30 protein-coding genes (1 of these 30 running past the window's edge) are annotated in these 57,671 nt (G+C 42.1%); 19 read left to right on the forward strand and 11 right to left on the reverse strand.

What is annotated here, in order from left to right; genetic code table 11:
- Positions 1-65: 65 nt before the first annotated feature.
- The 5 genes from recN to ACT3CD_RS15500 all read right to left on the reverse strand — a co-directional run bounded on the left by recN (position 66) and on the right by ACT3CD_RS15500 (position 5,258).
- Positions 66-1,724 (reverse strand): DNA repair protein RecN, encoded by a 1,659-nt coding sequence (gene recN / locus ACT3CD_RS15480; RefSeq protein WP_444646562.1) that lies wholly within the window; start codon positions 1,722-1,724, stop codon positions 66-68.
- A gap of 86 nt (positions 1,725-1,810) precedes the next feature.
- Positions 1,811-2,716 carry a type IX secretion system protein PorD gene (porD, locus tag ACT3CD_RS15485; RefSeq protein ID WP_444646563.1) on the reverse strand — a complete coding sequence of 302 codons (906 nt, stop codon included), beginning with the start codon at positions 2,714-2,716 and terminating at the stop codon, positions 1,811-1,813.
- A gap of 10 nt (positions 2,717-2,726) precedes the next feature.
- On the reverse strand, positions 2,727-3,938 hold the full coding sequence (gene coaBC, locus ACT3CD_RS15490) for a bifunctional phosphopantothenoylcysteine decarboxylase/phosphopantothenate--cysteine ligase CoaBC (protein WP_444646564.1): 1,212 nt from the start codon (positions 3,936-3,938) through the stop codon (positions 2,727-2,729).
- Between the two features lie 141 nt (positions 3,939-4,079).
- Complete coding sequence (locus ACT3CD_RS15495) at positions 4,080-4,430, reverse strand: DNA-directed RNA polymerase subunit omega (RefSeq protein WP_444646565.1); 351 nt, start codon at positions 4,428-4,430, stop codon at positions 4,080-4,082.
- 30 nt (positions 4,431-4,460) lie between these two features.
- Complete coding sequence (locus ACT3CD_RS15500; RefSeq protein WP_444646566.1) at positions 4,461-5,258, reverse strand: outer membrane protein assembly factor BamD; 798 nt, start codon at positions 5,256-5,258, stop codon at positions 4,461-4,463.
- 403 nt (positions 5,259-5,661) lie between these two features.
- On the opposite strand from ACT3CD_RS15500, the gene ACT3CD_RS15505 reads away from it, so the two are divergent.
- From ACT3CD_RS15505 to ACT3CD_RS15520, 4 genes are all read left to right on the forward strand, one after another.
- The gene (locus tag ACT3CD_RS15505; protein ID WP_444646567.1) at positions 5,662-6,903 is read left to right on the forward strand and encodes an aminotransferase class I/II-fold pyridoxal phosphate-dependent enzyme; all 1,242 of its coding nucleotides are present in this window, start codon (positions 5,662-5,664) and stop codon (positions 6,901-6,903) included.
- A 297-nt stretch (positions 6,904-7,200) separates the two neighbouring features.
- On the forward strand, positions 7,201-8,904 hold the full coding sequence (locus ACT3CD_RS15510; RefSeq protein ID WP_444646568.1) for a M23 family metallopeptidase: 1,704 nt from the start codon (positions 7,201-7,203) through the stop codon (positions 8,902-8,904).
- Between the two features lie 159 nt (positions 8,905-9,063).
- The gene (locus ACT3CD_RS15515; protein ID WP_444646569.1) at positions 9,064-11,100 is read left to right on the forward strand and encodes a tetratricopeptide repeat protein; all 2,037 of its coding nucleotides are present in this window, start codon (positions 9,064-9,066) and stop codon (positions 11,098-11,100) included.
- Positions 11,100-13,106 (forward strand): AAA family ATPase, encoded by a 2,007-nt coding sequence (locus ACT3CD_RS15520; RefSeq protein WP_444646570.1) that lies wholly within the window; start codon positions 11,100-11,102, stop codon positions 13,104-13,106. Before ACT3CD_RS15515 ends, ACT3CD_RS15520 begins: the two co-directional genes overlap by 1 nt.
- 567 nt (positions 13,107-13,673) lie before the next feature.
- On the opposite strand, the gene ACT3CD_RS15525 is transcribed toward ACT3CD_RS15520, so the two are convergent.
- Entirely contained in the window at positions 13,674-15,869 is a 2,196-nt protein-coding gene (locus tag ACT3CD_RS15525) for a S9 family peptidase (RefSeq protein WP_444646571.1), read from the reverse strand.
- An 82-nt stretch (positions 15,870-15,951) separates the two neighbouring features.
- Positions 15,952-16,134 (reverse strand): hypothetical protein, encoded by a 183-nt coding sequence (locus ACT3CD_RS15530; RefSeq protein ID WP_444646572.1) that lies wholly within the window; start codon positions 16,132-16,134, stop codon positions 15,952-15,954.
- Between the two features lie 101 nt (positions 16,135-16,235).
- On the opposite strand from ACT3CD_RS15530, the gene htpG reads away from it, so the two are divergent.
- From htpG to cysN, 4 genes are all read left to right on the forward strand, one after another.
- Positions 16,236-18,290: a molecular chaperone HtpG gene (gene htpG, locus ACT3CD_RS15535; protein WP_444646573.1), complete on the forward strand. Its 2,055-nt coding sequence runs from the start codon at positions 16,236-16,238 to the stop codon at positions 18,288-18,290.
- Positions 18,291-18,881: 591 nt separating this feature from the next.
- On the forward strand, positions 18,882-19,727 hold the full coding sequence (locus ACT3CD_RS15540) for an enoyl-ACP reductase FabI (protein WP_444646574.1): 846 nt from the start codon (positions 18,882-18,884) through the stop codon (positions 19,725-19,727).
- A gap of 261 nt (positions 19,728-19,988) precedes the next feature.
- Positions 19,989-20,894, forward strand: a complete 906-nt coding sequence (gene cysD, locus ACT3CD_RS15545) for a sulfate adenylyltransferase subunit CysD (RefSeq protein WP_444646575.1) — start codon at positions 19,989-19,991, stop codon at positions 20,892-20,894.
- Positions 20,895-20,914: 20 nt separating this feature from the next.
- Entirely contained in the window at positions 20,915-22,192 is a 1,278-nt protein-coding gene (cysN, locus tag ACT3CD_RS15550) for a sulfate adenylyltransferase subunit CysN (protein WP_444646576.1), read from the forward strand.
- 713 nt (positions 22,193-22,905) lie between these two features.
- On the opposite strand, the gene ACT3CD_RS15555 is transcribed toward cysN, so the two are convergent.
- The gene (locus tag ACT3CD_RS15555; protein ID WP_444646577.1) at positions 22,906-23,850 is read right to left on the reverse strand and encodes a diacylglycerol/lipid kinase family protein; all 945 of its coding nucleotides are present in this window, start codon (positions 23,848-23,850) and stop codon (positions 22,906-22,908) included.
- A gap of 499 nt (positions 23,851-24,349) precedes the next feature.
- Between ACT3CD_RS15555 and ACT3CD_RS15560 the strand changes: the two genes are divergently transcribed.
- Positions 24,350-28,375, forward strand: coding sequence for a pectate lyase family protein (locus tag ACT3CD_RS15560; protein WP_444646578.1), 4,026 nt, complete (start codon positions 24,350-24,352; stop codon positions 28,373-28,375).
- Between the two features lie 226 nt (positions 28,376-28,601).
- On the opposite strand, the gene ACT3CD_RS15565 is transcribed toward ACT3CD_RS15560, so the two are convergent.
- The gene (locus ACT3CD_RS15565; RefSeq protein ID WP_444646580.1) at positions 28,602-30,146 is read right to left on the reverse strand and encodes an OmpP1/FadL family transporter; all 1,545 of its coding nucleotides are present in this window, start codon (positions 30,144-30,146) and stop codon (positions 28,602-28,604) included.
- Between the two features lie 78 nt (positions 30,147-30,224).
- Positions 30,225-31,793, reverse strand: a complete 1,569-nt coding sequence (locus ACT3CD_RS15570) for a hypothetical protein (protein WP_444646581.1) — start codon at positions 31,791-31,793, stop codon at positions 30,225-30,227.
- Positions 31,794-32,474: 681 nt separating this feature from the next.
- Between ACT3CD_RS15570 and proS the strand changes: the two genes are divergently transcribed.
- The gene (gene proS / locus ACT3CD_RS15575) at positions 32,475-33,950 is read left to right on the forward strand and encodes a proline--tRNA ligase (RefSeq protein WP_444646582.1); all 1,476 of its coding nucleotides are present in this window, start codon (positions 32,475-32,477) and stop codon (positions 33,948-33,950) included.
- Between the two features lie 543 nt (positions 33,951-34,493).
- Here proS and ACT3CD_RS15580 read toward each other — a convergent pair.
- On the reverse strand, positions 34,494-36,527 hold the full coding sequence (locus ACT3CD_RS15580; protein ID WP_444646583.1) for a M3 family metallopeptidase: 2,034 nt from the start codon (positions 36,525-36,527) through the stop codon (positions 34,494-34,496).
- Positions 36,528-36,868: 341 nt separating this feature from the next.
- Here ACT3CD_RS15580 and ACT3CD_RS15585 point away from each other — a divergent pair, with 341 nt between their 5' ends.
- From ACT3CD_RS15585 to ACT3CD_RS15625, 9 genes are all read left to right on the forward strand, one after another.
- Positions 36,869-37,861: a DUF6588 family protein gene (locus ACT3CD_RS15585; RefSeq protein ID WP_444646584.1), complete on the forward strand. Its 993-nt coding sequence runs from the start codon at positions 36,869-36,871 to the stop codon at positions 37,859-37,861.
- Between the two features lie 1,113 nt (positions 37,862-38,974).
- Entirely contained in the window at positions 38,975-41,350 is a 2,376-nt protein-coding gene (locus ACT3CD_RS15590) for a DUF5703 domain-containing protein (RefSeq protein WP_444646585.1), read from the forward strand.
- Positions 41,351-41,358: 8 nt separating this feature from the next.
- Positions 41,359-44,148 carry a beta-galactosidase gene (locus ACT3CD_RS15595; RefSeq protein WP_444646586.1) on the forward strand — a complete coding sequence of 930 codons (2,790 nt, stop codon included), beginning with the start codon at positions 41,359-41,361 and terminating at the stop codon, positions 44,146-44,148.
- Positions 44,149-44,238: 90 nt separating this feature from the next.
- Complete coding sequence (locus ACT3CD_RS15600; RefSeq protein ID WP_444646587.1) at positions 44,239-47,121, forward strand: sugar-binding domain-containing protein; 2,883 nt, start codon at positions 44,239-44,241, stop codon at positions 47,119-47,121.
- A gap of 182 nt (positions 47,122-47,303) precedes the next feature.
- A complete protein-coding gene (locus ACT3CD_RS15605; RefSeq protein WP_444646588.1) occupies positions 47,304-50,207 on the forward strand; it encodes a glycosyl hydrolase 115 family protein in 2,904 nt (967 codons plus the stop codon).
- Between the two features lie 271 nt (positions 50,208-50,478).
- Positions 50,479-50,796, forward strand: coding sequence for an L-rhamnose mutarotase (rhaM, locus tag ACT3CD_RS15610; RefSeq protein WP_444646589.1), 318 nt, complete (start codon positions 50,479-50,481; stop codon positions 50,794-50,796).
- 223 nt (positions 50,797-51,019) lie between these two features.
- Entirely contained in the window at positions 51,020-55,096 is a 4,077-nt protein-coding gene (locus tag ACT3CD_RS15615) for a glycosyl hydrolase (protein WP_444646590.1), read from the forward strand.
- Positions 55,097-55,150: 54 nt separating this feature from the next.
- The gene (locus tag ACT3CD_RS15620) at positions 55,151-56,566 is read left to right on the forward strand and encodes a glycoside hydrolase family 28 protein (RefSeq protein WP_444646591.1); all 1,416 of its coding nucleotides are present in this window, start codon (positions 55,151-55,153) and stop codon (positions 56,564-56,566) included.
- A gap of 21 nt (positions 56,567-56,587) precedes the next feature.
- Positions 56,588-57,671: the 5' portion of a glycoside hydrolase family 88/105 protein gene (locus tag ACT3CD_RS15625; RefSeq protein WP_444646592.1), read on the forward strand. It continues 50 nt past the right edge of the window; the window shows 1,084 of its 1,134 coding nt (coding positions 1-1,084); its start codon is at positions 56,588-56,590; its stop codon lies beyond the right edge, outside the window.

Here is a 57,671-nt window from a genome sequence, read left to right on the forward strand (position 1 = left end):
TTACTTTTCGTAAATGACTGTTTTTATGACAAGCGTAACGCAGAAGTTGACTTTATAGACAAATACTAGTTAGTGCCGAGCAGATCGCGGGCATTGGTTAAAGCGGCTTCTGACACCTGGGCTCCACTTAACATTCCGGCTATTTCTTCTATTCTTTCATCATTGTTCAACAATTTTATTTGCGAAACGGTTTGATCTGCATCGTCATTTTTGAAAACCTTGAAATGTTGCGACCCTTTACCTGCAATTTGGGGTAGGTGCGTGATGCTTATTACCTGTATATCGTTAGCCATGGTTTGCATTATACGTCCCATTTTATCAGCAATTTCGCCTGACACACCGGTGTCTATTTCATCAAAAATGATGGTTGGCAATCCTTTTGTTGACGATAACAGTGATTTGATGCTTAGCATAACACGTGACATTTCTCCGCCCGAGGCTACTTTGGGAATGTCGGCCAGCGTACCGTTTTTATTGGCGGTAAAGAGAAATTGTATCTCATCGGCGCCGTCTTCACGTAGTTGTTCTGACTGATTGTGTGCTATTTCGAAGCGAGCGTGTGGCATACCCAGTTCATGCAGCTGTTTTTCGATGGTGCTTTTTATATTTGGGAAGACTGATTTTCTTCGTTTTGTCAGCTCTGATGCCAGTTTTGTCACTGAGTCCAGTTGTTGTTTAATGGCTTGATCCAGTTTTGTGAGTTGCTCATCAAAAGAATTGAGCATGGATAATTTTTCTTCCAGATTTTGACGTATCTCAATTAACGCTTTTACGTTATCAACATGGTGTTTTTGTTGGAGTGAGTAGATCGTGTCAAGGCGCTCCTGAACCCATCGTAATCGTTGGGGATCGAATTCGGTGGCTGTGACAATACCGGCTATTTCGACCGAGATATCTTTGAGTTCGATGTAGGCGGATTTGAGTCGCTGTCCCAGTTCCGATCCCTGATTGATGAATGGTGCCACCCTGCTAATTTCATTTTCAATTTGAAATAGCATGTCTACTACCGAGGGATCTTGTTCTGATAGTAGGGTTTGTCCGATAGATAGAGCCGATTGAATTTCTTCAATATGATTCAGTTGCTCCAGCTCTTTTTCAAGAGCGACCTGTTCTTCTTCCTGTAGGTTGGCTTCCAGCAGTTGGTTAACCTGAAACTCCCAGTAATCACGATCGGCTTTTTGTTTCTCATTCTTTTCGACCAGTTTGGCGCGTTCTTTTTGCAGTTGGCGCAATTTGTGGTACTCGTTCTGATAGTCTGTTTTAATGGTATCGTTTCCAGCCACAGTGTCCACGACCATTAGCTGAAAGGTGAATTCACCCAACAGTAGATTTTGATGTTGGGAGTGAATGTCAATCAGGTGTTGCGTTAATTCTTTCAGAAAGTTAAGCGTAACGGGGGTGTCGTTGACAAAAGCGCGTGATTTACCCGAGGGAAGAATTTCACGGCGGATAACGGTATTGTCATCGTAATCGATGTCTTCCGAAGTGAAGAGTGGGGTCAGACCATAGCCTTTGATGTTGAAGTGGGCTTCCACCACACATTTTTGCTCTTTATCGCGCATGGCAGAAGTGTCGCTTCGCTGACCCAATATAAGGGCCAGAGCTCCGAGCATAATTGATTTACCTGCACCTGTTTCGCCTGTTATAACAGTAAAACCATTTTCAAGCCTTATATCGGCTGAGTCTATTAATGCGTAATTCGAAATGATTAATTGGTTCAGCATATGCTATTGTTTATCCATGTTGTGGCATCTGATACAAAGATAAACAAAAGAATTTTGGAACTTCAAAAAAGAGTTTTCCGGTTGCTTTACTTCATCTTTTCGTAGGTGTCGGCATTGGCCGGGTCTACTTCCGATAAAATGGTGATGGCACGTCCTTTTTCCATGGAGGGTGATTCGGAGAAAATATTGACAAGCTCCTCGGATTTAGCATCGAAGAAAAATCCCATGGCAAAAGAATTTGGGTACTGACGATAAACTTTGGGTAGTTGTTCCAAAGCCGATAGGATGGCTGCTCTTCCTTCCTCTGGTTTTTGTGCCATTACGTCAAGCCCTTTGCGGTGATAATCGTAATAGCAGTTGCGCAATGGTACGTGATATTCGTTGAGTAGATTTTCGGTGAGCCAGTAGCGGTTTCGGGTTCCGTCGAACGAACGCCAGCCGGATTCAGATGAGTTTTGCATCATGTTAACAATCTGTTCTGCTTCCTGAAACCAGGGAGTCCCGCCTCGTGGGCTATAAGTGTCGTAGTCGTAGCCAATGATGATGTAGGCATAATAAGCCAGAACGGCGATCAGGTTTGATTCTATATTGGATGAATTATACACCAATGGCTCAAATTCAACGTACGAGAAGCTGAAGTTTTGATCCATGTAATTTATTATCTGTGACTGATATGAAGCGTTAAAAACAGGTCTGCGTGATTGGATTTGTAAGGTGCCACTGAATTTGTCAATGGACGACATTTCTTTAATGGTGATGAGAAACGAACAGTCTATACGCTCTTGTTGTTTGAATTTATGATTGGTCCATTGCTGTCCATTCATAAATTCCATTATCGCTTTTTGAAGTGTCTCAAAAACCGCTTTATTGGTCCCCTGAATGCCTGGGGCGACTACTTGAACCACGCACCGCAATTCTTGTCCTTTAACGGTTTCAGCCGTAAAAAGATTTAAAAATATTAGCAGAATAATTGGAAGTAATAACCGTCGCATAAAAAAAAAATTATTTGGTCAACAAGGGTACAAGGTAATTAATAATGTCGTTGGCGACATCCCTCTTACTCTTTAACGGATATTCTGTTTTTTTATTTTGGCGATTAATGATCGTAATCTTATTGGTGTCGGTTCCAAAGCCAGCGCCTGCAGTTTTTAATGAGTTAAGAACGATAAAATCGAAATTTTTTTTCTGCATTTTTTTTGTTGCGTTCAATTCTTCATTGTCTGTTTCAAGTGCAAATCCCGCTAGTATTTGGTGTGCCTGCTTTATAGTTCCCATCTCCGCGGCAATATCGGGATTGGGTTTTAGTTCGATGCTTCTGTTGGCATCGCTGCGTTTTATTTTTGACGTGACCACTTCCATTGGTGAATAGTCGCTCACTGCAGCTGACATAATGGCTCCATCTGTTTTTGGAAATATTTGCAGGCACAGTTGATACATTTCTGAGGTACTCACAACATCGTGTCTGAAGATGTTGGGGTGCTCTGTTTTAAGGGCCACAGGGCCGGCTATTAAATCAACCAGTGCGCCTTCTTTGGCCAGAGCCTCGGCAATGGCAAAACCCATTTTCCCCGATGAATGATTGCCAATGAAACGAACCGGATCAATAGCCTCATAGGTGGGGCCTGCGGTTATCATCAGTCGCTTGCCGGACAATCGTTTTGGAGTGTATTGTCCTGAAAAATAAGCCTTGAGATTTTCAACAATGCTTTCGGGTTCTTCCATGCGGCCTTTTCCTGATAAGCCGCTGGCCAGAATGCCTGTTCCCGGTTCAATAATGTGGCAGCCCCAGTCGCTCAGGATCTGCATATTTCGAATTGTTGAGGGATGTTGAAACATGTCAAGATCCATGGCTGGTGCTATAAATACAGGGCAGCGTGCCGATAAGTAGGTGGTTACAAGCAGGTTGTCGCATATTCCATTTGTCATTTTTCCCATCGTGTTGGCGGTGGCCGGTGCAATAACGAAAGCATCGGCCCAAAGACCCAGATCTACATGGCTGTGCCAGGTGCCATCGGAATGTTCGAAAAATTCACCCAGAACAGGACGTCCTGACAGGGCTGACAGGGTAACCGGCGTGATGAATTCTTTGCCGGATGCTGTTATTAATACCTGTACTTCGGCACCTTCTTTGACTAATAGTCTTAGTAGCAGTGCTGCTTTGTATGCCGCTATACTACCGGTGATGCCCAGTATTATTTTTTTCCCTTGTAGCATGTGACCTCGTTTAAATCATTGTGCCTGAACTCTTAATTCGCCTGTTAGGCCAAACAAAAAAAGATAAAAGAAATGACTTCATCCCTTTTATCTTCTGTTTTTTACCCATAACAGGTGTTTTTTAGATACCGCTAAAGTCTGTTACAATTCTTTTAACAGATTTTCGGGATTTTCTTCTTTCTCCGGATTGCGGAAGTAAGTTTTACCATCTAAAAATTCAGTTACAGCCAATGCGTTGGCTTTTGGCAGACGTTCGTAAAATTTAGATATTTCTATCTGTTCACGATTTTCAAATACTTCTTCCAGATTGTCGGTGTATGAGGCGAACTCCTGTAATTTGCGGTTCAGCTCTTCTTTCATCTCAACACTTATCTGGTTGGATCGTTTTGCCATAATCATAACCGATTCATACAAATTGCCTGTGGCTTCACTAATTACTTTAGTATCCCAGGTAATGGTATTGCTTGGCGCTTTTGATTTTTTGTAATCCATAATTATTTAGTATATAAATCGTACACAAATTTAGTTTAATAAACCGGAAGTTACCTCAAATATTTTGTTGGCTTCTTTTAGATACTGACTCGTTGGAAATTCATTTATAAATGAGTAATACTCATCTAAAGTCTCTCTTAAGCGATCTTCTTTTTTCTCTTCAACACTGTTAATAGCCTGTATGTATTTGGAATCCAAAATCAGATATGACAACTCTTCCCGATATTGGGTATCAGGGTATTCATTTAATATGTTGTTGGCCGAAATCACTGCCGACTGATAGTTGTTTCCCATATAGGTGCCTAAATTAAAATATAATTTGGCATTTAAATAGGCTTTGTAAACCAGCTTGTCTCTGAGCTCATCCATTAACCTTGTTGCTTCCGGTACTCTTTCATCTTTGGGGTATAGGTTAATAAACAATTGAAACTGATCCATTGCGGTGTAGGTTTCAGTCTGATCCAAACGTGGATTGGCTGACATCATATAGCTGCAATAGGCCGTTTTGAACTGAGCTTCAGGCGTACGTTCACTGGTCGGATAGTTTTGTACAAACATTTGATAATAATGACCAGCCATCATATAATCATGCATGCCATAAAGGCATTCGGCATATATAAAGTGAGATGTCTCTGATTTATCGGTTCCTCTGAAAATGCTAATTAACTCACCAAATAAAGTGGAGGCACGGGTGAAATCACCTTTCTCGTAATAGGCCAATGCTTTTTCATATTTCAAATCATAATCGTTGCTTTTTAGGAGTTTTTGATACTCACTGCACGAACTAAGTACAAAAATCAACGAAAGTAAAATTAGTATTTTCTTCATTTTAAAGCCCTTACATGTTTGGTTAACATCTGTTTACGATGTTGCTTTTGGCTTAAATTATCGGGCAAAGATAGGGTTTTACTTTTAAAATTCTATCTCATAGCCATATATTTTTATGGTGTTTGTTTAAGCCATTAAACAACTTTTATTTTTTAATCAAAAACCAGACCATGATTGGTTCATTTCTTTGGCCTCTGGTATTATTTTGTCGTATGTTTTAAGTTGCTTGTGTTAGTTATTGATAAACAGTTATTTATTTTTTATGGTCCGTTGTTAGGCCGCTGGTTGTTGCTATTATAATTTTAATTCAGTTTTTTGGAAATAGTTTTTTTTAGCTTTAGAAAATATAATGATATATAAAAAAGATTACCTTTGCCGGGGAAATAATTAAAAACTCATCAACGTGGATATTTTTGATAAAATAAGCGCCAACATGGGACCACTTGGCCAGTATGGTAAAGAGGCTCATGGTTATTTTGCATTCCCAAAACTGGAAGGGGAAATCAGTGCTAAAATGAAATTCCGTGGTAAGGAAGTGTTAACCTGGAGTTTGAATAACTATTTAGGATTGGCTAACCATCCTGAAGTTCGCAAGGCAGATGCTGAGGCGGCAAAAGAATGGGGTTTGGCTTATCCGATGGGTGCCCGTATTATGTCGGGACAAACCAGTAAACATGAAGAGTTGGAGTCTCAACTGGCTGAGTTTGTTGGTAAGGAAGATGCTTACCTGCTTAATTTTGGCTATCAGGGCATGATTTCTATTATTGATTCGTTGGTGGGGCGTAAAGATGTTATTGTTTATGACTCGGAGTCTCATGCCTGTATCTTAGATGGTTTAAGATTGCATATGGGGAAACGTTTTGTGTTCCCTCACAATAATATGGAAAATCTGCGTAAGGAACTTGAAAGAGCGACTAAGTTGGCCGAAAAACAAGGTGGTGGTGTTTTAGTTATTACCGAAGGTGTTTTTGGTATGGCTGGTGACCTTGGTAAATTGGACGAAATTGCGGCTCTTAAGAAGGATTTTGATTTCCGTATTTTGGTTGACGATGCTCATGGTTTTGGTACAATGGGTAAAACCGGTGCCGGTACTGCAGAACATTTTGGAGTGTCCGATAAGATTGATCTTATTTTCAGCACTTTTGCCAAATCAATGGCCGGTATAGGTGCTTTTGTTGCCAGTAACGAAGAAGTGGTTAGTTATCTGCGCTACAATATGCGTTCGCAAATTTTTGCAAAATCATTGCCTATGCCTATGGTTATTGGTGCAATGAAACGGTTGGAATTGCTTCGCACAAAACCTGAGTTGAAAGCTAATTTGTGGAAAATAGTAGATGCTTTACAGAGTGGCCTTAAAGCCGAAGGGTTTGACCTGGGAAATACTCAAACACCTGTGACGCCTGTTTACCTGAATGGAACGGTACCAGAAGCTACGGCTTTAACCATGGATCTTCGTGAGAATTATAATATTTTTTGCTCCATTGTTGTTTATCCTGTTGTTCCCAAAGGGCAGATTATGTTGCGTATTATACCAACAGCGGCTCATACAATCGAGGATGTGGAGTACACCATTAAAGCATTTGCCGAAATTGCTGAAAAGCTTAAAGCCGGTAAATATGTTAGCGATAAAATTGCTCAGCTGTAAAAGCTGTTGTTATGATATTTTTAAATGCCGTTTTCCGTTTGGGAAGCGGCATTTTTGATATATATAGTACTTGTTCATAAAGTGGGAAGTGTGATTATAAAGTCCGGGGCTTGCGTAGCTCTGAAAATGTGAGTTACCTGTTGTTTATGACCATTTTGATAGTACGCATAACGCGGAGGTTGACTTTATAGACGTACTGTATCCGGAGCCTGTCCATAAACGAAGTGTTTGTTTTCATTATTTTTGCACTGGTTTATGGCCGGATATTTGTCATGTACCCTGAAAAATTGAAGTGATATGATTTATAAATATATTTTTGCTTTAGCCCTTTTAGGTCATTTTTTATTGGCTGAATCACAGTCTTATCCTCAATGGAATTTTCGGTTTCCGTTAGATATTGATGCTGTGGTTAGTGGAAGTTTTGGCGAGTTACGGTCCAATCATTTTCATTCGGGGGTTGATTTGACGACCAACGGAGAAACGGGTTTGCCGGTATATTGCGTGGACGAAGGTTATGTATCCAGAATAGTGGTGTCTCCGGTAGGATTTGGAAAGGCTTTGTATATCGATCATCCCAATGGTTATACCTCGGTTTATGCTCATTTGAACGGTTTTAACGGCGTCATTGAAAAGAAAGTGATTGATCTGGCTTATCAAAAACAATCATTTGCGCTGGACGTCTCCTTTGAACCCGGTGAAATGACTGTTTCTAAGGGCGAAATGATTGCTTACTCGGGTAATTCGGGTAGTTCTGGTGGCCCTCATTTGCATTTCGAAATCCGCGAAACAGCGCAGCAGAAGCCTGTGAATGTTCTTAAATTTAATTTCCCTGTTGAAGATAAAAAGGCGCCACACATTCAGTCGGTTTGTATTTATCCACTTGACGATGTTGCCTCGGTTAATGGTAAGCAGAAGCCTTTGCGCATTCCGGCCGTTTTTTATAACGGCGCGTTTCATCTTCGGGGAAATCCAAAAATTGAAGCGTCGGGAACCATTGGGGTTGGTATTGAGACATTTGATTATTATAGCAATTCCTGGCGCAAATGTGGTGTGTATGCCATTACTTTGCGTGAGGATGGTAACGTAATTTTTCGTTCTCAGTTGGATGGCTTTTTGTTTCGGGATACCCGGTATATTAACAGCCATATCGATTATGCGCGCAAGCAAATGACCGGTGTAACCATTCAAAAGAGTTTCTTGGATTTGAATAACAGATTAAATATTTATAACACGGATGAGAATCGTGGACGTATAAAAACCATTGCTGGTGTTAAGCAGCAGTTGAATTATACTGTTGAAGATGCGGCAGGTAATCAGTCCGAACTTTCGTTTACCGTGATTGGGTCTAAAAGAAAAATATTAACCAAAAGTAGAGCGCTTGAACTTATTGATCCCTTAAAGCCTTATTCATTTCAAAAGGATGGTTTTTCGATAACGATTCCTGCAAATACTTTTTACGAACCTATTGTGTCTGATTTTGAGGTGATTGATGCCGATAGCATGTATCCGCGGATTAAAGTGCTGGATGCTAAGATTCCGTTTCAAAATTACGTTGAGGTGGCCCTTCCTGTGCCGTCTGCCTGCCAAAATGTAAAAGGGTTGACAGGCGTCTCTGTGAATAATTCAGGACGTATGACTTACGCAGGGGGGACCTTGTCCAATGGAACGATGGTTATCAGAACACGTGTAGGAGGAACTTATGGATTGGCTGTTGATTCGTTGCCGCCGACCATTGCACCGGTTAAATTTCCGATTGGTAACAATTTTCGGTCGCGCAAAGCCATTGAAATACGTTTGGATGATGATTTTTCCGGCATTAATGAATACAGTTGTACGATTGATGGGGCATGGGCGTTGTTTGAATATGATCCGAAAAGTAAATCTTTGAAAGGTTATTTTAAATATTTGCGTATTACCAAAGGCGAAAAACATAACCTAACGGTTGAGGCGTCTGATCGTACCGGGAATGTTTCCAAATGGCAAACTTCTTTTGTCTATTAATATTGTAGAACAATAGGTTGCCCATTTTTATTATATATTTGTCTGATTAAGCCATTTTTTTGTATGAAGAGGACGACATTTTTTAGAAAGTTTTTAATTAGTGTAAGCATTATTCTGTATTCATGGATAACTGCTTCAGCGCAGATTAATTCTGACAGAATGATGATTATTGGTCGTAATGCTCTCTATTTTGAAGATTATATTCTGGCTATTCAGTATTTCAACCAAATAATAAAGGCCAAGCCATATCTGAGCGAACCTTATTTTTACAGGGCAACCGGGAAGTACTATCTTGATGATTTGGTGGGGGCCGAAACAGATTGCGACAAGGCTTTGGAAATTAATCCATACTACGTTGATGCGTACAATTTACGTGGTATTGTTCGACAGCGACAAAATAAAACGGTTGAGGCGTTGGCCGATTACCGCAAAGGTCTTGAAATTGATCCCGAAAATATAAATCTTATTATAAATGTAGGCATCGCGCAAATCAACAGTAAAGACTACAAAGGCGCCATCAGTACCTATAGCCGGGCTATTGAACTCTCACCAAATATTATTTCGCTGTGGTTGAACAGGGCTTATGCCAGGATGGCGCTTAAAGATACTCTGGGTGGCCTGGACGATTTTTCACGTGCCATCCGGATAAATCCTTATATTCCCGATGGATACGCAGGCCGTGCCATGATTTATTATCAGCTGCAAAAGTATGATAAGTCGTTGGCTGATTTGAATAAAGCCATTGAAATTCGTCCGGAAGAGGCGAACTATTATCTCAACCGTGGTATTGTCAGATATCAGCTGGATGATTTGAGGGGCACCATGGCCGATCTTGACAAGGTTATTGAATTGGAGCCCCGTAATGTATTGGCCTATTCTAATCGTGGAATACTGAGGGCTCAGGTGGGCGATATTAATCGTGCTATTGACGATTTTTCGCGTGTGCTGGCACTTCGTAACGACGATTATCTGACGCTATATAACCGTGCGCTTTTATATATTCAAACAGGTGAATTGAATAAGGCGCTGACTGATTTGAATGTTATTGCAGGTGTGTATCCCGATTTTGCTCAGGTTTACTATAATCGTTCGCAGGTGAAACAAAAGTTGGGGGATAACCGTGGCGCTGAATTGGATTACGGAACGGCCATGAAACTGGAAATGGATCGACGGGCGGCTTCCGACAAAGCACAAAAACAGGATCAGGTGGCTTTGGACAGTAAAAAAACGACTGATAGCAAAGACGAACATAAGAAAAAAGAAACCCGTAAAGCCTCCGATAAGGATATCAGTAATTACGATAAGATTGCGGTGTTGGATGATTTTGGTACCGATGAACCGGAAGAGGTGGCCTCCAATCCGCTTCGGGGACGTATTCAGAACCGGAATATTGTTATTGATATGGAACCCGCGTTTTTGTTGACCTATTTCCCTGGCGATACGTTGGTACATCGTCTTCGTTATTTTAATATGGAGTTGGATGCCTTTAACCGGCGTACGAACCAAAGTAATTCCCTGGAGTTTGCCGACAGGGAACAGGAACTATCCCGTGAGCAGGCGGCCGAAGTGTTTAAACAGATTGAGGCATTAAGCGGGCAATTGAAATCTGAACCTGACAATAAGGCGGATTTATTAATGGTGCGCGGCTTGTTATATAGCTCGGTATTGAATTTAAATAATGCCATGGCCGATTTTAACAGGGTTATTGAACTGGAACCGGAAAACTATCTGGCCTGGTTCTCGAAAGCTGTGATGCGTCTTAAAATGGTGGAAATGGTCCGTGAAATGAAGGCAGCTGTGCCGGAAGTGCAACCTTTGAAAACAACGCCTACAACCGTGGCGAAGGTTCAGACCAAAGAAAAGTCGCAAAATATTCTTGACTATGACTTGATTATAGCCGATTTGGATAAAGTGATTGAAATTAATCCCGATTTCGAATTTGCCTATTACAACAAGGCGATGGTGTATGCTTTGATGCGTGATTTTGAAACAGCTGTAACGAATTTTTCAAAGGCCATTGAGCATAATCCGGAAATGGCCGAAGCCTGGTTTAACCGTGGTTTGGTTCGTATTTTTTTGGAACAGGAAGAAAAAGGAACCATGGATTTGAGTAAAGCCGGCGAACTTGGTGTTTTTGAAGCTTATAATGTAATTAAGAGATACGGTGTTAAACCACTGGAACAAGGAGAGGAATAATGACTGTTTTGCCCGATAATCTGGATGTTGATAATGCCGAATTTCAGGATGCCCTGCGTTTGGTGCAATACACCAACTCGTCGGTTTACCTGACCGGTAGAGCCGGTACGGGTAAATCTACGTTTCTGAAATACATCTGTCAGAATACCCATAAGAAATTTGTGGTGTTGGCCCCAACGGGTATTGCCGCAATCAATGCCGGTGGTGTCACAATTCACTCTTTTTTTAAGGTCCCCTTTAGACCTATTTTACCCAACGATCCGGATTTGTCGACTAAGGACAGGCGCATTTATGATTTTTTGAAATATAATAAAGCCAAAATTCAACTGATACGGGAGGTCGATTTGATTATTATCGACGAAATTTCAATGGTGCGTGGCGATATTCTCGATTTTATGGATCAGGTGCTTCGTGTATTTTCAGGTAATAAGACAGCCCCTTTTGGTGGAAAGCAAATGCTTCTGGTGGGGGATGCTTTTCAGCTTGAACCGGTGGTGAAACGCGATGAATGGCAAATCTTGAGCCGGTTTTATAAAACACCTTATTTTTTCTCAGCTCAGGTGTTTCAGCGTATCCCGCTTATTCAAATTGAACTTCGTAAAGTTTATCGGCAAAGTGATCCTGTGTTTGTTGATATTTTGGATAAAATCCGGGTTAAGAGTGTTACTTCTCAACAGCTGGCAACTGTGAATCAGCGTTTGGATCCCGCTTTTCAGACCCCCGTGGATGAGTTGTTTATTACCCTGGCCACACGCCGCGACACGGTTGATTATATTAACGAACAGAAACTTGATGAACTCGATGGCGATGAGGTGCTCTTTGAAGGACAGATTCAGGGGGAGTTTTCAGAGTCGAGTTTGCCTACTTTAAAAAAGTTGATTTTGAAGGAAAATGCCCAGGTTATGTTTGTGAAAAACGATATTGAGAGGCGTTGGTACAACGGGAGTCTGGGCAGGGTTGATTCGTTTGATGATTCAGGCATTTATGTACGCCTTGAAGATGATACAATTCATCTGGTAACCAAAGAGAAATGGGAAAATCTTAGATATAAATTTGACGAGGCCAACAATCGTATTATTGCTGAGGAAATTGGGTCTTTTCATCAATACCCGCTCAGGCTCGCATGGGCTGTTACGGTTCATAAAAGTCAGGGTTTGACATTCGATAAGGTGGTGATCGATTTTACAGGTGGCGCTTTTGCCGGTGGTCAGCTTTATGTGGCGCTGAGCCGATGCCGCAGTCTGGAAGGTATGGTGTTGAAAACGCCGGTTCGGCAAAGTGATATTATTGTGAAAAGGGAGGTGGAGGTGTTTGCCCGCACTGCCAATAACAAACAGCAGATTGAGGCCGAGTTTCGTAAGGCGCGTGCCGATGGCGAGTATGCCTCGGCTTTGGTTGCTTTTCGAAACCAGAACTGGCGAAAAGCAATCAGCCATTTTGCGCAGGCTGTGGATTACCGTAATGATTTGACAAATCCGGCTATTCAACGCTTTTTGGCGAAGGAATTCCGTTTTATGGATCATTATAAGCATCAAATTATTGATTTGGAAGCCCGCCTCGAAGCCAACCGCAAAAATGTGAATGCTTTTGCTCGTGAATATTTCCTGATGGCCAATGAATGTGAGGTTAAGTTTAAGGATGTTCGTTCTGCCATTGCCAATCTTAATAAGGCATTGAAGCTTAACCCCGAATTTTTAGACGCATTGTCGCGTCGTGCCTTTTTGTTGTTTGATTCGGGCGATTTGGAAGCGGCAGAGAAAGATTGTAGTGCCATTCTCAGAATAAAGCAGCGTCATTTTGCGGCGCTTTTGCTTAGAGGCAAAATTCGTTTGCATAATAAGCATTTTGAGGCTTCCTATCAGGATTTACTGGAAGCGGCGAATGTTCGAAAATCAAATCCGGAAGTTTACCTTGTCTTGAGTAATGTATGTGCCAAATTGGGCGAAAAGGAAAAAGCCCGCGACTATCGGAATATCGCGAGAGCCCTGGAAGAGGAGGACGATTAAACGACTTTTTAATTTGTCATTTTCAAATAACCTTCAATAATTTAAATAACATTGCCGTGTTACTTTTTGCCCGGTCATCTGTTTTTATTCCAAACGATATTTATCCCTTAGGGGGATTGATCACTTTATCCTGCTCTATTAGTACTTGTTTAGTTTGAGTTCTAAAGTTCAAATTCAAGGCTTGCGAAGTCCGAAAAATGTGAGTTTACTTGGGTAAATGACCATTTTGAGGACGAGTGTAACGCCGAAGTTTGAAAATATGGACAGACGTAAATAAGTGTCTGTCCATATTTTCGTACGTTTGAGTTATAAAGTTCCAATTCAGGGCTTTCGAAGTTCGGAAATTATGAGTTTACTTGGGTAAATGACCATTTTGAGGAGGAGTGTATCGCCGAAGTTTGAAAATATGGACAGACGCAAATAAGTGTCTGTCCATATATTCGTACGTTTGAGTTATAAAGTTCAAATTCAAGGCTTGCAAAGTCCGAAAAATGTGAGTTTACTTGGGTAAATGACCATTTTGAGGACGAGCGTAACGCCGAAGTTGGACTTTATAACTCAAACGCTTTATTGTTTTAGGTTTTTTTCCAGATAATCAAACATCATTTTATAAAGATGATGGCGTGTGTTACCGCCAAAAATTGAGTGATTGCGATTGGGATATACAAACATATCAAATTGTTTGTCGGCCTGAACCAACCGGTCAACATACTCCATGGTATTCTGAAAATGAACATTATCGTCGGCTGTACCATGTATTATAAACAAGCGGCCATTTAGTTTATCAGCCATTTGTAGCGATGAGGTGTTTTTGTAACCCGATGGATTTTCTTTAGGGCTGCGCATAAAACGTTCTGTGTAGGCCGTGTCATAAAATTTCCAGTCGGTGGTAGGGGCTACGGCGATACCAACACGAAAAAGGTCGCTGCGACTAAGTGCCATGGTGGTCATATAACCTCCAAAGCTCCATCCCCAAATGCCTATTCGTTGCGCATCAATATAGGAGAGCCCGCTCAGATATCTGGCCGTTGATATTTGATCGTCCGATTCTAAAAGTCCCAATTGCATATAGGTCTGTTTGCAGAAATCCTCACCACGCGCACCGGTGCCACGACCATCAACGCATACCACCACATAATCTTTTGACGCTAAAAAATAGGCCCAGTCCATATCCCATTTGTCCAGTACTTCCTGTGAGTTAGGTCCGCTGTACTGAGTCATGAGTGCCGGATATTTTTTAGTTTTATCAAAGTTCATGGGTTTTATCATCCATCCGTTTAGTGATTCACCTTCCTGAGTTGTAAAGGTGAAAAATGTTTTGGCGGGAAGATCATACTCGTTTGTCAGAGCGTTGAGTCCGGCGTTGTCTTCAATGGTACGGATGGGTTTCCACGATTGATTGTATACAGTGAATACGGGCGGCGTTGTTGTGTTGCTGAACTGATTGATGCAATATTTAAAGTCCCGACTAAAAAGGGTTGTATTAAATCCGTCACGAGGGGTGAGGCGTGTCATTTTGGTGCCATCACGGCGAATGCTGTATATTTCGCGGCGCAGGGGACTTTGCGCGGCTGCCTGAAAATAAAATGTTTTTTTACGGCTATCATAACCGAGGTAGCTGGTTACATCCCATTGGCCTGAGGTGATTTGTTGTACCTTTTTACCTGCCATAGTATAAAGATGTATGTGGTTATAGCCATCGAGTTCGCCAACGTAGACAAAATGCTGTCCGTCGGGAAGAAACTTAATGTTGTCGAGCACCTCTTCACTAATATAACGCTGATTGCGGTCGGTGAAAATAACATTGGCCACGCCTGACGCCGGATTGGCAATATAAAGATCCAATTGATTCTGTTGGCGGTTCAGGCGAACGACCGCCAGTTTATCGGGGCTGTTTGTCCACATTACGCGGGGAATATAACCGCCTGATTCAAGTCCTGTTTCTATCGCTTTGGTGGTACGGTGCCGCAGATTGAATACATGCACACTAACTGCTGAATTAACGCTACCTGATTTGGGATATTTGAATTTGTATTCACCCGGATATAGTTCAAACGCTTTATATGATGGGTAGGAAGCCTCATATAGGGGAAATGAAAATTCTTTAACTTCCGTTTCGTTAAATTTTACATAGGCCAGTTCTTCACTGTCAGGCGACCAGTCAAAGGCTTTATTGTAACCGAACTCTTCTTCGTAAACCCAGTCGGGAACCCCATTAATAATATGGTTAAATTCCCCATCATCGGTAATACGGTTGGTGGTTTCAAAACGCAGGTTTTTAATGTAAATATTGTTTTTCTGTACATAGGCTACTTTTATCCCGTCGGGTGAAAAAGTGGCGACCTGCTCTGCTCCATTCTCTGAGAGGGCTTCAATTTCGTGACGTTGAATGTCTATCACATAATAATCAGCTGTAAACGATCGGCGATAAATATTTGTGCGGTTGGTATAAACCAGTAGTTTACTTTCATCAAGGCTAAATTCATAATCGGCGATTGATGTGATAGGACTCTCTTTTAGCCCGGGGATGTCGGCTATCACTGCCACCTGTTTTCCGGTAGCATAGGCGTATTTAACAATTTTGCTGCCGTTTGCTTCCAGAACGGTGTAGTGTTCTCCATCGTTCATGGACTTAAGGCCCGGGATGTTTTTAGGTTTAAAGGTATAATCTGTTACAAAGTTCTCAAGCGTGAGTTGTTTCTTTTGTGCATTGGTCGTAACGACCGACAAAATGATGGCCCAAAGCAAAATTGTTCTCTTCATTTTATAGATGGTTTTGTTTTGTGAACTTCAAAAGTACAAAAAAGGAGGCAATCCTTTAGCGATTTTTTCTTGATGCAGTTTATTAGTCCTGATAATTTGTTGTGGACGCCGGTAAACTGCATTTGACCTGGTTTTGGCACAAAGGCGTGGTGGTTCCGTTTTTGACCCGGTTTCCTTTTGAGGAAGCCGTCAGATACATCGATTTTGAATGCCCTTTTATGGCAATTTGACTGACAGATGCACCGTCGGCCTGTCGGATTGTCACCTGCCGCTGTTTGGCACAGGCTTTGAGATGTGAGCACTGTTAATGGAATTTTTTATTCTGTTATTTAAAAATGTATTGTTCTATCTAAAAATAGTTTAATTATGCAAAAGGGTAGTATTGGTGTTAGTACGGAAGACATTTTTCCAATAATAAAAAAATACCTCTATTCAGACCACGAAATATTCCTTCGTGAGGTGGTTTCAAATGCGGTGGATGCCTCTCAAAAACTGAAAACTTTTTCCAGTGTTGGGGAATTTAAAGGTGAAGTGGGCGATTTAACCGTACGCATTAGTCTTGATGAGAAGAATAAAACCATCACCATATCTGACCGTGGCGTTGGTATGACGGCCGATGAAATAGAAAAGTACATTAATCAACTGGCTTTTTCGGGTGCCAACGATTTTTTGGAAAAATATAAAAAGGATGCGAATGCTATTATTGGCCATTTTGGATTGGGCTTTTACAGCTCTTTCATGGTTTCCGAAAGGGTGGATATTATCACCAAATCTTTTCGTGATGGCGCAAAGGCTGTGAAATGGAGTTGCGATGGGAGTCCTGAATATACCATCGAAGAAGTGGAAAAGGCCGATCGGGGTACCGACATCGTATTACATATTGATGACGAGAATAAAAAATTTCTTGAGAAATCCGAGATTACCCGCTTATTGACTAAATATTGCCGCTTTTTGCCCGTTGAGGTAGCTTTTGGGAAGAAAACCGAATGGAAAGACGGTAAAGAAATTGAAACCGATCAGGATAATATTATTAATGAAGTTAATCCCATCTGGACCCGTAAACCGGCCGATTTGAAAGATGAGGACTACGATAAATTTTATCGTGAATTATACCCGATGGCCGAAGAGCCCTTGTTTCACATCCATTTGAATGTCGATTATCCATTCAATTTGACGGGTATTCTTTATTTCCCAAAAATTAAGAGTAATATCGAGATTCAGAAGAATAAAATTCAGCTCTATTGTAACCAGGTTTATGTGACCGACTCGGTGGAAGGTATTGTGCCTGAATTTTTGACTTTGCTGCATGGGGTGATCGATTCTCCTGATATTCCTTTGAATGTTTCCCGTTCGTATTTGCAAAGCGACTCAAATGTAAAGAAAATTTCAAGTCATATTTCGAAGAAGGTTTCCGATCGTTTGGAAGAGATTTTTAAAGCTGATCGTAAAGAGTTCGAGCAGAAATGGGACGACCTGAAATTGTTTATCCAGTACGGGATGCTTACCGAAGAAAAATTCTACGACCGTGCCGCTAAGTTTGGCCTGTTTAAGAATACCGATGGTAAATACTTTACGTTCGATGAGTATAAGGACATTATCAAAACGAACCAAACCGATAAAGACGATAATCTGATTTATCTCTACAGCACCAATAAAGACGATCAGTTTAGCTTTATTGAAGCCGCTAAAAATAAAGGGTACGATGTGTTGTTGATGGATGGCTACTTTGATAGTCATTTTGTGAATCATTTGGAACAGAAGTTTGAGAAATCGCGTTTTGTACGTGTCGATAGTGAAGTTGCAGACAAGCTAATTCCCAAAGAGGAACATCAGGAGCTGAAATTGACTGCCGACCAGCGCGAAGATTTAACCACGGTCTTTTCATCTCAAATACCTCAATTATCCAAGGCTAACTTTATCGTTTCTTTCGAAGGCCTGAGCGAAAACGATACCCCGGTCATGATAACGCAACAGGAATTTATGCGTCGGATGAAAGAAATGAGCGCTTTACAGGGCGGCGGTATGAATTTTTATGGAGAGATACCCGATAGTTATAACCTGGTGGTGAATGGCAACCATGCTCTGGTAACCCGCATCGCCGAAGATGTTGAAAAAGAATTGGGCGATAAGTTGTCTTCTATTCGTGGTCGTCTTAGCTCTCTTAAATCACGGAAATCTGAACTCGAAGCGGCTAAGAAAGACAAAAAAGAAGAGGAAATTCCTCAGGCCGAAAAAGAAGAGCTCGAAGACGTAGAAAAGAAAATGAACGAGCAGAATGATAAAAAAGAAGCTTTGTTGAAAGAGTTTGCCGGTACTAATAAATTGGTTTCTCAGTTAATCGATTTGGCATTGCTTTCAAATAATATGTTGAAAGGCGAATCGCTGAATAAATTTGTGAAACGTAGTATTGAGTTAATTTAAGATATCTTGAAACCGTTACATTTCGTAGATCGATGCCTGTTTATATGCAGGTGTCGCTGCGAAATGTTTTTTTTGTCATCAATGGAGTTGGCCTGTTCATGGGGTAACGTTTTGAATGAATAGAAAAATTGTCTTCTTAAATGGGAATAGCTTTATCAGGCTGAAAGCCTGAAAGCAAAAGCCCGGGGCAACGCCTTGGGAAAATATTACCTCATCCCTTCTTTTTTTGGGGCGCAACGCGACCCAAAAAAAGAAAACAATGTGGAAGTTATCGTGTCAGGGCGTTTCTCAGGGCAGTTTGTCAAAGACTTTAGACCTTTTTTTTAAGCTAAACGGTAATGTGTTAAAGTAGATATAGTATTTGCAGCAAGCCTTAAGTGCTTGATAAGAAATGTTCAAATTCAAGGCTTGCGACGTCATAAAAATTAAAGCGTTAACTTTTCGTAAATGACTGTTTTTTTGACAAGCGTAACGCAGAAGTTGACTTTATAGACAAGCATTAAATAGACTTAATAAAAACAAAATTAATGTACGAGTTGTTGTAATGGGCAATTAAGCTTTATATTTGCGCATTCAAAAATCAAAACAGATATGGGATATAATCTTTTAAAAGGAAAGCGAGGCATCATATTCGGCGCCCTTAACGACATGTCGATAGCCTGGAAGGTTGCCGAACTGGCTCACGAAGAAGGTGCTGTTTTTACACTTTCAAACACACATGTGGCTTGCCGTATGGGAAGTGTTATGGAGTTGGCTGAACGAACGGGTTCTCAACTTATACCGGCAGATGCCACCAACGTTGAAGACCTTGAAAACGTGATTAAGACTTCCATGGAGGTTTTGGGTGGTAAAATTGATTTTATTTTGCATTCGATCGGAATGTCACTCAATGTTCGTAAAGGTAAAGTTTACCACGATCTGGATTATAATTATTTGTCGAAGACACTTGATATCTCTGCTATTTCCTTTCACAAAGTGATGCAGGTGGCCTTTAAAATGGATGCCATGAGTGAGTGGGGCTCTATTTTGGCTTTGTCGTATGTCGCTGCTCAGCGTACCCTCTACGGTTACAACGATATGGCTGACGCCAAAGCTTTGTTGGAGTCGTTTGCACGTAGTTTTGGCTATATTTACGGCCGCGAAAAAAAGGTGCGCGTCAATACCATTAGTCAATCACCAACAATGACTACTGCAGGTAGCGGTGTGAAAGGATTCGATGGTCTGGTTGATTTTGCCGACCGCATGTCGCCACTTGGAAATGCCGATGCCAATGATTGTGCCAATTTCTGCGTTGCAATGTTTTCCGATCTGACAAAAAAAGTGACCATGCAAAACTTATATCACGACGGCGGTTTTTCAAGCATGGGAATGAGTTTGCGGGCTATGAAACAGTACAATAAGAGTTTTGATACCGATTTGGTACAGGATTTATATTAATGACTTCGTATTTATACCACTTTTTATTACAATTAGTGACGGATTTATATTAGAGAACATTTTTGTAATTTGTTGAATATCATTGTTAAAAGGCTTCCTTGCTGAGGGAGCCTTTTAAGTTGTTAAGTACTTTAATGTTTCTTTATCTGCTTTTAAAGCATTAAATTTGTGACATTTTGCCAGAGGCCTCATTCAGGCCCTGTTTGTTTAGCGTTATTTTCATTAAAATCATTCGCCGCTTGGGGCGGAAAATATTATTGCATGGATAATTATCAGATTAACCACCTAAAAGAGTTGGAAGCTGAATCCATTTACGTAATACGTGAAGTGGCAGCGCAGTTTGAGAATCCCGTCATGTTGTTTTCAGGCGGTAAGGATTCAATTGTGATGTTTCATTTGGCTCGTAAGGCGTTTTGGCCGGCTAAAGTGCCTTTCCCGTTGATGCACATCGATACCGGACATAACTTTCCGGAGACACTGGAGTATCGCGATCGGTTAATGCAGAAGACTGGCGCCAAATGTATTGTGAGGCTGGTTCAGGATTCTATTGACAAAGGTCGGGCTAAGGAAGAAACCGGCTTTAATGCCAGCCGTAATAAACTCCAAACGGTTACGCTGCTTGATGCTCTGGAAGAGCTTAAATTTGATGCAGCCATGGGAGGCGGAAGACGTGATGAAGAGAAAGCACGCGCTAAAGAAAGGTTCTTTTCACACCGCGATGAATTTGGTCAGTGGGATCCCAAAAATCAACGGCCTGAACTATGGAATCTCTTTAACGGACGTAAAAATATGGGCGAACATTTCCGTGTTTTCCCAATCAGTAACTGGACGGAGATGGATGTCTGGCAATATATTTATATGGAAAAAATTGACTTGCCGTCTTTGTATTATACGCATGAGCGGGAAGTATTTGAACGCGATGGTCAGATAATGGCTGTAGCGCCTTTCTTGAAATTACGTGATACCGAAAAGCCCAAAAAAATGAGGGTGCGTTGCCGTACCATTGGCGATATTACTTGTACTGGTCTGACTTTGTCTGCGGCTAATACCATCGAAGATATTATTCAGGAGGTGGCCGCATCAAGGGTTACCGAACGGGGTGGACGTTCCGACGACAAACGCTCTGAAGCGGCCATGGAAGATCGTAAGAAAGAAGGCTATTTTTAACCAGGTATCAAATCATTGTTATGAGCGGAAAAAATTCAGGATATTTAGATATGGAATTGCTGCGGTTTACTACTGCAGGTAGCGTCGATGACGGTAAAAGTACGTTAATTGGTCGGTTGCTGTATGATTCAAAAGCTATTTTCGAAGATCAAATGGAAGCCATTGAGAGGGCCAGTGAGCGCGCTGGTGGCGAACAGGTAAACCTGGCCCTGCTTACCGATGGCCTTAGGGCTGAACGCGAACAAGGTATTACTATCGATGTGGCTTACCGGTATTTTGCAACCCCGCGTCGTAAATTCATTATTGCTGACACCCCCGGGCATATTCAGTACACGCGTAATATGGTTACGGGCGCCAGTACCGCCAATGCTGCCCTCATTTTGGTTGATGCACGCCATGGTGTTTTGGAGCAAACTCGTCGTCACGCTTTTATTGCTTCATTGCTCCAAATTCCTCATATCATTATTTGTGTGAACAAAATGGATTTGATGAATTACGACCAGGCTGTTTATAACGCGATTGTAAAGGATTTTGAAGCCATGGCCTCAAAGTTGTCAGTGAAAGATGTCCGTTTTGTGCCTATTAGCGCACTCGAAGGTGATAATGTGGTGGATCGTGGCGATAAGATGGATTGGTATCAGGGACCTACACTGATGTACTTACTGGAAAATATCCACATTGGAAGCGATTTAAACCGGGATGATTTTCGGTTTCCTGTTCAATATGTGATTCGACCTCAATCCAAAGAATGGCCCGATTATCGTGGTTATGGCGGGCGCGTGGCCAGTGGCGTTCTTCATGTGGGAGATGAAATATCGGTGCTGCCCTCTGGTTTTTCTTCCAGGGTGAAATCCATCGATCTGTTTGGTGAGCAAATGGACAAAGCATTTGCGCCACAGTCGGTCAATATTACCCTCGAAGACGATATTGACATCAGCCGGGGCGATATGATTGTTAAGCAGGCTAACGGCCAGAAACCGCGTGTCGATCAGGATGTTGAAATTATGATGTGCTGGTTTAATGAGAAGAAGCTCGTACCGGGTGGTAAATATGCGCTCAAACATACAACGACCGAAGTACGATGTATGGTTAAGGAGGTGCAATATAAAATGGATATCAATGAGCTCGAAAAGAATTTCGACGACAAAGAAATTGGTATGAATGACATTGCCAGGGTTACTTTGCGTACCACTAAACCTTTATTTTTCGATTCATACAAAGTAAACCGTATTACTGGTAGTTTAATTCTGATTGATGAGGTGACTAACGAGACCGTTGCTGCCGGCATGATCATTTAGAGTGATTTTTTAATAATATAATAAGGCCCTGTTGGTATTTTACCGATGGGGCTTTTTTTGTGCCTGTCCAGAAAGCCTTTTGTCTGAGCTGGAAAGTTTAAATTCATGGCCTGCCTGCGTTTTTGACTGGTTTGATGAATTGTTCGACCTCTTTGAGGGCGTAGGTTTGTAGCCAATGATTGGCTACAAACCTTTGGACTCCGCCGGAGTCCAATAATTATGCTTGTTCTGACACTCAACATGGCTAGCATTATGCGTATCGAACATCCCTTTCTCCTTCTCAAACTTCGAAACTCATCTGGCAGAGTTAGAAGCTTATTCTCAGAGTTAGAAGCTTATTCTCAGAGTTAGAAGCTTATCTGGCACAGTTAGAAGAGTATCTGGCACAGTTAGAAGGATGTCTGGCACAGTTAGAAGAGTATCTGGCACAGTTAGAAGGATGTCTGGCACAGTTAGATGAGTATCTGGCAGAGTTAGAAGGATATCTGGCAGAGTTAGAAGAACATCTGGCAGAGTTAGAAGAACATCTGGCAGAGTTAGAAGGATATCTGGCAGAGTTAGAAGAACATCTGGCAGAGTTAGAAGAACATCTGGCACAGTTATAGGTGCTCGTTCAGGGCCTCCAAAGTCCGATGGATTATGAATTCTCTTCTGTAAATGATCATTTACAGAATTAGCATAACGCGGCAGTTCACTTTATCGACAAACCCTGATTAGTTTCGGTTAATTACCGGCAACATTTCTCTGATGGGTGAAAATAAATTTTGAATTTGTCTTAGGTGGATATCAGGTGCGACTACTTTTAGTGCCAGATGCATAATTTCTACTTCTGCTTTTTTGCCCAGATTAACCGGCTCTCCATCAACATGCCCCAATAGGTCGGACGTATGCTCTACTATCACTTTGGGCGATTTTACAATCAGGTCATATCTGTTGCGGTCAATACTTTGATCGAGCATGCTGATAAGTAATGCAGGCGCTGTGAATTTTGGAAAATCACGTATCAGACACACATCAATCAACCCATCGTCAATACGTGCTTGCGGGGCTATGTAAACATTGTTGCCATATTGCGAGGAATTGGCAAAACTGATTAAAAAAGCATCCCAATCCCTGGTCTGATCGCCAATTGTAACACGGTAGACCGATGATTTGTAAGTCATGAATTCCTTCGTAATGAGTTGCATGTAAGCCAATGGACCGCGGTTCTTTCGGTTGGCAAACTGGTGGCTGATGTACGCGTCAAAACCTATGCCGGCAACATTAAGCGAATAATAATCATTAATTTTAATGACGTCAATGGCTTTTAGTTTGGCTTGACTAATTACTTCCAGTGCTTTATTTATTTTAAATGGAATTTCAAGATGCCGGGCCAGTCCGTTGCCCGAACCCGTAGGGATAATGCCCAGGGCGGTTGAGGAGTTTATTAATCCGCGACCGGTTTCGTTAACAGTGCCATCACCGCCAACCGCTACCACTATGGCATAATTGCCGGCTGCTGCAAGGCTTAACTCAAGCGCATGCCCTTTATATTTTGTGTAAGCAATATCAACCGACCATTTGTTTAAATCCAACTCTGAATGAATGATTTCTTCAATGTTCTTTTGCCGGCCAATTCCCGAAACGGGGTTTATAATAAAGAGAATTTTTGTTCTCATAGTTTCCATACGAAATTACATTGCAAATATATCATTTTATTGTGGAATAAGCTTTGTTTTATCGCTGTAGGACAATTGATAAGTCGTGTTTGTCCGAAAACTTCTGCGGCAGCTATTAAAGCTTCGTTTTGAGGCTTTTTACTATTCAAAAAATGTTCGTTAACTGGCGTAAATACTATCCTTAAAAGCAATAATCACGAAATAAATGAGGGCTTTCTTTATTTGATACATTTTGGGTTTATTATCAATCTACCTTACATTTTCTGATATTTTGTGGCTGTTCGTTTCGGAAAACTGGTTGTATGTTTGTATCGTTAATTCTTACAGACAATTATCTTCGGGTCTGAATCTCTGTGTTGATAACAAATGATATGTCGTCTTTATAAGCAGAATTAATTTAGGGAAGGGTTTATGTTGATTTCATGCTGGGTGTGTTGATTTATTTCGCCGCATCTGCTTTGTGAAATATAAATATTACTAATTCACTAAATTAAGCTCTATGAAAAAACGTACATTAATTTTGTGTTTATTATCCTTTTGGATGGTAAATATCTTTGGCAGTAGCTATTATGTAGCTCCCGGAGGAAATGATTCAAATTCGGGGACGCTGTCCAGTCCCTTTAAATCTCTTGAAAAAGCGGTCTCTTTAGTCTCTGCCGGCGATTATATTTATTTGCGCGGTGGTACTTATAGTATGACGGTTTCATCTTTGGTTATCGACCGTTCTAAAAGCGGCTCAGCCGGTAATTTGGTTCATATTTTTGCCTATGGCAGTGAAACGCCTGTTTTGAGTTTTGACGATGTGGAGAATTCTTCCAGTCGTGGTATTGTTCAGGATGCTGCTTATTGGCACTGGAAAGGAATTACAATTGAAAAAGCCGGTGATAATGGAATGCTTCTTTCAGGTAATAACAATACCATCGAGAATTGTGTCTTTCGAAGCAATCATGATACGGGTTTGCAGCTAAGCAGATACAATACTTCATATACGTCTATTTCCGATTGGCCATCCAATAATTTAATTGTGGGCTGCGAGGCTTTTAATAATAAGGACTCTGATAATGAAGATGCCGATGGCTTTGCTGCCAAATTAACTTGTGGAACTGGTAATGTTTTCCGTAACTGTGTTTCTCATCACAATATTGATGATGGCTGGGATTTGTATACAAAGTCAGATACAGGCCCTATTGGTGTGGTTTTCATGGAAAACTGTATTGCTCACGATAATGGAATCCTAACCGATGGTGTCACTTCTGGTGGGGGCGATAAGAATGGTTTTAAACTCGGCTCATCCAGTAATACTGTCAATCATATTTTGAGGCGTTGCGTAGCTTTCAATAATGGAAAACACGGGTTTACAGATAATGGCAATATCGGGAGTATTGAATTTACAAATCTTACTTCATACAATAATGGGGATTATAATTTTCATACCCGTGATAATGCCTCTCATGTTTTTAAAAATTGTGTGTCATTCAATGGGTCACATACCGACAGAATCGTTGGCGATGCTTCGGCTCCCAATGCTTTTACCGATACTGATACCGATTGGTCTTTTTCGGCTTCTTCGTCGGACTTTGTGACCTTATCGCCTGGTGATAACAGCGCGCCGTTGTCCAATGGTTTTCTAAACTTAAAATCATCAAGTCCGCTTGTGGATGCCGGTGTCTCTTCGTCAGGTATTACTTATAACGGCGCATCACCTGATTTGGGTGCGGTTGAATATGGCGGCAGTTCAACTGTAACAACTTATTCGCTTTCTACTTCAGTTGTTGGATCGGGTACGGTCAGCCCTTCGTCCGGTTCATATCCGGAAGGAAGTAACGTCACCCTGACGGCCACGCCGGCGGCTGGCTGGAATTTTAGTTATTGGACGGGAGATGCCTCTGGTTCTTCTAATCCTTTGTCTGTAACCATGAGTTCTGACAGAGCGATTACGGCTGTGTTTGTAAATGACGATGATGATGATGATGGTGATACAGGAGGTGTTGTTGATGGTTCCACTGTAAGAATTGAAGATACCGATGCCGGCACTATTTCATACGATGGAAGTTTAAAATCTTATGGTGATGCCGACAACGGAACTGCTATAAACTTAAGTAATAGTGTGGGGCAGCAAATTGTCTGGAATTATTCCGCAACTTCATCGGGGACGTATGGAATCACTTTGCGTTATACACGAAAAGCTTCGATGGTAAATAATGTTAAGATTATTGTAAATGGTGGTTCGGCTCAAACATTGTCCCTTCCAGAGACAACAAGTTCCGTATTTGCAACAGCTTCACTCAATGTGTCTCTAAATAGTGGGGTGAATGAAATTATCCTTGAAACGAGCGCCGATGGCGAGAGTGCTGATATCGACTGGATTGAGATTACTGGCGGTTCTGAGACGACCGATCCGTCGATTACTTATTCTTTAACAACTTCGGTTACTGGGGAAGGAACGATTTCTCCTTCGCAGGGTACGTATGAAGCCGGTACTTCTGTTGTTCTGGTTGCAACGCCTGCAAGTGGTTGGATATTTGAGAGCTGGAGTGGTGGTTATACCGGAACGACTGCTACTGTAGTTATGGACGATAATAAATATGTTACGGCTACTTTTGTACAGGTAACAGGCCAGAATAGTATTGTTATCCAGGAAAATACCATTGGCTTTTGTGGTGTCGACGGAACTGTTGACAGCGACAATGCAGGATACACCGGAAGTGGTTTTGCTAACACCACTAATGCTTCTTCCACAGGTGTTGACTATAAAGTGAGTTCTACAGGCGGTTCTGCCACTTTAACGGTACAATATGCCAATGGATCTACTGATCGTCCGGCTAAGGTTATTGTCAATGGCAGTACGGTTGTTGCATCGTTTAGTATGCCATCAACCGGTTCTTGGACTTCATGGACATCTGTGTCAACGGCTATAACCCTTAATTCGGGGGTTAATACCATACGACTGGAGGCTACGACCAGTGGCGGACTTGCAAATGTTGATTATGTTGAGTTTCTCGGCAATGGATTAGCTGCGGTTGATTGTGATGCTTCTTCTTCTGAAAGTTATAATCTTACCGTATCGGTTAATGGATCGGGTTCTGTTTCGCCTGCTTCAGCTTCTTATGACGTTGGAACAACGGTGTTGTTAACTGCCAGTCCTTCCAGTGGATGGACTTTTGATAGCTGGAGTGGCTCAGTTAGCGGGACGTCAAATCCGTTAACTGTTGTTGTCAATTCGGACATGAATGTGACGGCAAATTTCACTCAATCATCCTCTGGTGACGCTAATTTTGATATGATTGGGTATGCAACTGTAAATGCCGATGGTTATACTACAACAACCGGCGGTGCGGGTGGTTCTGTAACCACGGTGAGTTCTTTGTCGGCTTTGCAGGCATGGGCCTCAGACCGGGAGAATAATACTTCTCCGGCCATTTTATATATCGATGGGAAAATTTCAGCCTCTTCAACTGGAGTGGTGACGATTAAACATGGTGCTAATATTTCGATTTATGGCGTCGGGAATTCTGGTGAACTGGAAAATATAGGCTTAAATATATGGGATTATGAAAATGTGATTGTGAGAAATCTTAAAATTCATGAGATTTTATATCCCAACGATGCATTAACCATCGACGCTTGTAATCACGTTTGGATTGACCATTGTGAATTATATAGCAAAGTGGGTGATGGTATTGGATATGATACTTATGATGGTTTACTGGATATTAAGAGAGGCTCCAAATATGTTACCGTTTCGTGGTGTTATCTGCACGATCATATGAAGTGTTCATTAATTGGTCATACCGATAATACCAGTTCTCAGGCCGTTGACAGTCAAATGAGAATTACCTATCATCATAATTATTTTTATAATACTGACGGGCGTAACCCAAGCATACGTTTTGGTGCAATTCATATGTTCAATAATTATTTTGATGTTATTGGCGATTATGGATTGGCAGCCAGGGATGGGGCTCACGCTTTGGTTGAAAATTGCCATTATAACGATGTTTTATTGTCCATGTCAACCGATAAATTCCCTGTGGATGGCTTACCTAATGGTTATATTTGTCAGTCCGGTAATCTTTTTACCGGTAATACCGGTAGTCCTGTTATTTCACAGACTGGTTGTGATTGGTGGAATATTCCCTATAACTATTCGCTCGATCCAGTAAGTTCTGTTGCTTCATTGGTGCCATCAAATGTAGGGGTCGGCATCATTGACGGATTGAAATCTACTGTTTTGGCACCTGAAATGGAATCCCAATCGAAAATGGAGACCCATTTGTGTCAGTCTTATCCAAATCCGTTTACTGATGCGATAACGGTATCATTTATGCTTGAGAGCGAATCGGTGGTTGAACTGGCCGTGTACGACATTCAAGGACGTAAAGTGGCTGTTTTAGCTTCAGGAAGTTATAATGCCGGTGAGCATACTGTTAATTCTGTTGAGTTGTCCGGATTGCCGAGCGGTGTTTATGTCTGTCGCCTGAAGAGTGAAAGCAATATGGATTCTATTCGAATTATTAAAGAATAGACTCTATTTAATGTCTGTTCATAAAGTCAGACGTTTGATCTGAAAAGTTGAAATTCAAGGCCTGCGCAGCTCTTAAAATGTGAGTTTGCTATTGTAAGTGACCTTTTTAGAGCATGCGTAACGCTGAAGTTAGACTTTTATATATTAAAAAGTCCCTGTCGCCATAAGCTTCAGGGACTTTTTTTACTCAATGAAAAGGATCGTTTTAGTTCGATTGGTATAATTTTTAAAAACGCCAGCCCAGGGTTACTGCTATTTGGTGCAGCTTAGAGGTGATGCTGGCCGGTTCCTGATCTTCTTCGGCTACGAATCCTGAATAATATAAGGAGTAAGTATTTTTTTCAAGTCGCATCCGATAGGCCACATCAACAAACATATTATTCATACGGTAACCAAAACCGCCTGAAAATGTCTGGTAGCTATCATCGTTATTTATGTAGTCTTTGTTGTAAGGGCTTTGAAAATATCCGTAACCGGCCCGTAGTGAAAAAGTCTCTGTAGGTTTGTATTCACCACCAACCCGGATGTTGTGGGTGGCTTTGAAAGTGTCTTTAATATTGTCGTTACGCCAGTTTGTAATTTCCATATCGTCAATAGAGCCTTCTTTGCTTTTAAACTGCATGGAAGCATAATCGGTATATTCATAATCAACACTGATCAAACCTTTATTACCAAAGGTATAGGCGGCGCTACCAATTGCTTTGTAGGGCGTGTTGAAGTTGTAGGAATATTCGCCGTAAGGTGAGTCATAGCCGCTATAATCACCAAAGCCTTGTGGCAGATAGGTGTGGTAGGAGTATTCCTCATCAACCGAATAGTAGGTTGGTGAGTGAAAGGCTGCTCCAATACGTAACGAGCTGGTTGGTTTGTAAATAACCCCAACTTTTAGGTTGACTCCCAGACCACTGGTATTTAGTTTTTCTTTGTATGTATAGTTTTCCAGATAGGTCCATGGTGTCTCTGCCAGGGTTGGTTCCTCATAATGCTGCATCTCCTTTTTATAATTGAAAGTAGCAATGCCTAACGTTCCGCCTAAGTAAAAGGTGTTGCTGAAATTGGCGCCGAAAGAAAGGTCAAAATCACCACCATTACCTTTTTCTGTTAGTAACCGTCTTTGATTAATACCATTAGTTGGGCCCCATTGTGGATTGCCTTCTCCGTCTAGGTCTTCAAAGGCGTGGTAGTAACCGGTGGAAATATTGGGGTCGTCAATTGCTTCCGAATTGAGAGGATCCATTAAAAAAGAATCATAAGCCAGACCTGTTCTGGCATCAAGTTGGTTGTTACTCAGACCGTCTGCCGAGTAGACGAATTCATCCAGTAGTGACGAGTAGATGCCGTTGCCTTGTATAAAGGTGTTCTTTTTAAAGCTGTTATTGCGTGAATAACCGATGGCGAAATGCGTGCTTATTAAACCGGTTGTAGTTTCGTGCATCGGTTTGTATGTTGCTACATAACCTATTTGTTGTAGCGGAAACGAGTATTTATCTTCTTCGCCGGTATAACCGTAATAATCACTGCTGGTTTGGTTCAGATGCAACGAAGGGGTAAAGGTAAACTCGCTGCTTCGGTATACAGCAATACCTGCCGGGTTAATACCTATGCCGGAATAATCACCTCCCAGTGCTCCCAAGGCACCTCCCAAAGAGATGCTCCGGGCTGTTCCCGAGGGCCGGGTGAGCGATAATCTGAGTGCGTCATCGGTGTTTTGGGCCATTAATCCGATTGATGCTATTGACAGGATCGATAGTATGGTTGGGATACGTTTCATAAGTCATGATTTAGGCCTATACCAGGCTATAGTATTTTGTTTTAAAAAGGATAAAAACCGTTTTATACTTTTGTAATATTATCGTCTCCTTGAGCTACTGCTGCCACTACTACTTCTTGAAGAACTGCTTCCCGAAGAGCTGCTTCTTGACGAACTACTGCTGCTGCTTGAAGGGGCAGAATAGCTGGATGAGGAGCTGCTTCTGGATGGTGCTGAGTAGCTTGAACTTGATGATCGTGAAGGACTGCTGTAGGTTTGCGTCCGGCTACGACTGCTGCTACTGCTACCTTGTTGATAGGTTGTCCGTTTTTGTCCGGAAGAGGTGTTGACTTTGCTGCCACTTGAACTGCGCACGGTCGAACTGTTTCGTGTGCCGGAGGTCGGGGTGTAACTCGGTCTTGAGTTACTACTACTGCTACTCTGTATCTGACGTGTTGTGCTACCCCCGCTCTGAACAGTCCCGGTTGTAGGTGTTGTGCTGCTGCTCCTGACTCTGGTATAAGTTGCCCGGTTGTATACGGGGCGAGTGTTCGATTCAGAGGGCGTATAAGTCGGCGTGTAACTTCTACGCGTAGTTGCACTGGTTCTGTTTGTCGTTTCTGTTGAAACACCATTGACCGATGTTCTGCTGGTGGCCTGTCGACTGCTTTGTGTTGCAGTTGATGAACGTGATGAACGTGTTTCATCAACCTGAGCGCGTGCGCTGGATGAGGTTCTGCTTTCGCGGGAAGACAGTGATGAGCCCGTGCGGGAAGCTGACGTGCGGTCAACAGCGCTGCTTACGCCCCGGGGGGTGCTTACACGACGTGCAGTGGTGCTGGTGCCGGAACGAGGACCGTTATATGTGTTGACTGAGTATTGATTGTTGTGATACCCATAGTAATGATTGTGATGATGTCCACCATAATAATAGTTGTTGTAATATGGATAGCCAAACCCTGTATAATAGGGATAACCCCAGCTATTATAGCCATAATAAAACGGATCGTAATAATTCCATCCGAAGCCAACGCTCCAGTTGCTGTATGGATAGCGGTAACTCCATCCGAAGTTTAATCCTACAGGACTATACCAACTGTTATAATCGTAATAATCGTACCAGCGATTATACCATTTGGGCACTGCGTATGCATAATTCCCATCTACATAAACATTCCAGTCGTAATTGTTGTAGTAAACAACTTCGCTGTAGAATGGTGAATAGTATGGTATGCGAATGGACGGGCCGTGAAAACGAATGATGCGTTCAGCATAGTCACGATCGAAGTTACTACCATCAAAGCCATCGATCCAGTATCCGGTTTCGTCATTGTAGTAAACGAGCGTGTCAATTTCCTGATCGCTGTCGTTACTTAATATAGATGAATACTCTTTTTGTATTTCGGTGAAATCACGGTTATCTTCATTTTTATGGATGCTTTCGTAGTCTCTTTGCTGAGCCGACGCTGATTTATAATCTGCTTTTTGTTCTTCCTGAGTCAGCGATGGCACTGGTGCAAAGGCTTGTGATAAGCTTTCCCTTGTTTCACCGGGTACATAGTAGATGTCGTCGTAATAGACACCCGGTCCTGCCAACTGACTACTGGTAGCGCAGGCCCCTAACAGCATTAATGCTGCAAATCCGATTGTAAGGTTTATTGCTCTCATGATTTCTCCTCCTCATTGGTTTGTTGAATAACAGCAAAATTTGTACCAAAAACCGCTTATTATCTGAGCTTAATGTTAAATTGAACAGCTGTTCCGAATAACGTGGGCGAAGTCTTTTGAATTACGAAGTCTGATTCCCGATTTCAGTGCGATGTAAGCAGTTTCACGAATACAATTAAATTGTTTTATTCTGTCGGTTAATACTTTTGTTTTGGAGCGTTTGGGTTATAGGTCTTACAAGATACACAAAAAGTGGCGTTAATTGATTCTGTTTACCTGAAATTATAAACAGAGGGTTGAAAAGAAAGTTGTGTATTATCTGAGATGTCTTTTGTGTAAATGACCATTTGGAGCGCAAGCGTAACGCAGAAGTTGGATATTGTATTTAAACCTTAAGACCTAAGCTCGTGTCTGTCCGTAAAACCGGGAGTTTGAGTATCCCGTTCAGATTCAGGGCTTACGCCGCTCGGGAAATGTGAGTTTACTGGTGTAAATGGCCATTTGGAACGCAAGCGTAACGCAGAAGTTGGACTGTATACTCAAACTCTGACTGAACAATCTTTTTTAATGGTGCTATAAATCGGGTGATTATTTCTATTTTTGTGTCTTCGAAAAAATTTTGTAGTTGGGTCTCAAAAAACTGCAAAATCTTAACTAATTGATAAAGAAAGCACAATTTTTATGGCAAAAGTATTGACTAGTCGTGCGGATAATTATTCGCAATGGTACAATGAGTTGGTTGTAAAGGCCGATCTGGCCGAAAATTCTGCCGTTAGAGGGTGTATGGTTATTAAGCCATACGGATATGCTATCTGGGAGAAAATGCAAAGAGCTTTAGACGATATGTTTAAGGAAACAGGGCATGTTAACGCTTATTTTCCGTTGTTTATCCCCAAATCATTTTTTAGTAAAGAAGCTGCTCATGTCGATGGTTTTGCCAAGGAATGTGCCGTGGTTACTCACTATCGTTTGATGAATGATCCAAATGGTAAGGGCGTGGTTGTTGATCCTGATGCGAAGTTAGAGGAGGAGTATATTGTCCGGCCAACTTCTGAAACAATCATTTGGAATACTTATAAAAACTGGATTCAATCGTACCGCGATTTACCGCTTCTGGTTAACCAGTGGGCCAATGTGGTGCGGTGGGAGATGCGAACCCGTTTGTTTCTTCGTACCGCTGAGTTTCTTTGGCAGGAGGGACATACTGCCCATGCTACCAAACAGGAAGCCATACTGGAAACGGAGACGATGTTAAATGTCTATTCTAAATTTGCCGAAAACTGGATGGCGATGCCGGTGGTTAAAGGCTATAAAACAGCCAACGAACGGTTTGCCGGTGCACTTGAAACGTTGACTATCGAGGCTTTGATGCAGGATGGAAAAGCCTTGCAGAGTGGAACATCTCACTTCCTGGGGCAGAATTTTGCCAAAGCTTTTGATGTGAAGTTTGCCAATGACGAAGGACGAGAAGAGTATGTCTGGGCTACCTCCTGGGGCGTTTCAACCCGACTGATGGGTGCACTTGTGATGGCGCATTCAGATGATAAAGGGTTGGTGTTGCCTCCTAAATTGGCGCCCATACAGGTGGTCATTGTTCCTATTTATAAGAAAAATGAGGAATTGGCTAAGATAACTGAAACTGTTAACGGCATCGTTGAAAGATTGAAGGCTTTGGGTATTTCAGTGAAATTTGACAACGATGACAAACGTAAGCCGGGCTGGAAATTTGCTGAGTATGAGTTGAAAGGTGTTCCGGTACGTTTGGCGGTAGGACCGCGCGATCTGGAAAATGGAACCGTTGAGGTGGCTCGCCGTGATACGCTTACCAAAGAAGTTCTTCCTATGGAGGGCCTTGAATTGAAGGTGCAGAAATTGTTGGACGACATACAGTCTTCCATCTATGATAAAGCGTTGGCTTTTCGTGCTAATATGACCACAAAAGTAGACGATTATGAGGAATTTAAACGCCTGCTTGACGAGAAAGGTGGATTTTTCCTTTGTCACTGGGATGGTACTACGGAGACCGAAGAACGCATAAAAGCCGAAACTAAGGCCACCATACGATGCATTCCGCTGGATGCGCCCGATGAACCGGGACAGTGTATGGTTACCGGTAAACCTTCGGCCCGAAGGGTATTAATGGCACGTGCGTATTAAGAGTGCTGCAATGAAAGTGTATTTCCTTTCTGTAACCAGTTAACATTTGGTGGCGTAAAGGTCACGATAAAGAATAAACAAAAAGTCCGGCATATTTATGCCGGACTTTTTGTTTGTATGTATCTGTTGATACTAATTGGTGCTTGCCCATAAACTAAATGCTTGAAATCACTATTGTCCGGTAAAAAATATATTTTCCATTTAAGTGCTCAAGCCGCACGGGCTTTTACTTTTTTTCTACAGCAAAAAAAAGTAAACAAAAAATGCCGCCGCTGCAAGTAATTTCCTAAAAATCAATTTTATTGTCTAAAATCCGGGAACTCGCTTCGCTCAGACAGCCCGGATTTCTTTACGCCAATAAAATTGATTTTCTTAACGGAAATTCCTTGAGGCGGAAAGCAACCCCAATATCTCCTAAAATTTCTGGCTCGCACATTGGAGCTGGGTTCTAATCATTTCTCTAAATTTTTACCGGACACCAATGGTTTGAAATATAAAGTTCAAATTCAAGCATACAGCAGAAGTTGACTTTATCGACAAATATTATTTAACCAAACCGCTTCGTATAAGCAACGCTTCGTTGGTAGGTTCGCAGCCTCTGAAATTGATGTATAAAGTCATCGGATCTTCAGTTCCTCCTTTCGATAATATGTTATGGCGGAAACTGGCGGCTGTGGTTTTATCATATATCCCGTTTTGTTTGAACAGGGAGAATGCATCGGCATCCAAAACTTCGGCCCATTTGTAGCCGTAGTAACCGGCTGCATAACCACCGTTGAAGATGTGACCGAATGCCGGACTCATGGCACTGCCCTCAACTTCGGGAAACAGTTCGGTTTTTTCCATTGCTGCTTTTTCAAAATTGATGGCATCGCCCGAAATGGGAGAGGTGATGCTGTGCCAGGCCATGTCATTAAAGCCGAAGCTTAGTTGACGCACCGTTGAATAGCCACTCTCAAACTGATCGGCAGCAATGATGTTGTCAATCAGTCCGGCAGGAATAGGCTCCCCGGTTTGATAGTGGAAAGCGACATGTTGCAGCCATTCTTTTTCGGTGGCCCAGTTTTCCATGAGTTGTGAGGGTAACTCAACAAAGTCGCGGAAAACACTGGTGCCGGCTAAGCTTTCGTAGGTTACTTCGCTTAACATACCATGCAGTGCATGACCAAATTCGTGAAGAAAAGTAGTCACTTCATTGAAGGTAAGCAGTGAGGGTTGTTTATCAGAACCAGGGGTGAAGTTACAAACCACTGATATTTGTGGGCGGATATCCACACCATTGTCTTTATGTTGGTCCCGGAATGAGGTCATCCAGGCACCGCCCTGTTTTGAATTTCTGGGGAAGAAGTCGAGATATAACACCGAAAGGAAAGATCCATCTTCGTCGAAAACGTCATAGGCTTCTACATCGGGGTGATACACCTGTATGCTGGTATTACGTTTGAAGGTTAGCCCATATAATTTATTGGCCAGACTAAAAATACCTTCTTTAACTTTGTCAAGCTGAAAATATGGGCGCGTCATTTCATCGTTTAACTTAAAACGTGATGTCTTCAGCTTGTCGGAATAATAAGCAAAGTCCCAACGTTGCAATTGGTCTTTAAAGCCCAGTGTTTTAGCAAAATCGGCCACCTCTTTTACCTCTTTCCGGGCAAACGGGTAAGCTTTTTCAAACAACTCATTGAGAAATTCATTCACTTTTTGGGGTGACCTGGCCATGCGTTCTTCAAGTACGTAGTCGGCATGACTTGAATAGCCCAACAGGTTGGCTTTCTCCAATCGTAAGTTGGCTATGCGAATGATGTTGTCTTTGTTGTCTTGTTCGTTGTTGTTATTGGCTCTGAAAGCGTATGCTTTGAATAGCTTTTCACGAAGATCGCGGTTATCGGCATATTTCATAAAAGGCATATAACTTGGGGCCTGCAGTGAAAACAGCCAGCCTTTCTGACCTTCACTTTTTGCCAGAGCAGCAGCTGCTTCAACATATTGGGCGGGCAGGCCGGCCAAATCGGCTTCGTTGGTAATATGCAGTTTAAAAGCGTTGGTTTCAGCCAAAACGTTCTCTCCGAATTGCAGAGCTAACTGTGATAGTTCGGCTGTTACTTCCCGGTAACGGGCTTTGGCTTCGCCCGAAAGCAATGCGCCCTGACGAACAAAACCTTTATAGGTGTTTTCGAGTAATTTGATTTGCTCGGGTGTCAGTTTTAGTTTCTCTTTTTGGTCGTAAACCACTTTTACTCTTGCAAAGAGATCCTCATTCAGCGCAATGTCATTACCATATTCCGATAGTAAAGGCGACACTTCGCGGGCGATGGCCTGAATGGTATCGTTGGTTGCAGCCGAATTAAGATTGAAAAATATATTGCTGATGCGGTTAAGCAGTTTGCCTGTATTCTCCATTGCCTCAATGGTGTTTTTGAATGTGGGCTTCTCTGCATTGTTAACTATTTGGTCGATCTCTTCGCGACCTTGCTTCATCGCTTCTTTAAAAGCCGGCAGATAATGTTCCGCTTTTATTTCGTTGAAGGGTGGGGTTTGATGAGGCGTATTGAAACTTTTCAGTAGGGGGTTATTCATATCTGTATTATTTGTACATGAAATAGCTATTTGCATAGCAAGCAAACAGGCAAGACCAATTTTTGTTGTCCGCCCAAAAAAGTGTGTAGGTTTCATTGCGTTATAGATTTGTAGTTCCTGGTTTCTGATTAAGTAGTTTTGGGGGAGAGCTATTTTTTATCTGAGTGCAATTTTAAACAATATTGTCCGTTTGTCCAAAGCTGGGCGGCGCTCTTTATGTTTTGGAGGTATTTTTTTGAATCGCTTGATTGTTTGGTTCACACATATTACTTTTACCTTGTGTGCAATTTTAAAATATAAGGTTAATGTTTTGTCTAATAATTATCTAATCTATTCCTATTATGAAGACGATGAAAAAAGTTGTGTTGTTAATGGTTTTATCCTTAATGGGATGGAATATAACTTATTCGCAAGAGCAGATCACTGATTTTTTACATGCTGCGGAGCAGGGCGTCAAGCAAGATGCTTCTGTTTTAGCCGACGCTTATCTTAAACCTTACGGTGATATGCTGGGTAAGACGCTTAATGGCGGCTGGTATAATACGGCAAAGGTTCACGGTATTTTGGGTTTCGATTTAACATTCGGAGTTAATATGGCAATGGTGCCAACCTCCAAACAGACTGTTGATATGAATTCATTGTTGCCAAAGATGAGTGACGGGTGGAGTTTGCAGAATTCTGCCAATAACATTGCTCCAACCGTGGCCGGTGAAATGGCTGAAGCCAACCGGCCTGTTTTGGAGTATAATAATGTTGAAACGTTTACCATGCCCAATGGCTCTGGCTTTGACAAGATGCCTATGCCAATTTTGCAGGCTTCGGTAGGGTTGCCTTTTCATACCGACATCTCGCTTCGTTATGTTCCAAAAATGAGTCTGGGTGATGCCGGTAAAATTGGGTTGTATGGTTTTGCCTTAAAGCACAGTTTAAAAGATTATATCCCGTTTGTGAAGCGATTGCCCGCATTACAAGCCTCTCTGTTACTTGGTTACACTAATTTGTCGGGCGAAGTTGATGTCGATTATATGAACGGAGATGACCAGAAACTGGAAATTGGTGCAGGTGGTTTTACCTCGCGTTTACTGGTTGGTGTTAATATTCCCGTTTTGGCTGTTTATGCCGGTATGGGGTATGGCAGCACCAACAGCGATTTCGACTTAACGGGTAGTTATGCTGGTTTGGGAGATGATCCCATTTCTTTGTCGTACAAAAATACCGGTTTCGATTTTAATGCCGGGATGCGCATTCGTTTGGGCTTCTTCTCAATTCATGGCGATTACACCATTGGCGACTATTCGATGCTGACTGCCGGCGTGGGCTTTAATTTCAGATAGTTCTTGTCTCGAAGCAGTACCTGACAGGCAATCAATCCTGACAATATATCGTTCGATAGCAATTAATTGTTGTCGAACGATTTTTTTTATAGTGATAGAGAAGTCAGTAACAAGTTACAAAAGTGAAAAGGTTTAGGATTTCAAATTAAACAGGGTCAGTGCTTTATAATTTGCTTGGTATCAATTTTAGCGTCACAATAATAAGCCAATTGGGGTGCGGCGTAATAACGTGATAGTTGAGAAACTAAATTACATACATAACAATCCGGTTGCAGAAGGCTTTATTTGGTTGCTGATTTATGGTTGTTATGCCACTGTTTTGAATAGTTGGGTTGAGAGTTTTTTTTGCTTTAAGTCTTTTTTAGTCCCCCTTTGGAAGCCTTTGTTTATAAGCCTTTCAGGAGGGGGGCAAAAGTATCAATCCTTTTCCCTGAAAGTATCAATCCTTTTTACTAAAAGTATCAATCCTTTTCCCTGAAAGTATCAATCCTTTTTACTAAAAGTATCAATCCTTCTTTTTAGAACACTCAAAAAGTGTTTGGTTTCCAATAATTTTAAAAAATGATTGGAACATGCCTTGATTTTATAAATAGCGTTATATAATGCTGACAAAAAGGTTTAACTTCTTCGTTATGTTTGTCTCCAAAATATTTATTTGGAGTAAATACCCCTTTTTCGGACTTCGTATTTCTTTGCATTTGAATATTTCTTATCAGGCATTTGAGTTTTCTTGATATCACTATTCCGTGTTTGTTTTTATGGCAACTACTACGTTATTTTTGCCATAAAAACAGTCATTTATAAAAATAAACTCCTTAATTTTTTTTGACTTCACAAGCCTTGCATTTGAACTTTATATTTCAGAAACTTAGTTTATAGACATATTTTATTTTGCGGTTGGTAATTGTATTTTTTTGGTTTTTAATGTTCTGTTAGGTGAATCGGGTCTGTTAAAATGTGTCAAAAAGTTAAAAAGAATTGCCATTTTCTTCATTGATGCCGTTCATAATAAGGTTTAATTTTGAGTTTAGTTATTGATTATTTTTTTGGATAACTAATTCCCTTGTTTCGGTTATAGGGTTTTATTCATTGATTTAAAATTAGATTGTTTATATGAAGGTGCTGATTTTTATTTTTTTAGTGGTCATTGTTGGTCTGGCAGGCTGTAAAAATGATGAAGTTTTTTATACCGACCAATACAACGTTGTTTGGCATGAACAAAGTAAAGGAAGTCTTGAATCAATGCCTGTAAACGGCCATAGTATTGGATGTAATGTTTGGGTTGAAGATGGTGATTTGCTGTTTTATGCCGCTCAGAGTGGTGCTTTCGATGAGAATAACGAATCTTTGAAATTGGGAAGGTTTCGTATCAGATTGGATCCGAATCCTTTAGCGGACAGTTGTCGGTTTGTGCAAGAGTTAAAATTACACGATGGGTATGCCCACATTCAGAGTGACCATCCCAAATATGGAAAGGTTGATATTAGATTTTGGGTCGAAGCTGAACGTCCGGTTGTTCATGTGGATCTTTCTTCTACCGTTGAGACTCAAATGAAGGTTAGTTATGAATCGTGGCGTTATGAGGATGTTCCCTTGCCGGCCCGGAAGATTGGCGGTGTTAAAAGCCGTCGGGCTTCATTGTTCGACTTTGATTGTTATTTGGTTGATATGGTCAAATTTGGCGATGTTATGGAGGTTGAAGAAAATGGCCTGTGGTTTTATCATAATAATGGTGAAAATAAATCGGCCTTCGATTTTGTGGTCGACCAACAACATCTGGAGTCAGTTAAAAATAAGCTTGATAATCCTTTGCAAAATTTGGTGTCAGGCGGATGGATGACAGGTGATGAGCTTAATTTTCAGGGTGTGTCAAATGGTACTTATGCCGAAACAAAGTTCGTGTCATGGAATTTTGAATCCTCTAAAGCTTCTGAAAAGCATACGCTCGACGTTTTTGCGATGGTTCAGCAGTCCAATGTAAAGAAGTGGAAGAAAGATGTTGAAGAAATGGCCTATAGCGGAGTGGCTCGATCGGAATTGTTTAGGAATACGGTTAAGTGGTGGAATCGTTTTTGGGATCGTTCATATGTTGTTGTCAATAAAGGGAAAGGGGAAGATGATAAACCCTGGATCTTAGGTCGCAATTATAATTTGTTCCGATACCAGTTGGGCGGAAATACGTATGGTCGGATGCCCACTAAATTTAATGGGGGCAATTTAACCGTTGATCCGGGTTTTATTTCTAATGACTTTTTGTATGATCCTGATTTTCGTCGATGGGGCGGAGGATCCTTTACTGCTCAAAATCAGCGATTGGTTTATTGGCCAATGCTTAAAAGCGGTGATTTTGAAACAATATTGCCACAATTTGAGTTTTATCGAAAAGCGTTGAATAATGCGTTGCTGCGAACTCATGTTTATTGGGGACATGGAGGTTGTTGCTTTACAGAACAAATGCAGCAATCTGGCTTGCCCATAGCCTCGCATTATGGTTTTGTGAAAAATGGTTATTGGATTATGAACCGGTCTGAGAATTTGGAACCAGGGCTTCAGTCAAATCCTTTTGTTCAAACTCTTTATCAGAACCAGCTTGAGTTTGCATTTATGATTCTTCAATACTACGAGTATTCTGGAAACGACATTTCGGCCTATATACCGTTCGTTTATAATTGTGTGAAGTTTTACAATGAGCATTATCAATACCGGAATATACAACGTACTGGTCAGCCTTATGATAAAAATGATAAATTGGTGTTATATCCTACAACACCTGGCGAAAATAGTCCAAATTCAACCAATGCTTCAGATGCGGTTGCCGGTTTCACGGCTGTTGTTAAAGCGGCTTTAAATTTACCAGCTTCAGTACTGCCTGATAGCCTTCGGGCTTATATAGAGGCGGTTAAGCCTCATATTCCTGATCTGGAACTTTATACTCACACAGTCGACAGTAATAATTATACGTTGTTTCGCGAATCGAAGGAAGATTCTCTTTGGCATTCTGGATTTATGCCATCATTATATGTTTTGTTTCCATACCATTTGGTTAATTTTAAGATGCCCGAATTTGAATATGCAATGAATGTGTGGAAATATAAAATGAGTGAGAGCAATAAATCTAATTATGCCAGCTGGCGACCAGGGGTTTTTATGGGGGCTGAGTTGCAGTTAGTCGATTATTGTAAAGAGCAATTATTGAGAAAATTAGGCGATTCGGGACGTCGATATCCAACTTTTTGGGGCCCGGGGCATGATTGGGTGCCAGATCATAACTGGGGTGGAAGTGGCATGATTGGGATGCAGGAAATGTTGCTTCAGGAAATTGAAGGTAAAATTTATTTGTTTCCAGCTTGGCCGTCGGTCTGGGATGTGAAGTTTAAACTGTACGCTTCGAAGAACACGGTTGTTGAAGCTGAGTTAGTTAGGGGACAAGTGGTTAATTTGAAGGTGACACCAGCTGGCAGGATGGGTGATGTTGTTGTTAATTTGTAATATCCATTATGATTCGTTTTTATTTTTCTGTATTTGTCTTTTTATTTGGTTCCTTTATTTCAGAAGCGCAAACGGTTTTTTTTGACACTTCCGCGATGAATAATGAGGTGCAGTCTGGTCATTTGAAGATGGGAAATCCCGGTCCTGATGGCGCTCAATTGCTGGTTAATAACCGGTATTTGACCTTACATGGAAAACCAATTATTCCCGTTATGGGCGAGATGCACTTTTCCCGTTGTCCGGAAGCAGAATGGGAGAATCTTATTCTTAAAATGAAAGCCAATGGAATTAATATCATAGCAACTTATGTTTTTTGGATATATCATGAAGAAATAGAAGGCCGGTTTGATTGGTCGGGGAATAAAAATTTCAGAAAGTTTATTGAATTATGCGCGCAACATGGTATGTGGGTTTATCCCCGTTTAGGCCCCTGGTGTCATGGTGAAGTTCGAAATGGCGCAATGCCCGATTGGATTCTTAATAAGACAAATATGTCTGACCGGACGAATCATCCGGTATATCAACATTACGCTGAGCGTTGGTTGGGTGAGGTGGCTAATCAAATGTCGGGGTTGTATTATAAAGATGGCGGTCCTGTTATTGGTGTTCAACTTGAAAATGAATATTGGCGCGGTAAGAAAGGGGAGGCGCATATCGTCTGGTTAAAGCAGGTGGTGCGCAAATCAGGGGTTGATGTGCCTTTATATACTGTTACCGGCTGGCGTCACGCTTCTGTGCCGCAGGATGAGGTTATTCCTTTGTGGGGCGGTTATCCCTCGGCACCATGGGCTACAAATATTAAGTCTGCAGGTGCTAATCCTGTTTTTGATTTTGAGTCGCCGGCTAATGTTGAAAATATTGGTAATGAAGTCTCCACTTCCAAAGGGTATTCTGTCGATTATTCCCGATATCCTTATTTTACCTGTGAGTTGGGTGTTGGGAATCAGATAACATACCATCGTCGGCCTGTCATTGGGTCGCTCGAAGGACTGGCAATAGCCACCGTAAAGGTCGGCTCGGGAAGCAATTTGCCCGGGTATTATGTCTTTGCCGGTGGTAGTAATCCGGTCGGACTACTCACCACTTTGCAGGAGGAGAAGGACGATACCGGCTATTGGAATGATTACCCAGTCATATCATATGATTTTCAAGCTGCTATTCGTGAGACAGGCGAATTATCGCCGGCTTACCAGGAACTTAAGAAACTGCATTATTTTTTAAATGAATTTGGTGATCGGCTGGCTCCCATGTCTTCCGTCCTGCCTGAGTCCAATTCCGATCATGCTCTCAGGTGTGCTGTAAGAGCTAAGGATAATTCAGGGTTTTTATTCGTCTCTAATTACAGTCGTAATACGGCATTAATGCCCTGTAAAAAACAGCAATTTAGTGTTACTACCAACAATGAAGTCATAGTGCTGCCAAAACATCCTGTGACTATTCCTGACAGTTCTGTTTTTATCTGGCCATTTAATTTTGAGATGGGTGATGCATTGTTGAAATATGCGACAGCACAGCCGGTAGCCAAAATGGATGGTCTTGCTGCTGATACCTGGTTTTTTGTGCAGAATGGGAGCATTGTTCCTGAATTTGTGCTGGATGCTACATCAGTTACCAGTGTAAGTTTTAACCATCAAAGAGTTAAAGCCGCAAAAGATGATTATGTTGTTCGGGTTGAGAACCCTGGAATTCAGCCTGGTCTCGAATTTTTAGATATTAAGGGCGCCGCTCATCGCATCGTGGTATTAAGCCCAGCTGAGGCTCAACAGATGTGGCTGGTGTCAAACGATTTGGGTAAAAATTTATTTGTCTCGGATGTAAATCTGACACTTAGTAATGCGTCTTTGCACTTATTTGGCGAACAGCCCACCGGTGAGGTGTTTGCTTTCGAAGACAATTCATTTGCGAAGTTGCCGGAAGCGATTGATACATTAGGCTGGTTTACCCGTCATTTGTTTAATCAGCCTGCAAAAGCTTTTACCGCCAAAGTCAGACCTCAAAATTATTTTGAGAAGGCTAAATGGTTAAAGTCAACCCCCGAAAAAATTTCGTCCAGACAACAGTTGTTTCATACTTTTTTTGTGAAAGAAATAGGTGTTTACCAAACATCGGAAATCAAGGCGGCTACATTGTTTTGTTATTCTGATGTGGAAGCCAGATTGAGGGTGAATGGCCGCTGGGTTAATCAGCCCCTGATTCCGGGTAGCGCCAATGCCATTGATTTGACTGGTTATCTGCACAAAGGTGAAAATGTGTTGTTGGTTGATGTGCCTTTTGTTGAAAGCAATGGCGGTTGGATAGCCAGTCTTGTGGTTGATTTTTTGAATTCTGATCGGTTGGAAATACCGTCCGACAGATCATGGCTTTCGGTAACCGATTATCGTATCCCGGTATATGGCCAGGCTTTGCGAAATGCGGCGGAGCCGGTTGTAATGGATAACCGACCCATGCCTTTGGATATTCCGGGGTGGCCTGTACGATTTGCCATTGAGCTGCCTGATTTGGATTTTTCAGGGCTTCAGAATTTGTACCTAAATATTAATTATAGGGGTGATAAAGCGAAGTTGAGATTGAATAACCGATTGGTGGCCGATAATTTCTATAATGGCGAAGTTTTTAGTGTTGCATTAAAAAAGCTGCGGCGTCAGTTAACTGCCGGAACACTTGAGCTGGAGCTGTCACCTTTAAAAAAAGAGGCGCTCATCTATTTTGAGAAGGTGGACAGGACTATGCTGTTTAATGCCGGCGTAACTTCTGTAACGGTCAAACCAATTTATTCATCGGAGATAGGTGTTGAGTAGTCGTCAAATATAAATTGAACCGATTTGAGAGTAAGTGTAACGACGAGTTATCCCATTTTTTAAAATTTATAACATAAACTATATAATATCATGCGTTATTTAACCGGTTTTGTTCTCTTTTTTATTTTATCATTGACCTCGTGTCGCAACGACGACAATGATATGATTATTGATTTGTCAGGACAGTGGCAGTTTATGACCGATACGGCCGATGTCGGTGTTGCCGGGCAATGGTTCAACCTTGCTTTGGCTGAAGAAGTGCAATTGCCGGGTTCCATGACTCAAAACGGGAAAGGAACACCGCCTTCTTTATCGACACAGTGGACTGGCAGTATTTATGACAGTTCATGGTTTTTTAATCCGGCCACGGCTCCTTACCGCAAGCCCGATAGTCTGAAGTTCCCTTTTTGGCTCACGCCCGACCTTTATTATACTGGTGCAGCGTGGTATCAAAAGACCATTGAAATTCCGGAGAGCTGGGAAGGGCGGCCGGTTATGCTGTTTCTGGAGCGCCCGCATTGGGAAACAACTGTTTGGGTGGACAGCATTATGTTGGGTATGCAGAATTCACTTTCAACTCCACATCGCTATTTTTTGCCGGCGAATTTAGCCCAAGGAGAGCACCGACTCACCATTCGTGTTGATAACCGAATTAAAGAAATTAACCCGGGGCCCGATTCTCATAGCCTTACCGATCACTCGCAAGGTAATTGGAACGGATTGGTGGGTGACCTTAAACTGATGGCTCTGTCGCCGCTGTTAATCAGTAACGTAAAGATTTATCCTGATATCGAATCGAAAGAGGTGCGGCTGGTTTATTCCTTGTTAAATGCCGGAAGTTCAATCGAAGAAGGGGTGTTAAAAGTGTCAGCGAACTCTTTTAATACTGTAAAGACTCAAAAATTACCAGAGATAGAGGTGCCAGTGAAGACGAATCCGGGTGTGAATACGTTGGAAGTTATTTATCCTATGGGCGATGACATCGCTTTATGGGGCGAGTTTCAGCCTGCATTATACCGTCTTATGTCACGGTTGAAATTGGTCGACGGGCCTGTTGCATCGCATGAAGATACTTTCGGGATGCGTTCTTTTTCAACCGATAGCACCCGTTTTGTGATTAACGGACGCCCGGTTTTTTTGCGTGGCACCGTTGATTGTGCCGCTTTTCCTTTGACTGGCTATCCACCAACTTCGGTATCTGACTGGAAGGCTTATTTTTCGCGTTTGAAGGCCTATGGCGTTAACCACGTACGATTTCATTCCTGGTGTCCGCCCCAAGCCGCTTTTTCAGCTGCCGATGAATTGGGATTGTATCTGCAGGTCGAAGGGCCTTTCTGGACTAACCACGGAACTGCTGTGGGCTATGGTTTGCCTGTTGACCAGTATATTGGCGATGAATGTCGGCGTATTCTGGATGAATATGGTAACCATCCTTCATTTGTGATGTTTGCATATGGTAATGAGCCGGCAGGACGTTACCAAATAGAGTTTCTCGATAGTCTGGTAAATGTATGGAAAGCGTATGATAATCGCCGGTTGTACGCGCACGCTTCAATAGGTCAAAGCTGGCCATTGGCACCTTCGAATGAGTTTATTGTACGTGCCGGAGCCCGGGGCCTTCCATGGGGACATCGGCCTCAGAGTGAATTTGATTATGGCACAAAAATAGCGCCTTTTCAGGTGCCATATGTGGCTCATGAAATGGGGCAGTTTTGTGTATTCCCTGATTTTAGTGAGATTCCGCAATATACCGGTGTAATGAAACCCCGTAATTTTGAGATGTTCAGACAGGAGCTTATCCGTAAGAAGATGGGCGATCAGGCGCACGATTTTTTGATGGCCTCGGGTAAGTTTCAGGTGCTTTGTTATAAACAGGAGATAGAGGCTTCTTTACGTACGCCGGGTAATGGCGGTATGCAACTGTTGGGTATTGCCGATTTTCCGGGACAGGGTTCGGCTATTGTGGGAGTGGCTAATGTGTTTGCTCAACCTAAAGCGTATGTTGCGCCGGCCGATTTTAAGCATTTTTTTGATGCCACGGTTCCGTTGTCCCGATTTTCAAAGTTTGTGTTTACCAATAATGATACGCTTGATGTTCAGTTGGAAGTCGCTCATTTTGGGCCTCAGGTCCTAAAAGAGGTGATACCTCACTGGCGTATTACCAACGCTGCCGGTGAAGTATGGCAGGAAGGAGACTTGCCAACGACGGATGTCACATGGGGCAACACGGTGCTGGGACGTCTTTCTTTACCGCTTGAGTCGTTAAAGATGGCTGTTTCATTGCATCTGCAACTTCAGATAGGCGATTTTGTCAATGGATGGGATTTTTGGGTTTACCCGCAATCGCTTCCGGAATCGGTTGATACTTCGGTTTACATCGCCCATGAATGGGATCAAACCACTCGTGATATTTTAAATAATGGCGGAAAAGTTCTTTTGTTGGCAGCAGGAAAAGTGGAACATGGTAAGGACGTTAAACAATATTTCCGACCGGTGTTCTGGAATACTTCGTGGTTTAAAATGCGTCCGCCACACACACTGGGTATATTATGCGATCCAACGCATCCGGCTTTGGCTGATTTCCCGACGCAATATCACAGTAATATGCAATGGTGGGAATTGCTTCAACGTCAGCAGGTGATGAATGTAGATAGCTTTCCGGCAGACTTTAAGCCGATTGTTCAGCCTATTGATACCTGGTTTTTAAATCGTAAGCTGGCTCTTATTTTTGAAGCCAGGGTGGGTAATGGTAAGCTCATGGTTTGCAGCTCCGATATTGAGAATCATTTGCAAGACCGGCCAGCAGCCCGACAAATGCGGTATAGTTTGCTTCGTTATATGCAAAGTGAACAGTTTGAGCCGGCTTTAGAAATTGGATTCAATTTGATTGATGATTTGTTTATTGATCGGGCGCATCAGGCTGTCGATTTTCATACCAATGATAGCCCCGATGAGCTAAAACCCAAACTCTGATGCGGTGAAGGTGGTTTAATGCATTTGTTTGTTGTTTTTTTGCGATGCTTAATAATAGAGTATCTAATTCATAATTTGTATTGGTCATAATACCACCACGGCATTCCCATTCAGAATATTGCGTTTTTTTGTTTTTGGGTGGGGCCGTGGCGACGTGACCTTTCGGTGGTAACTTATTTGCTATGTTAAAGAGACTTTTTATAATTACTTTAATAGTATTGGTTAGTCTGCCGCAGCAGGCTCAAAATAAATTTTTGATTGCCAATACAAAATCAGCCGTCGCGGTTGTGTATGATACGGCCGATGCTCAAACAGTGGCTGTTACGGCCAATTTGTTTGCCGATGATGTTGAACGTATAACCGGAACGCGGCCGGCAGTGCTTACCAGTATGCCTCTCAAGGCGGGTAATGTTATTTTGGTAGGAAGTGTTGGCGGGAGCCGGTATGTTAAGAGACTGGTGGCTGATAAAAAGAGTGATCTTTCGCGTTTGTCAGGTTCCTGGGAGTGTTACGCCTGGCGTTTTCTCAAAAGGAAAGATGGGCAATCGGGTAACGTAATGGTGATTGCCGGCTCCGATCGCCGCGGAACGGCTTACGGAATTTTTGAACTGTCGCGTACCATTGGTGTATCTCCCTGGTATTGGTGGGCCGATGTGACGCCCGAAAAACGTGATTTGATTTCTATTCCGGCTCTCGATGTAACATCAACAGAACCTTCAGTGAAATACCGGGGTATTTTTCTTAATGATGAGGGGTGGGGACTTAACCCCTGGGCTTCACAAACATTTGAACCGGAGGTGGGTGACATTGGCCCCAAAACTTATGCCCGTATTTTTGAACTGCTGTTGCGCTTAAAAGCCAATTTGATTTGGCCTGCCATGCATCCTTGTACCAGTGCCTTCTTTAGTAATCCTGAAAATCCCCGTACAGCCGATACCTATGGTATTGTAGTGGGTAGTTCGCACGCCGAACCAATGTTACGTAACAACGTAGACGAATGGAAAAAAAACGAAAGGGGCGCTTTTAATTTTTTTACTAATAGAGAAAATGTCTTGAATTACTGGGATCAGCGTGTGGCTCAGAGTGCTGGTAACGATTGTGTTTATACTTTGGGGATGCGCGGTATTCATGACTCGGGAATGGTTGGCGCAAGCTCTGTGGAAGAGCAGGTGGCGGCACTTGAAACGGTGATTCGTGAACAAAGACAGATGCTTAAACAGCATGTTAACAGCGATGAGACTGCCGTCCCTCAGGTGTTTACAGCTTATAAGGAAGTGCTTGACGTGTACGATGCAGGGCTTGAATTACCGGATGATGTTACATTGGTATGGCCCGACGATAATTATGGTTATATCAAACGTTTGTCAAACGAGCAGGAACAGCAACGTGCAGGCGGTTCGGGTGTTTATTACCATCTTTCGTACTGGGGACGCCCGCATGATTATTTGTGGCTGAGCTCCACGCACCCGGCTCTCATACGTGAAGAAATGATGAAGGCCGCCGGTCTTAAGGTGAAAAATTTGTGGGTGGCCAATGTTGGGGATATAAAGCCTTTGGAATACAATATTTCGCTTTTTCTTGATATGGCTTATGATAACAGTCGGTTTGCCAAACCATTGTCTGAACAGCAGCATTTGGTAAAATGGTGTTGCGATATCTTTGGCAGTGAGGTTGGAGCTCAAGCAGCTGAATTGTTATGGCAATATTATGGTTTGAATTTTGAGCGGCGAACTGAATTTATGGGATGGAGCCAAACGGAGCCGACACGTAAAACGCATCCCTCTGAATACAACCATTTTCAGGCTGGCGATGAAGCACAGCTACGTATTGACGCCTTTAACCGGCTGGCAGCGGATGCCCGTCAGTTGCGCAAGCAAGTGTCTGCCCCTCTCGACGATGCTTTCTATCAGTTGGTTTATTATCCCGTGGTTAATAGTGGCTTGATGAATAAGAAATTTCTTTATTCGGAGAAGGCCACAAAATATGCTGAACAGGGACGACTGGTTGCCAATGATTTGGCTGAAATGGGGAAAGCAGCTTACGACAGTATTTTGCTCGAAACGGCTTATTATAATGAGTCAATGGCTAATGGCAAATGGAACCATATGATGTGTTATGCCCCGCGATCGTTGCCAGTATTTAATTCTTTGCCTATGCCTCAGTGGCAGTTTGATGGTACAGGATGGGCCCTGGCAGTGGAAGGCGATGAGGAGATACGCCGATACTCTGATCTTTTTGGGCCGCAGCAATTGCCTGTTTTTTACCGGGCAGAGAATAAAACTGCTTTTATTGATCTGTTTCTTAAAGATAATCGCACTGTTAAATGGACGGTGACCCCGTCGCATCCCTGTATTAAAACGAGTGTTACTTCGGGTGTCCTGACAGGGGCCAAAATGCAAAAGCAGAAACGCATCCGGGTTTGGATTGACTGGAATGCTTTGGACGTTAATGGGTTATTTAATGGCCGATTGGCATTTACAGCAGACGATGGTAAAAAAGTTACAGTAACTGTAAAGGCCGAAAATCTGACACCTGTAGTGAAGAATGACGCGCCGGTTTTTATGGAGGAGAATGGTTATTTGTCAATTTATGCTGAAAATTATACGCGTAAAACTGACGGTGTCTTTCCATTGGAAGTGTATAGTGGACTCGGTTATTCAGGTAGTTCGGTGGGTACCCTATGCGCTGGCGCCGAAGACGATTCAACCGATTCAAAACCTTCTGTGCTTGAGTATGACTTTTATACGCCTCGTGGTGGTAACATTAAGGTGCATGTATGGTGTATTCCCACACACCCGGTTAATAGCGATAAAGGGTTGCGTTTTTATGTGTCGGTAGACGATGCGACACCACAAAAGGGGTCTATACAAACGTACGGGCGCAGTGAGCAATGGAAACAAAATGTATTGCGCAACAATACACTGGTCACAATTCCGCAGCGTATATCGTCAAAAGGTGTGCACACACTGAAAATAGTGTTGCCCGATCCGGGCGTTATTATCGATCGAATAGAAATTGACCGTGGCGGGTTACCTGATGTTTATTCGGTTCTTCCCGAATCTTATCAGATATCAACCGGAAATTGAAAGACGCAGATCGCTGCTAACAAAAGCAAAGTGATACTTTGGGGGTTCATGGCGGTGTTTTTTTCCTGGTTTGTAAGTTTTATATTTGAACAGCAATTCTTTATCAAGTTTAAAAACCGTATCAAAAAGTTAAAACAAAAAGTCAGTTTGTGTATTGATAAGCGTTGCTTTAGCGGTTAATTTTGACTATTGCAGCTATTTCTCGTTTTTATGTGATTTAGGTCTGAGATAATATTATCGATTTTTTTTATTAATCTTTAAATTAGGTTGTATGGCACAGCGTATAGCATTTAAAATGTTTCTTAAACCGGGCTTTCGGGACGAGTATAAAAAACGACACGATGAAATATGGCCTGAGCTGGCAGCATTAATAAGGTCGTCTGGTGTATACGACTATTCTATTTTCCTGGATGAAGAGACCAATACGCTTTTCGGATACCAAAAACAGTCGGGAAATAGCTCTTCTCAGGATTTGGGCACGAATCCTATTGTGCAAAAATGGTGGGCCCGTATGGTCGATATTATGGAAACAAATCCTGATAATTCACCAGTGACGGTATTTCTTGACGAAGTTTTTTATATGGAATAAACCTTGTAAAACATGTCTTTGTATACAACGTGCAGGTGATGAGTCGTCTGTTATGGCGCTTCGGGTTTTGAGATTATAAGCGGACATGTTTTCTTTAAACAATATAAGAATGAATACCTGCATGCAGGTGTCATCCGACTGAATATACTATTTTTAGGTTGAAACGTTTTGTTTTATTTTTAATGAGCGTTTCATCTTATCTCAACAACAAAAAAAATTACGAATGAAACGTTCAATTGGTTATTTTAATTTAGTAGTTCTGCTTGTGTGTTCGCTTTCTTTTGTGGCTTGTTCGCCCGATAGCGACTCTGAATTGGTCGTTTGGCCACAGACGAAGCAAGAGATGAAACCCTGGGTGCGTTGGTGGTGGATGGGCAGTGCTGTGAATGAAGAGAATATTTCGTCATTGCTTAAGTCATATGCCGATAAAGGGTTTGGTGGGGTTGAAATCGCTCCGATATATGGTGCTAAAGGGTTCGAAGATCAGTATGTTGATTATCTTTCACCGCGTTGGATGGATTTGCTCCATTATACGATTGCTACAGCCGATTCCCTGGGTTTGGGAGTAGATTTGACCAATGGTACAGGATGGCCTTTGGGTGGGCCTAATGTAGATGTTGATGATGCGGCGGCTCGTTTATTTATTCAAAAGTATGACGTTCCTTCTCAGGGTATTAATAAATTGATTCAGATCGATGATGTAAAACAGCAAAAAGTGGGCGCGGCATTAATTGCTTTAATGGCTTATGATAAGGATGGGCATATCACTGATTTAATGTCTGACGTGGATAGTACCGGATTTCTTGCATGGCAACCTGAGAGTGGTCAATGGACGCTTTATGCTGCATTTAAGGGCCGTACCCGTCAACAGGTGAAGCGTGCTGCTCCCGGCGGTGTTGGCTATACTTTCGACCATTTGTCTTCTCATGCCTTGGATAATTACCTTAAACGGTTTGATGCTGCCTTTGGTGATAACGCTAATGGTGTGCGATGCTTTTTTAATGATAGTTACGAGTTGTTTGGGGCTAGTTGGGCCGCTGATTTTTTAGATGAATTTGAAGCCCGACGTGGTTATTCCCTGAAAAATTATTTGAGAGAGCTCTCCGGTGATGGAGATTCTCTTGTTATGGCCAGAGTGAAGGCTGATTATCGTGAAACAATGTCGGACCTGTTAATCAATAATTTTTCGATACGTTGGACGGACTGGGCTAACCGTAAAGGAGCTAAATCGCGTAATCAATCGCATGGCTCACCGGCCAATTTAATCGATGTTTATGCTTCAGTTGACATTCCCGAAGTTGAGACCTTCGGAGCTGAACGTTTCGATGTCGACGGCTTTTTCTGGGATAGCTTACACGTGAAAGAGGCCGATCATAATCCTTTGTTTTTGAAATTAGCTTCTTCGGCCGCGAACCTTACCGGTAAGCAATTGGTATCATGTGAAACGTTTACCTGGTTGGGAGAGCATTTCAGAGTGCCTTTATCTCAAACCAAACCGATGGCTGAGCAGGTTTTGCTGGCTGGTGTTAATCATATCTTTTATCATGGAATGACTTATTCGCCACGTGAGGCTGGATGGCCGGGCTGGTTGTTTTATGCTTCGGTTAATTTTGCGCCTTCCAATAGCTTTTGGCCACATATTAATGGGTTGAATGATTATTTGATGCGTTGTCAGAGTATTTTGCAGACAACCACTGCCAATAACGATTTTTTGGTGTATTGGCCGGTGCATGATGTGTGGAATAATGCCAATGGATTAGAAATGATGATGGCTGTTCATTCATCAAAGCAGTGGCTCAAAATGCCTGCAATTGAACATTTGATGAAAGAGGGTTATAGTTTTGATTTCGTTTCGGATGCCCTTTTGTCAACGCTTAAGGTGGCAGATGGACAGCTTATTACGGGCAATGGTAAAAATCGTTATAAGGCATTGGTGATTCCGTCGCTTACAATAATGCCACTCAAAACGTTAAAGAGTATTGAACGTCTGGCTAAAGCCGGTGTTCCGGTTGTTATGCAAAACTTCCCGACCGATGTGCCTGGTTTAGGTGATTTGGAATCCCGTCGTCAGGAGCTTGCCAACATCACCGGGACATATAGCAAAGAAATGCTTTCCGATGCGATTGAGTTGTGGACCAATGATTCTGCACAGTTAATGGTTACTGATCGTATTGATAAGGCTTTACGAATGAAAGGGATTGAGCAGGAAACGTTGACAAAAGACGGACTTCAATATCTACGAAAAAAATCAGCTCAGGGGACTTATTATTTTCTGGTTAATCATACCAGCAAGTTGGTTGATAAAGTGTTGGACTTTAATGCTAAAGCGGGCTCGGCTCTTATGTTGGATCCTCTGACGGGTAGCTATGGAAAAGTTGCTGTGTTGGCTTCAGATAAAAAGTCGGGACTGCGTGTTCAGTTACCTTCTGGTGCGAGTGTTTTTGTTTTATTGACTGATAAGGATTTGTCATCACAACCTGATTGGAATTATACGTCGCCATCTGCCGAAGTCATTGATATCAGCGATTCGTGGAAGCTTAATTTTGTTGATGGTGGCCCGGATTTGCCGGATTCGTTGACGATGATTCAACTTAAAAACTGGACTGCCTTGGCAAACGACACCATGAATTGGTTTTCTGGTACAGCCAGGTATTCAACATCATTTGTGATGGATGATCTGTCAGCCGACGATTATCAACTGGATTTGGGAAAGGTTAATTATAGCGCTCATGTCTTTTTGAATGGAAATGATTTAGGGATTTTATGGAGCAACCCATTTACTGTTAACGTGGGTCGATTCTTAAAGAAAGGAAAAAATGAACTTGTGGTGGAGGTGGCTAATTTAATGGCCAACCGTATTCGTTACATGGATTTACAAGGCATTGAGTGGCGTAATTATCACGAAATTAATTTTGTGAATATTGATTATAAATCTTTTGATGCTTCCGGATGGGATGTAATGCCTTCGGGGCTTGAGGGGCCTGTGGCTTTAATACCTCTGCAGAATGAACAGTCTTTGCCGGCAGCAATTCTTCAGAAGTCGGGTAGTGTGGTTTTTAATTTTGGCGCGTCAACACATTCCAATGATGGCATACCGGTCTCTTTTAGTAGAAAATACACCGGACGTGCTGGTTACGGCTTCGATTTGTGGACTGCGCCACAGGAGCAAACGACTACTGTTAATAACAGTTTGGCGACTACGGCTTGCTATTCATCGCAGCCTTTTTATTTTTCCACGGATTTGCCGGAAGGAAATTATGAAGTGACAGTCTGGTTAGGTAATCCCGACCAGGACGCTGAAACAACGGTGAAAGCCGAATCCAGACGTTTGATGCTGGAGAATATTCAGACCAAAGCCGGGGCGGTTGTTGAACATACATTTATGGTTAATGTTCGTACCCCATGGATTGCCGGAACGGACTCGATCAGAAGAAAATCCCGCGAATATGGCTATTTGAACTGGGACAATAAGTTGACACTTGAGTTTAACGGTAAAGCACCATCGGTGGCTGGTATTCGAATCCGAAAGGCGCCGGATAATATAACAACGGTATTTTTGGCCGGTAACTCTACGGTTGTCGATCAGGAAAATGAGCCTTATGCTTCATGGGGTCAAATGATAACCCGCTTTTTTGATAATCAGATGGTGGTAGCCAACTATGCTGAATCGGGTGAGGCTTTGATCTCCTTTAAAGGCGCACGGCGTTTGGACAAGATTTTGAGTGTCATGAAACCAGGCGATTATCTGTTTATTCAGTTTGGACATAATGACCAGAAGCGACGGGGAGAGGGCATCGGCCCATGGACGTCGTTTACCGATTTGTTAAATGAATTTGTGACACGTGCCCGCGAAAAGGGTGGTATCCCTGTATTGGTCACGCCCATGCAGCGCCGATCGTTTAATGATGATGGTGTGATTGTGCCGACCCATGGCGATTATCCGGCAGCACTTCGAAAAGTAGCCGAAATTCAGAACGTACCATTGGTTGATCTTCAAAAGATGTCTAAGGTTCTTTATGAAGCCTGGGGCCCTGAACTCTCAAAAAAAGCTTTCGTGCAATATCCGGCCAATACTTTTCCGGGACAAACGACTAAATTGGCTGACAACACGCACTTCAATAATTATGGGGCCTATCAGATAGCTTTGTGCGTGATAAAAGGGATTAGAGAAGTTGAATCAAATTTGGCCGGACATTTAACCGTTGCCCCCGAAATTGATTTAACAAATCCGTCTCCTTTCGACTCTTTTGATGTCCCGCATAGTTTGCGTATTGATGCCTTGAAACCGGATGGTAATTAATATTTAAATGGTTATAAGAATTGACCTTTCTTTGTTAAAAAAAATGATTAAGAGATGAGAAATATTATCGTATTTATAGGATGCCTGGTGCTTTTGCCATTTGAACTGTTTTCACAGCAATGGATAAACGATGTTGGCGCCCGTTCTTTCCCTTCTGAAGCAGCTGTTTTTAAAGTCAACGATTACGATCATGTTTTTGAAGGTAAATTAATTGCATCAACACAAGGTATTCAGGCAGCTATCGATGATTGTGCAGCCAAGGGAGGTGGAACAGTTGTCTTTGAGCCGGGTAGCTATCATACAGGAGCTCTTTTTCTTAAAGACAATGTTCATCTGGAAATTGGTGAAGGGGTGGAATTGTGGGCGCTTCATGGTTTGGATTATTATCCGGAGATTGTAACAAGGGTTGCCGGTATTCAAATGAAATGGCCCTCAGGCATTATTAATATTTTGGACGCCCATAATGTGGCAGTCACCGGTAAAGGGATGATTCATGCGCAGGGAAAATACCACTGGGAACGTTATTGGAATTTGCGTGACAAATATACCTCCATGGGATTACGTTGGGCGGCTGACTACGATTGTAAAAGGGTTCGTACCATTCAGGTCTCAAATTCTGAAGATGTTACGTTACGTGGATTTAAGGTTGAACAGTCGGGGTTTTGGACGGTTCATGTGCTTTATTCCAAATATGTTACAGTAAATGGGCTTACCATTCGAAATAATATTGATGGTTTTGGACCCAGCACCGATGGTGTTAATATTGACTCGTCGACTTATGTTCATGTGCTTAACTGCGATGTGGACTGTAATGATGATAATTATACTCTTAAGGCTGGTCGCGATGCTGATGGGCTGCGTATCAATAAACCATGTGAGTATGTTTATATTCACGATTGTATTGCCCGACGCGGTGGCGGACCTTTGGTTATCGGAAGTGAGACGTCGGGGTGGATTCGGCATGTGAAGGTTGAAAATATGAAAGCCATAGGTTCTCATCATGTCATTCATCTTAAATCGGCTTTTACGCGCGGTGGCGGAATTGAAGATGTGACGCTTGAGAATGTTCAGGCCGATGGGGTTACTGAATTTTGTGTGGTGACGCTTAACTGGAATCCTTCCTATAGCTATGCACAACTGCCAGAAGGGGTGACCGAAATGCCTGAACATTGGAAGGTTATGCTCGAAGAAGTGCCTAAAGAGAAGGGACTGGCTATTATCCGCAATATTACGGTACGTAATTGTCATGCAGTAAATACTGGCAGAGCTTTCAACGTCTCAGGTACCGAAGAGTCTTATATTTCTGATTTTACGTTCGAAAATATTTTTGTTGCGGCTTCAAAGGCCGGGAGTATATCCTATGCTAGGAACTGGAATATTAATGGCTTGACCGTTAAAACACCTGCGGGTGAAGAAGTTGTCGTTTCTGATTCACAGAAGGTTAAGATGAATAATGTCCATTTTGAATAATTTTTAACTAAAATGATAATTATGAAGACAAGTGTGAGGGTTTTATTGACAACATGTGGCTTTATGTGGCTTACAGCTTTATCGGTGGCGCAGCAGCTACCCGATAAAAAGGAGGTGTTGAATAAAATGGTACTTGCCAACGATTATTTTATGCAGAAGTTTCCCGATGTGGGAATGAAATTGGTTACCGATGCTGTGAGGCCTTCGAATATCTGGACTCGGGGTGTTTATTACGAGGGGTTGATGGCTTTGCATACCATTTATCCCAAAGAAGCCTATTACGATTATGCCTATGCGTGGGCCGACTTCCATAAATGGGGCTTTAGAGGTGGTAATACCACGCGAAATGCCGATAATTATTGTGCTGGTCAAACATATATTGATCTATATAACATATCGCCGGACCCTGAAAAGATAAAAAATGTTCGTATCTGTATTGATATGCTGGTCAATACACCGCAGAATGATGACTGGTGGTGGATTGATGCATTACAAATGGGAATGCCGGTTTTTGCTAAGTTGGGCGTTTTGACCAATGATTATAGTTATTTCAGCAAAATGCTTGATATGTATATGTATACCAAAACCAGGCATGGCGGAAAAGGACTGTTTAATCCTGAAGATGGCTTATGGTGGCGCGATAAGGATTTTGTGCCGCCTTATAAAGAACCTAATGGTGAAGATTGTTACTGGGCCAGAGGCAATGGCTGGGTTTATGCCGCATTGGTGAGAGTCTTGGATATTATGCCAACCGATGCACCTGGTTACGATGAATATATGACTATGTTTAAACAGATGTCGGTTGCTGTTAATAAAGTGCAGCGTAAAGATGGCTTTTGGAATGTTTCGTTGCACGATGCTAAAAATTTTGGCGGAAAAGAGACTTCCGGAACGGCTTTGTTTGTTTATGGCATGGCATGGGGAATTAATAATGGCATATTAGATGCAAAGAAGTATTTGCCAGTAGTTGTTAGTGGATGGAATGCCATTGCCAATGAGAGTCTGCATGAGGATGGCTTTTTGGGGTATGTGCAGGGAACAGGCAAAGAACCTAAAGATGGGCAGCCTGTCAATTATACAAATGTGCCCGATTTTGAAGATTATG

Origin of the sequence: Geofilum sp. OHC36d9, assembly GCF_052400685.1 — a bacterium.
In the GTDB taxonomy this organism is placed as follows: domain Bacteria; phylum Bacteroidota; class Bacteroidia; order Bacteroidales; family Marinilabiliaceae; genus CAZHHH01.

Coding starts and splice junctions, on each gene's coding strand:
- ACT3CD_RS15600 (WP_444646587.1), top strand. CDS start 44,239: ATGCGTTATTTAACCGGTTTTGTTCTCTTTTTTATTTTATCATTGACC.
- porD (WP_444646563.1), bottom strand. CDS start 2,716: ATGCGACGGTTATTACTTCCAATTATTCTGCTAATATTTTTAAATCTT.
- cysD (WP_444646575.1), top strand. CDS start 19,989: ATGGATAATTATCAGATTAACCACCTAAAAGAGTTGGAAGCTGAATCC.
- ACT3CD_RS15515 (WP_444646569.1), top strand. CDS start 9,064: ATGATGATTATTGGTCGTAATGCTCTCTATTTTGAAGATTATATTCTG.
- ACT3CD_RS15595 (WP_444646586.1), top strand. CDS start 41,359: ATGATTCGTTTTTATTTTTCTGTATTTGTCTTTTTATTTGGTTCCTTT.
- ACT3CD_RS15520 (WP_444646570.1), top strand. CDS start 11,100: ATGACTGTTTTGCCCGATAATCTGGATGTTGATAATGCCGAATTTCAG.
- proS (WP_444646582.1), top strand. CDS start 32,475: ATGGCAAAAGTATTGACTAGTCGTGCGGATAATTATTCGCAATGGTAC.
- ACT3CD_RS15605 (WP_444646588.1), top strand. CDS start 47,304: ATGTTAAAGAGACTTTTTATAATTACTTTAATAGTATTGGTTAGTCTG.
- cysN (WP_444646576.1), top strand. CDS start 20,915: ATGAGCGGAAAAAATTCAGGATATTTAGATATGGAATTGCTGCGGTTT.
- ACT3CD_RS15570 (WP_444646581.1), bottom strand. CDS start 31,793: ATGAGAGCAATAAACCTTACAATCGGATTTGCAGCATTAATGCTGTTA.
- ACT3CD_RS15495 (WP_444646565.1), bottom strand. CDS start 4,430: ATGGATTACAAAAAATCAAAAGCGCCAAGCAATACCATTACCTGGGAT.
- ACT3CD_RS15560 (WP_444646578.1), top strand. CDS start 24,350: ATGAAAAAACGTACATTAATTTTGTGTTTATTATCCTTTTGGATGGTA.
- ACT3CD_RS15620 (WP_444646591.1), top strand. CDS start 55,151: ATGAGAAATATTATCGTATTTATAGGATGCCTGGTGCTTTTGCCATTT.
- recN (WP_444646562.1), bottom strand. CDS start 1,724: ATGCTGAACCAATTAATCATTTCGAATTACGCATTAATAGACTCAGCC.
- ACT3CD_RS15540 (WP_444646574.1), top strand. CDS start 18,882: ATGGGATATAATCTTTTAAAAGGAAAGCGAGGCATCATATTCGGCGCC.
- ACT3CD_RS15555 (WP_444646577.1), bottom strand. CDS start 23,850: ATGAGAACAAAAATTCTCTTTATTATAAACCCCGTTTCGGGAATTGGC.
- ACT3CD_RS15590 (WP_444646585.1), top strand. CDS start 38,975: ATGAAGGTGCTGATTTTTATTTTTTTAGTGGTCATTGTTGGTCTGGCA.
- ACT3CD_RS15500 (WP_444646566.1), bottom strand. CDS start 5,258: ATGAAGAAAATACTAATTTTACTTTCGTTGATTTTTGTACTTAGTTCG.
- coaBC (WP_444646564.1), bottom strand. CDS start 3,938: ATGCTACAAGGGAAAAAAATAATACTGGGCATCACCGGTAGTATAGCG.
- ACT3CD_RS15510 (WP_444646568.1), top strand. CDS start 7,201: ATGATTTATAAATATATTTTTGCTTTAGCCCTTTTAGGTCATTTTTTA.
- htpG (WP_444646573.1), top strand. CDS start 16,236: ATGCAAAAGGGTAGTATTGGTGTTAGTACGGAAGACATTTTTCCAATA.
- ACT3CD_RS15580 (WP_444646583.1), bottom strand. CDS start 36,527: ATGAATAACCCCCTACTGAAAAGTTTCAATACGCCTCATCAAACCCCA.
- ACT3CD_RS15585 (WP_444646584.1), top strand. CDS start 36,869: ATGAAGACGATGAAAAAAGTTGTGTTGTTAATGGTTTTATCCTTAATG.
- ACT3CD_RS15615 (WP_444646590.1), top strand. CDS start 51,020: ATGAAACGTTCAATTGGTTATTTTAATTTAGTAGTTCTGCTTGTGTGT.
- rhaM (WP_444646589.1), top strand. CDS start 50,479: ATGGCACAGCGTATAGCATTTAAAATGTTTCTTAAACCGGGCTTTCGG.
- ACT3CD_RS15565 (WP_444646580.1), bottom strand. CDS start 30,146: ATGAAACGTATCCCAACCATACTATCGATCCTGTCAATAGCATCAATC.
- ACT3CD_RS15525 (WP_444646571.1), bottom strand. CDS start 15,869: ATGAAGAGAACAATTTTGCTTTGGGCCATCATTTTGTCGGTCGTTACG.